The sequence below is a fragment of the Alcanivorax sp. genome, from assembly GCF_040118815.1.
In the GTDB taxonomy this organism is placed as follows: Bacteria; Pseudomonadota; Gammaproteobacteria; order Pseudomonadales; family Alcanivoracaceae; genus Alcanivorax.
Genome location: NZ_JBEDTC010000015.1, coordinates 230,687 through 288,357 on the forward strand (window position 1 = coordinate 230,687; position 57,671 = coordinate 288,357).

Consider the following 57,671-nt stretch of genomic DNA (forward strand, 5'->3'; position numbering starts at 1 on the left):
ATCAACAAAACGACTTGAAACCAATGATGGTGACCTGATCAAGGTCATAAGCTGTCCGCTCGAAAAAAAGTGGGACGAGCTCATGCCAATGCCTGGCAAGTGGGATGAGTCCCTGAAGATAGACGATCAGCTGGCACTTAAAGGTGAGGAAGATATTCGGTTTTTCATGCTCGCGCAGTCTGATCAGGAGCCGGAAGAAAACGACCAGCCTGCATGGATTGAGTGGAAAGAGCGAATGCGTGGCAAGCCTGCGGACTACCTGAAGAAATACTGTGGCTCGTGCCAGAAGTGTGTTGTCAACGCCAACAAATTTAGCGAGTCCCAGATATCCGCAATGGTACAGCTGAATCCGGAAATCTGTCTGCATCTCAGTGATTCGCACCCTGAGCTGACCATCAATAAAGCTACTAGTGAAGAGAGTGACTCGGAGTGCGGTTATCATGGTATAACTCAGAAGGGTTTGCGAATTATTCAGACTGCACGCTCACTGGCAGCGATTGAAGATGGAGTTCAGCGTGGTTATCGGCCGCTATTTGTTGCCGCAGATTACAAGGGAGAAGTCGGAAAGAAGCTGCTTGTAAGCTATTGCTCAACAGATAACGAAGTTCATTATCAGAGTGACTTTAGAAGAATGAGAGGATCTTTGAGCGGATCCGGGAGTGGTGTTTCTGCAATCATGATCAGACATGATGATGAGCGCCATCCATCACCTCTGGCAGCCTACATGATCCCACCAGAACTAAATCCGGGTGATAAAGTGTTCGTGGCCGACGTTATAGAAGAGATTGTCCGGAAGCGCTGGAACCAGGGGGATAGCTGGCGGTTGGCTTCATCGGAAGCTGTTTGGACAGGCGAAACTTTGGAGATGGAGGCGCGCGATCCAATCCAGATGATGGGGTAATTTCGGTTCCTGTAATTCAGCGTTAAACAACTGACACCTGTAGTGGTCAACTAATTACTGACTTGAGTAAAGAGATAAAGACTGATTAAGGTGCTCAATCACCCTGTTTTCAAGATCGGGCGGGGATAGCACTTGTACCCTGGGGCCTCTGCCTAACACCCACTCAATAAGCTGATGGGTGATGACCCGGTCTGGCAAGGTGACGAGCCAAGTGCCGTCGTCCTGGAGGGTGGGTCCGATCTGATTCTCAGCCAATCGGGATTCTTCCATGTCTCGAATCATGTTGTCGGCAGTTCCTGACCCGGGCGCAAAGATGCGTAATCGAACATCAAATCGGGGCGGTTTCGTCTCGTTGTTGCCAAATACCGCCACATCCATGCCGCCATCATTCAGCCAGGATGCTAGGTTGAAGTCTTTAGGGGCTTCGGACTTGTGCCGGGACACTTCCAGAGTAACAAAGCGCTGGATAAGAAACTGTCGCTTGAGCTGCTTGTCATCTCCTCGCTTGATGCCAATCAGGTATTCCTTGGGCAGGCGGAATACAACACCAAGCGGCGAAAGTTGCACGGTATGCTCCCCTTTCAGCCCCTGGTACCTCCCTTCAATACAGCGGTTTTCGGCGATCGCTTTGTAAATGACGTCAAGCCATTCCTCATTTTGGCCAGAAGAGGGGAAAAGCGGGTGGCCACGTTGAAGAATGGCAAGCCTTTTGGGGACTGCGGCCCAATTTTCCAGTGGATTCACCTTTTTCTCAAGGGTCTGCCGGGCCAGTAATAATTGCGGGTGGATTTCCTCGAAATGATCAGAATGGATGAAATCACCTAAGAACTTGTGCGTGATGGTCAAGGCAAGGGCTTGGGCGGTAGTGGGTGGGCCTGGCAGTGAGCCCATAGAGTCCGGGCCGATCTTGTAGGTGTATCCACTATGCTGGGTTCCCTCCCTTATGATGAAGGTGTCCTGTGCCGGTTCAAGGATCTTGTCGATGTCCTGATTGTAGCGACTGCATTCCCACAGGGCTGTGAGGTCTCGTTGTACGGCTTTCTTTTTGGCCGGTTCCTCGCGACTATCGTCCGGGTTCTTGATCCTAAAACACCCCTGACGGTCAAGATGGTGTCGTATTGCTTGTTCAGGCTGCGGGGCTCGCTTGCTCTGCAAAAAGCGTAGAATCTCGAGTCTGCGAAAGAAGGTTTCAATTTCTTTGGTCGGCGGTGGCTTCTTGGTGTCCATCAAACGCTTCCTTCGTGGGACGAAAAGTGTCGCTCAGTAACTCTATGATGTTCTGCATGGCCGCTCAATATGTATCAGGAAGAAAAGGGTCTCCAAAAAGCGAGCGTTTGAGCGGGTGGTGGTGAAGGCGTTTAGGAGGTGTCTGTGAGTTACTATGATTCTATGATCGAAAATGTGGAGAGAGCGAGAGATGTGCAACCTGTTCGGGAATTTGTGCTTGAAGATCTGGATCAGCTGAAAAGTATAGAAAGAGCGATTTACATTATCGAGGAGGATGGCGGGGATTGTGAGGCCACATTTCAGGCCATGTCGGCGTACAAGAAAATGTCGGATCGGGCTTGTCCAAAACTGAATCAGCCTTCCCCGGTTCTTTATGTAGGTTCTTCAGTAACAGGGATCAAGAAGCGGATTAAGCAGCATCTTGGCGATGGCCCCAAAGGAACCTACGCCCTACATCTTTCTCATTGGTTCACCGGAAAGGTAAGAATCACGATCAAGACCTATGAAGAGAGACCAGAGGTAATTCAAATTATCGAGGATGCTATTTCGCATGAGTTAAAGCCCGCGTTTGGTAAAAGCGGGGCTAATAATAAATGAGAGGTAAAGCAATGGAAGGTGGGCTCGTTTGCGCTGTGGCGGCAGAAAACCTAAATCATTTTCGGTATTAGTTGGCCACACACAGAGGCAGTTGCATCGGACGAGATTGAAGCGCTTTCATGCTCTGGGACGAGAAACACCTGTAAATCAGCAAGTCCTGGCATACCCGCTGGCCAAACGAGATCACTCTGTTTGACTACCCTAAGGCCATCCGCAAAGTGATCTATACCACCAATGCGATAGAGTCGCCGAATAGCGTGCCACGCAAGGCAACCAAGCAAAGGAAAAACTTTCCGACAGGTGACTCGGCCATGAAGGTCGTCTATCTGGCCATGCAAGCGGCATCAAAAAAGTGGACGATGCCAATCAGAAATTGGAAGCCCGCCCTGAACCGATTTATGATTGAGTTCGGTGTCCGGCTTGCCGATTACCAGTAGCAAATGGGCTTGGGCGGTTACACAGAATTTTTTACCCCTCCCTTAAGGCGAAACCTAACTTTGTGCTAGAACAAAAAGAGCTCGCTCGGCATCGACGGCTCTCCAGTTTCTTTCTGAATTATCCCAGTCTCTCCACTTCAGCCCCTCTTGATTCATTTTTTTGGCTATAAGCGAGAGCATTTCACAGTAATTACCAAATCTTGGCGCGTCCTGTTTTGAAAATCGGGTAGGATACTTAAGTGTGAAGTCCTCCAGTGAGTCATGAATTTTAAAAGTTGACCTTATGAATTCGCTTTTTTCACTAACATATCTTGATATGTGAGAGTCATATATCCCAATATTTTCAGGGTTGCAAAAGGCAAGGAGTTTGCTGCCGAAAGATACTCCAAAATGTGGCACTTCTCTTATAGACCAATATGCATCATCATAATTTCCGGAATTCGCATGATTGATGGCTGATTTCACCGCATTAACCGAGACTTCATTAAAGAAGGTTTTACTGGATCTTCTATTTCCGTGGAATAGCCAGCCTACTCTTGTTGCGGCTTGATTATGGTTTGAGCGGCCTTTTACAAACGCTCTCCCCCAATACTGAACAGAAGCTATTCCAAGTCGAATATCTTCATGACTTTTGCTGTCAAGAAGTTTTCGATGATACTCATCCAGCTTCATTGAGCTTGTCATTGTTTCGGTATGGCCGGGGCGGACAAATTTCAGGGTGTCGAATTGGAGTGATTCGCCGTTGTTTAAGACATGGGCCGGTGGGTATGAGTACTTGCTTCTGGCATCTTGGATGCTTTCTATTTTCATTGAATTATATTTCCTTGTTTCTAAAGAAAAGTGCGTGATGAATAATGTTATTTAAGAATTGTTTCTGTTGTTCTTTGGTTGACTTATAATAGCCACTCTCACCCCGCTAGTCTCCGCGAGTTAAACTTACGTCGGTTAAAATCTAGGGAGCCACTGAAAACTTTCTGAATTTTCCATAATCAGGACTTTATATCAGCCAAATGGCGGAAAGGCCATGATCTAGATGGCCTTTGCCGAAGCCGAATATGAAAACAAGAAGCGCAAGACTCGGTGGGAAGTGTTTCTTATGAATTTGGATCAGTTTCTCCCGTAGAAGGCTCAGGGGGCATGCTCCTCATCATTTTGCCAATGAGCATGACCTGGCTGTATCAGATGCAGCTTCTGCACGGCTAAGAGAAACGAGTCTGGGAACACGCGGGCTATTGGGGTATCGAGAAACGCGAAGAGTAAAAGAACCGTAAGGTGAAGTCTTTTATCGCTGAGCGCCCAGGAAAATGTTCCTCGATGTCGAAGGAGGTAAAGACTGTGCAACCATCAAAGCCAGCGTGCGCGCGAGAGTGGAATACCCCTTCCGAGTGATAAAAGGCATGTTCAGCTACAGTAAGGTTCGCTACCGGGGTCTGGCGAAGAATACCAACCGGCTCTATCTCCTGGCGGGATTGCACAATCTGTTGAGGGTGAAACGAGTGCTGCTGCCCTAGGGGCAGTGCGCCTGATTGCCGCCAAAACGCGGAAATCAGGCGAAAAAATGAACACTCAAGAGTGAGTTGTGGCCTGAATTTGATGGCAGGGGTCTGTTGATAATCGTAAAGGCGAAAAAAGCGAGTATTCAATATGCAAAAGTCTATGCGGCTGACAGAGGCTCATCAAGCTCATCCTCGGAGAGCAGGAACATGACCATCTCAATGGCTCTTACCGGTGAAACCGGATACCCACATAAAGTGGAAATATGGCGTACCAGCCCCGGCACGCGGCAATCCATGCTGGTTTCCAGAACATGTACCTGGTACTCAAGGTAGAGTCGGCAATTATTGACTCGATATGCATGAGGGGACTCTTTTGGAGTTCCCTTGTGGATAAAACGGTACACTTTTGAATCCCAGATGGGAAACAATTCCGGGTTAAAGAAATGAAGCAATTTTGACGCCCCAACCATGGAATTATTGGTGCAGCTGGCCAGTTTCTCGAGCTCTTTTATATCCAGTATTCGGTACCTAGCCTGATAGAGAATATGGCAGGCTTCACTCAATTGTTCATCATCAGCATGAATGTTTAATATTGTTGGCATCCAAGCATAAACGGTGTGCATCAATACTGTTAGCGTGGCCGGTTTAAGTTTTTGGTGTGATTCTTGGAAATGTTCAAGCAAAGCCGGATAACTACGGATATAGGTTTTTTTGGGATCAACCTTTACTGTTTCATAAATATCAAGAATCTTCTGCATAGGCTCTCCGTTTGTTGTGGAAGGCCTATTAAACATCCTTGCTGGGACAGATAATGTCCCTCGTAGAGATTAGGTTTCTCCTGCTCCTGACTGTGCTGGCTGCTCAGCGAGAAAAGTGTCCCTCTGCTTTGGGGGGATGGGGCTTGATATGAGTTCTGGGCAGATGGCGAAATCCATTTTGGCTGTGCGCTGCATTATAAAAAAAGGGACAAAATTGAGCATTCAGGCCCTTAAACGATGAAAAGTATCGCGTTCCCGAAGCAGAGTGAGATTCCCGTAACGCGACCTGTACCTGCATGACGCCGTCTATGCTAGCCCTCCCATCTCGGGAGCCCCCTGACATTCGTGATCGCATCACCATAGCCTTTGAGCCAGCGCCTGAATTCGATTGTATCCTTTCGGCGAAGCTGGACGGTCAGGCTTTTATCCTTATGCTGCCTGGGCTGCTGCTGTTGCCCCTCGAGGGTTAGATCCAGAAACTCGTCTGTTATTAAACCCTCACCGTGCCCTGGAATAGGGCTGGGAAGTACTCGAAAGGAAATGCTTACAGGGTCGGGCCTGGTGGGATCCCACAAGGATTCGAGATTCGATTCCTGTTCCACATAGTCCGCCAGAACAAAGTCATCTGGCCGGGAGAAGCGGCCGCTTGTGATGGTCAGGTTTGATATTCTATCCAGTGACCATGCCCGAACAGATTGGGGGCTATCCTCAGGGTGTATCACAGCGCCAACAAGATAAACCTTTGGCGAACGGAAAACGATGCCCAAAGGGCCAGCTTCATAATGTTTACGCTGTTTCCTGCGTTTTCCGAGATAACTGAAGTGAATGCTTTTGTGTTGGGCGATAGCAGCTTGAAGCTGATCCATGATGCTTTCAGCACCATTCAGGGCATCAAGTGTTTTTGGGCCTGGCCGTAATTGAATGCCTTTCTGGGTAACATGCAGGGCGCCGACCAAGGCTGCTGCATCCCAGCTTTGGAACCCTGATGATTGGCTCTTGGTCTGGAGTTTCTTAAGAACCTCCTCAGCATAATTCAGTATAGGCTGTAATTTCTCATAATACTGGCTGGGTAGTTGCTGTTTCAATGTGTTGGAGGCGAGCAGAAGCGTGGCAGCCATGGCTGCCTGACTCTCTCCCTGAATATCTAGAAGAGAGGCCATCTGCATAAAGGATGTCCGATCATGAATTCGACGAATGTAGTAGGTCCGCTCGCCGGCACCTTCGATTATTTCTTGCTGGAGTCGACCTAAACGGACAATCAGGCCCGCATCTTCAAGCCGTGCAATCAGTCGTTGAACACGCTTCTTCTGCGCTTCCGGCTTGATTTCTGCTATGGACTGCAGTGACAGCAATCGAACACGAATGTCCGACATGCCAAGAGTCATATCCGGCGCGTTATCCAGTTCGCGGAGCAGAAACTGCTCTTCATCATGATGGCGGTGAAGAGTCTCTTTGGCGCTAAGCTTGGGCATAAGCTATTTAACAAGGTTTGGGTGTGGATGGAGAAAAGGGACAGCATATGCCCCTCAAAGTAAAAAATTTTGTGTCCTATTTATGGATTACTGTCATGTAGTTCGTCAATGAATAAAACCAATGGGTTGCCTAGTTTCAGATTTTGCATCATTGATTTCTTTGAGGCGCAAAATCACATCCTCAGATTTTGGCGGCTTCTGACGGACCCTGATGCTTCGATCGATAACTGAAAAATCACCAGGGGTGAGCTGATTGAGACATTGTAGGGACGCTTTCAGTTGCTCATGGTCTGGAAGGGCGATGCTATGAATTTTGGCCAGTTCTTCGAGCAGCAGGATGATGCCGTTATGATTGAGGTAGTCAAAATGAATGTGAAAATCAAAACGCCGTGCTGAGGCGGGATCCATTCTTGATTTTAAGTTGGTCGTCGCAAGAAAAATACCTCGGTGGCGCTCCAGTGATGTCAGGAATTGGTTGACATGGCTGATTTCCCAGTTCTGTCTGGCATGCTCCCGGTTGCTCAGGAAGCTGTCTATTTCATCCACCAGCAGCACCGCATTGTCCCTTTCTGCTTGCTTGAATACCTTGGCAATGTTTCCTTCAGTTTCTCCGACATAAGGTGACAGCAGACTACTGGCCTGGATCGAGATCAAGGGCCTTTCCAGTTTTATGGCAATTTGTCGTGCCCAGCTCGTTTTACCTGTGCCAGGCGGACCAGAGAGACAAAAGCGGGCGTCCGCGTATGGACTTAATTCATCCATGATGGCGTTGACATCCATGCTTACCTGCAGGCATTCAGGCTGCCAAGAAAGTGTTGGCTTGTCGGTCATATCAAGCCGGTTCCGGCTGCCAAGATTCTCGAGCCGGGTATTCAGCGCATGTGCTAGCGTCTCTTCTGCATCAAAGCCGGACTTCAAGGATACCTTAGCCAGATAAGGCAGGGTGGCGATGATGGAAGGAGGGAGATCGTCGATCTCAGCCAGCAATTCACGGAATCGGTTTGAAACCGGGGTTCCCTGCAGACTGTCATCAATAATCTTGCTGCGCTGTGACTTGCCCGGTGTGTCTAGATGGATAATGTGCGCAAAACGACGTTGAATCGCCGGATCAATCCCCTGGTTCTTGTTGGTGATCCATATCGAAGGTGTACCGTTATCTTCCAGCGTATGAACAAGGGCGCCTTTCGGGATGTTGTCAGAATGAAAAGGTGAAGGAATGATGACGTCTTCTACTTCATCAAATAGAACGATGCTTTCTTCCTTGTTCGACAAGGCCATCTGGCAAGCATGAAAGCGGCCTAATCTACGATGTGGAGAGATGGCACTCCCATCATTGTCCAGCTGGGGAATGACAGCCAATTTCGCTCCCAGTGATTTGCTCACGAGGTGAGCGAGTTGAGTTTTTCCCGTGCCAGGGGGGCCATAAACAAGAATGTTTACCCCCTTTTTCTGTTGTGACAGAGCATCATTGATGATGGCTTTGGCGATACCATAGTCCTTCTTTGCGTGTGAATAATCGGATTCCTCCAGTGTTGATTGGCAGGAAATTTGATAAAAAAGGTCGCTTAAGGAAATGTCCTCATCACAAGGTGACGCCATGACTTCCATGAGTTGCTCGTCCAGACTGGCCGATTTGACGATGTTTCTTTTGGTCATGTGTGAGAAAACTTTTATGAGCTTCGCCTTGCGAAGCAAGCCGTTGCGCCGGAGGCAGTGCCTAAATTCTTCCTTGCTAATATCGAGAAAAAAAGGAATATATTGCTTTTCCGGAATAAACCTTTGTGAAATTTCGACAATATCTTCCACAACCATATTGGTATCGTTGTGATAGATAAGAGTGAGCGTGCGTACCTCGTTTTCATTTAGGCCGATACTTTCAGAAAGCGTACTAAAGGCGATATAGGCACGGTCTTTTTTCAATAGCGACGAGACATCACCACTTTGAGAAATCTTCTTGATGGTAGGATGGAGCGTTTTTCGCTTTTGTATGTCGGGGCTATTGATGTCCAGTTGATCTAGGGTCAAAGGTTTTTCAAATCGCTCAGAAAATGGGCAAATACATTGCTCCCAAACACCCGGCGAAGAAAGTGTTCTGGCAACCCAAAGGTCGATGATGTTTCTAGCCGTTTGCTGGTGTGTGATTCGTTTTTTCTTCGCCGTTGTCTCCATAGTACCTCCTTGGTTGGGTTGCATTATTACTGGGCTGAGGGACAAACAATGTCCCGCCATGTTATTGACGAAAGAAAGCGGTAAGGGTGTCGGCAATCGCGTCGTAGGCATCAAGCTGCAAGATAAAATTAACCAGACTGCTGTCGTAGGGGTGACTGGTTGCCGCCAACTGGGCCGTCAATGATGCTGTGGTGTCTGAATCACCACCGTGGGACGCTGACATAGCCATTACGTCAGATAGGGGGATACTGCTGGGCATCGAGGCATAATAGAGAGCAAACTCAAGAGCTTCTTCAGCAACCCAACCTTCCCCCTTGGGCGGTTCTGTGCTCATTGGATCAATAAAAATGGGGATTTGCGGAAGCAGTGCCGTTAACTCGGGGTAATCGTGTAATGCCGCCATTGCTCCCTGCTCTCTCTTGCGGTGGATTTTGCGCGATAGCAAGGCGGTAAACAGAGCGGTGACCCCGATGCCATAGTCATGGCCATGTGTCAGGGCTGCAGATTCCATGGCTAGCACCACTTTTTCTTGCTCATCAAGGTCGTTCAGGAAAGCGATTGGGGCAATGCGCATTACTGCGCCTGTGCCTTTTGATTGATTCTTTCTGTTCTTCACACTGCCTTGTGCCCCGCTACGAAGCGAACTAATACAGGTGTTGCCTGGTGCGCGAGATTGATTCACCACACGGTCAATTTGTAGTCGCCGAAGTGCAGGAGATGTCGCTGTAGGAATTAACGAAGTCTGGCCTTCGTACCAGTGCAGCCAGGCTTTGCGCAATGCGGAGATGTTGCCTCTGGTGCCGTGGTCCGCCAGTCCTGCCAGCGCATAAAGGCTCATCTGTGTGTCATCGGAAATTCGGGGTCTGCCTGTGAAATTTGCGGGGTGGATCCCCTGGCTGCCGTAATGGCGATAAATCCACTCGGAATCCTCAAATTCAACGGGGTAGCCCAAAGCATCCCCGGCTGCGCCGGCCCAGAGGGTCAGTGCAGAGCGGACGTTTTCAGGTGTGAGCAAAAACTCCGGAGTATAAGATTCCAGAAAGGCTTCTTGCTCGCGGGTCTCAATCGCACTCTGACTGCGCGCGGCGCGGACAGCTCGGATGGCATCCCAGGCCGGCATCCCGGCGTCAATACACAGCATGGCGGCAACGGTTCCTGCTCGACCCAACCCGCCCATGCAATGCAGAAGCACCTGCTTTCCCTGCATGAGCTGGTGGGCCAGTACCAAGCGCACGTAACGCCACCGTTTCATGAAGGCAGCTTCCGGGGCCATCTGGTCAACGATGGGCATATGCAGCCAGTTAAGACAGACTTCCGGCATTTTTTCCGGAAGCTCTGGCACATGGAGATAATCCATTTCATGGCCTTCAAGCAGTGAAAGAACACTGTCTGCTGACCAATCCTCGATAGTCGACAAATCCGAGTTCAGATCTCTGTCCCAGGAACCAGTCGTGGAGACTGCCTGTCGCTTGCCGGGGCAGAGGGTCAGACCAACCTTACCGTTCCAGAGAGAAAAGCTGTCGATTCGCAGTGGATGGGTTTCACTATTTCGGATCATATGTGCTCCTGTGCATGCATTCGTTAGTCGCCATGGCTTGAAATGACCAAAAGCGGTTTGCTGGCATCACTCTGGGTGGCCAGTTGAATTCGATATATGTGTTAGTGATGCATTGGCTGATAGCCAAATTGATGCGGGAATACCTGATTGAAGGCAGTGATGGGCCCCGGCTGAACTGCTCAGGGTTCTGTTAGCCTCCAAATGGCAATGGGCGGCGTGAGCCTCCCCGGGTGGCGGCTATGAGGGCGTAACGCCCTTCATGGAGAGAAAGCGCCCCTGCAAATGATCCGTGGCTGATTCCTTGTGGCGTTTTGCCAATTCGCGGACTAAATCGCCGCGTTTACCCGAAAAGCAATGCTTACCCAGTTTAATGAATGCTTCAAAACCCATCGGGGAGGGACCGTATAAGTCCAGCAATTTGGCAAACTCGGGAATAAAATGTTCAAACTTGAGTGTCCCTTTTTTCCTGGTTGTTTCTCCGATCATCAAGGCGACATGTGCAACAAACAGAACCGGGTCATTAACCTCATCCGTAACCCCTAGCGATTCGCTAGCCTTACGGACTTCCTCTTCCCTCAACGAAACGAAATAGGCAATTTCAGGAAATTTAACTTCATCATTTTCAGTGCTTACATCAATAATGGACTTTTCCATAAACTCTCCAGCAGTAGTTGATGGGAGAGAGTATAGGGAGGATGTGGGACAAATACTGTCCCAGGGCGGTTGCTGGTCCCTGTATTTATCCAGGGAGTGATTAAGGTGGTCAATAACATAGTTGGGGTCTGCTCAGGGGGAGCACCAGTTCTCTAGACACGTTAACGCCGTTCTTGGTAGCGCTTTTCATACTTGCCGGAGACAACTGCTGATTGAACTATGGCGTCGCCGATCTTCTGGTCGCGTAATGGTACATTGAGATCAAGGCTCACAGTGCAGTAGCAATGACTGGCTGCGGCTCTGTTATCAACATAACCTTGAGCCCAGTATGAGTTGCCGCGGGAACTGTTGGAACAATGCCGTAGCGAAATCCTTCTGCAGCAGCCTTAAGAAGCAGCGAATCAAGAAGCGTATTTATAAGACACGAGATATGGCGTAGGAAGAGATCTTCGATTACATCGAGGCTTTTATAATCGACGCCGGCGGCATAGTCCTCTTGGAGATGTAAGCCTCGAGGAGTTTGAAGTGGCCTGAAAATGATGGTCTGGGGTGCGATGAAAACACGGGGCGGTCCAAACAGGAAGATCTTCTGTTTAACCTCAGCCAAAATGGCAGCCACGAGGTGGCGGACTTTGCCAACTGGCTGATCTCGCTCCAGCCGCCGTTAGCGGACAAAAACCTACCAGAACCTGCTGGCTCTCCAATCAGGGAAGAATAGGACGATCAATCTATGATGCAGGCTATACAGTTTCTTTTGGTTCCCGATGGTGGTGCTGCTCGCCGCCTTCGCCGAATACTTGCCACCCAATCCCCAAGTATGGGGGTTGTGGTTGGTACTTGGCCGGAGCTGGTCGAGCAGGCCAGGAGTGCGTATCTCATCCCTACTCAGGTAAGTGACTGGAAGTCTCAATTTCATAGCGCGTTGGAACAGTTGCCTAATGCGTTCTGGTCCAACAGTTTTGAGGTGGCGCCTCAAGAAGTGGAGGCAGAAGTTGAGGCCGCTTTATCCCTGGTTGTGTCTGCTACTCAGCCGGGCATTGAGATAAGTAGTGACGCACTGAATTTTGAGGGGGGGGCTGATCGTCCGAGAAAGCATGTTGCTGATATCGTGCGTTTGCTGGTTGAATTGGATGGTCTGCTGCCAGACGAGCTACTAAACATGCAGCAACTACTCTCTGCCGAACCCTCCGCAGGCATACGACAGGTAGCGGTTTATTACGTGGAAGGATTCCCGTCGCTGACCCGTTGGCAAAGGGCGTTGATTGATAAGCTCAACGCGGATTCTGGCATAGAACATGACCCGAAGTTGATTGGGCTTATCGCATCGCTCTTGCTCGATCCTTCTCCCGCTACACCACAGACCAGTCTTCAGGCTCTACAGCAGTGCCTGTTTGCTGTGCCAGAGGAGACTGTGCCGCGGGATGATACTGTGCAATGGGTGGGTGTCAGGGATTTTCTGGAAGAAGCCGAAGTGGCAGCGGGCATGGCTCAGCAACTGCTGGCTGAAACCCCGGGGCTTGCTCCAGCTGACATTGGCTTGCTGTTGCCTGATACCTTTGAGTACTCGCTGGCCGTCAATGATGCATTTTCCACGGCGGGTCTATCGCTTTCCGGTTTGCCTGTGGATCACTGGCAGCGAGATCTGGGGCATGAGGCCCTGTTCCACTTTCTTTACTGCCGGCAAAAGCCTTCACCGGCCATGGCTCTGGCCGTTTGCTTGTCGTCTCCTTTAATGCCCTGGCCGAAAGAGCAGGGTGCCGAATTGGCCCAGGCCGTGATGGATGGCGACTATCGATTGCGCCCATTTCCGGCGGCGTCACGGGCTGCCCGGCAGATGTTGGGGCTGTTGGGTGAAGGCGATGATCGTCCTGACACCTTGGCAGCGGCGATTCAGACCTTTGTCAGCTTGCTGGACGGCAGTGAGAAATTGGAATCCCACGTCTATCAGGCGAAGGCTACAGCCGTCGAGTTGTGTGCGGCATTATCCGGCAAAACGGACATCGACTGGAGTTTACTGCGGCGTCTATCCAGCCCAAAGAACATCAGCACAGGGGAATCGCCCGATTTCAACCTAGAAGGGATTACCGTATGGCGTGAAGCCCACGAGGCCTGGCGTCCGGTTCGGTTTCTGATGGTGTTGGGGTTCGCCTCGGGGCATTACCCAGTTGCCAGCAGCGATTCTGCGGTATTTGTTTCTGAGGATTTACTGGCACTTCGGGACGTACTCGGCTTATCGCTGGCAACACCTGCAGACCAAATGCGCGATCGACGGGCGCGATTTAAACGCCAGTTGGCCTCTGTTGCCGAGTTCGTCTGTTTCACGATCCCTCGCAGGGACGCCAGTGGCGCATCTCAGTCGCCGTCGGAGTCACTGGTATTCATGGGCCAGTTGTACAGCGGTATCGATGATGGCGAGTCCCTGATTCTGGAGATGGATGTGGCGGCAGACCGCGATCGCATTCATTTCCTGCCGCAGGCGGCACCACAGTCGCCGCAGCAACCGCGTGCGATTGTTGCGGAAGATATGCAGTTCGAGTGCGATCTGCTGGCACTGCGCACCGATGCTGAGGGCAATCTTCGGCCCGAGTCTCCCAGCAGCCTGGAGACATTGATGGTGTCCAGACTGGCCTGGCTGCTACGTCGCATCAATGCGGAGCCCCAGGGGTGGGAGCCGGAGCGCCCCGATGTCATGTTGCTGGGTACGCTCACTCACCAGGTCTTGGAGGAGCTGTTTCAGCCATCGCGCCCGATACCCGACCCACAGGCCATCAGCACACACGTTGAGCCACTGCTGGACGCGGCCATCAGAACCCACGCACCCTTCCTTCGCTCTGCGCAGTGGCAGGTCGAGCGCCGGCATTTGGCCTCTGGCATCACCAAGGCCGCCCTGGCCTGGCGAGACGTGTTGGTGACCCTAAACGCCGAGATCCTCGGTACTGAAGAGTGGCTGGAAGGGGACCTGGATGGTCTGCCTATTCATGGCCAGGCCGATATATTGCTCGGCCTGCCCGATGGCCGATTGCTGGTGGTCGACTACAAACGATCCAGTGCCAACAGCCGTAGGCCCCGCATGCAGAAGGGCTATGACAGTCAGGCCAACCTGTACCGCACTATGCTGCAAACCGGGGGGCCTAAAAGCGAAGACAATACAGCCTTGCTGGAGAGACTGAAGGCTGGGGATAGCACCGGTATCGTCTATTTCATGACTAACGACCAGACGTCGCTATCGGATGCGTTAGTGGTCGAATCTGGAGCTATTCCGGGCTGGGAGGTGCTGGATGGCGATGTGGCCCAACAGGCGATGGCCCTGATCCGGGAGCGATTGGGCGAGGTGAGGGCGGGTCAACTGTATTTGAATCGGGACGGCGATGCGACGTTCTTCGATAAACAGGCGGGTGTGAAGCCTTATGCCCTGGACAACAGCCCGTTGATCCCGCTGTTCACAATACCCGGTGATGCCAGGGAGGCCAAATGATGTTGCCCGCACTCACAATTATTCCCGCCGGCGCGGGGTCCGGTAAGACCTACACCATTCAGCAGCAGTTGGGTGAGTGGGTGGTTGCCGGGTTGATTGCTCCCGAACGCATCGTGGCGGTGACCTTTACTGAAGCCGCAGCTGCAGAGCTGCGGGAGCGGATTCGCGGCAAGTTGCTGAGTCTTGGTCGCCTGGAAGAGGCCTTAAAGCTCGATCAGGCCTACATCTCCACCATCCACGGTTTCGGCTTGCGCTTGCTGACGGAATTTGCTTTCGATGCAGGGCTGTCTCCTCGGCCCCGACTGCTGAATGAAGACGAAGAAAACACGCTGATTCGGCTGGCGTTGGCGCGCACCGAAAAGGCGGATGTCATCACCTCAGATCTGGCCAGATTTGGCTACAGCTTTGATTTCAACTCCCAGAAGAGCGCCGAAGAGGGCTTTCGCGATGATCTGCTGAGAATTGTAACCTTGCTGCGATCTGCAGGTTGGTCCGAAGAGAGCGATAGCTACGCAGCGTTTGCTGCCGATTGGATCAGAGAGCGCTACGGCGTCACCGGAGACGGTGACCAACTGACGGCACGGTTGCAGCAGGCGGCAAGTCGACTGCTGGAGGCCTTCCCGGAGAATTTATCCAGAGAATTTGGCAATAGCGCCACGGCTTCCAAGGAGTTTCAGCGCGACTATCGAAATTTGCGGGCTGCTGCGACAGGTGATGGTTTAAACACCGATTGGAAACTGTGGAAAGAGCTGCGTGCGCTGCGCAAATCCAAGCGGGGTTGTCAGCTGCCCGACGGCTATGACAAGTTGGCCGATGCCGTTATCGAGGCCGCGGACGCATTGCCTACCCACCCTGGCCCGCGTGAACAGGCCGTATTGCACATTGAATCCCTGATCGCCGCCGGCCAGGAAGTGCTGGTTTACTATGCGCAAGCCAAGCGTGAAGCGGGGCTGGTCGACTACGGCGACATGATCGCCATGGCCGCGGATATGCTGCGCAACCGCCCGGAAGTATTGAATACCCTGGCGCAGCGCATCGATTGCCTGGTTGTGGACGAGTTTCAGGACACCAACCCGTTGCAGTTTGCCTTACTGTGGCAATTGAAGGACGCCGGTGTACCCACTGTCACCGTCGGCGATTTGAAGCAGGCAATTATGGGGTTCCAGGGCGCCGACCCGCGCCTGTTCGATGCACTGATCCAGCAGAATCAGGATGTGGCCAAGCCCTTGACCAGCAACTGGCGATCTCAGCCAACCCTGATGCACTTTATCAATGCGGTTGGCCCCGGCTTGTTCGGTGATGAATACGTGCCACTGGCGCCGCAGGGCGCTACGAGCTCCCAGGAACCGATCGAACTGATTGATTTTCCGGTGAAGGCCAAAAAAGGCCAGCATGCCGTTCGGGCGCTTTCCGTGGGTGACCGGCTACAGGTGATGCTGAAAGATCCTACTCAGCAGATTAGGGATCGGCGCACAAAACAGCTGCGTCGACTGCGCGGTGGGGATATTGCGGTGCTCTGTCCCACCCACAGGATGCTGGCAGATTACGCCGATGTGTTGCGGGCGATGGGACTGCGGGTGCGATTGCAAGAGGACGGCTGGCACGCTTCACGGGTGGTGCAACTGGCCTGCCAGGCTATGGCTTATGTCGCCAACCCGACCGATCGCCACGCTGCGTTGTATTTAGCCGTCACCGAATTGGGTAGCCTCGATTTGAAAACGGCCCTGGAGCAACTGATTGCCGATGGGAAAATCGTCGATCCGGTGTTGGCACGGTTGGATGCGCTGGCCGCGAATGTCAAAGACCGAACCCTCTTTGCCTTGGTGGCCGATACCTGTGCGGCACTCGATCTCTTTGATGAGATTTCCGTCTGGCCGGATGCTGATCAGGCTCGCGCAAATCTGCTTCGCTTGCAGGCAGAGGCGGGCGAATACATGGATGCCAACCGTGAAGCACTCGCCAGCGGTGGCTACTACGGTTCCGGCATTCAGAGTTTCCTGGCCTGGCTGAATGCCAAGGTCGAGCAGAAGGATAAGAACCATCAGCCCGATCCGCGTGTGATCGATGAAGATGCCATTCAGCTGGTGACCTGGCACAGCTCAAAAGGCCGGGAGTGGCCCGTGGTGTTTGTGTGTGGCATGGATAGGAGCTTGAGCCCAGGATTGCCCAACATGGCACTCGGCTACAGCACGTTTGAGGATCTCTCCCAACTGATCGAGAAGGCGCAGATTGAATACTCTCCCAAATTCGCTGCCCCCGAGTCCGATGACAAGTTCCTCGAAGCGCTGGGGCTTGCCACCGAGCTTGAATCCAGGCGATTGATCTATGTCGCCATGACCCGAGCACGAGAAAAACTGGTATTGGAATGGCCGAGCTATTTGGCGGGTAAAGACGGATTGACCTATTGGTCGATTCTGTCATCAGGGCTCACTCCATCACGCCAAGACTCGACAATTACCGTTGGTGATAACTCGTTCCCTTGTGTAATCAGAGAAGGAGAATCGGCGTTGCCAGAGGATATGGGGGCAGCTGTAGAGACAACTGCCGATCTCTTGGCCACCGTCGGCCGCCGGGCGATACAGCGCGGAACCGCCCCGAAGGGATTGGTTCCGGACATCGTTGTGCCGTCGGGAATGGAAAGTGTCCAGGCCTCAGGGACGGCCAGTCAGCCACTGGAGTTGATCCGGTACCATGAAGGGTTGGACTTGGATATCGAACTCACTGGTACGACACTCGGCACCTTTTTGCACCGCTGTTTTGAGATCCTAGGCGCTAATTCAAATCACGCTGAAAACATCTCAGGTGTTACTGGTGTGGAGCTCACCGACGGTACCGCAGTCAGCATCGCTGCAAGTGTGAATAGCTTCGAGCAATGGGTGGCAGGTCACTTCTCCGTAACAGCCGTGCATCGGGAACTTCCATTGCTTGGGCTTGATGATAACGGCTCTGTGGTTTCTGGTACTGCCGACCTGGTGCTGGAAACAGGCAGCGGCATATGGATTTTGGACCACAAGTCAGATCAGATTGAGGATCCTGAAGCAGCATTTAATAGCTATTGGCCACAGTTGGAATGCTATGCAAGGCTACTTCAGAGCATGGGGCATATTGTGCTTGGGGTAGGTATCAACTGGATTCGGCGAGGGGAGGCGGTGTTGCGTTATCGGTAGCTGGGGCGGTGTTGCGGGGGTTATTCGCCCCCGCTCACTTTTGCCGAAAGGGCCTCTTTCAGGCCGGATGCTTGCTTCGAGGCACAGGTGTTTTGGTTGGCTTCACTGCGATAAAACTCCTCCGTAACCTGCAAACCCTCATCCTCTGAATACTCGAACTGGGCATTCATGAGGCCTGCCTGGGCAATCTTGTCCAGTTCTGCCTGATTGATTCCCAGATTTACCTGAACCTGGGCCTCTTCCCTGGCATGTGTGACGGCCTCCTTCATGGATTGTTCAGCACGCAACGTTAGATCCACATAGTAGATTGGTGCTCGGTGGCTCTGGGTGGTGCTCTTGCCGCGCAGCTTCAGTTCCAGGGGCAGGGTGGCCAGATTGCCGCCACTGATGGCGTGGAAGTAACGCAGCCGAGCAGCTAGGGTTCGGATACTGTTATAGCCGGTGGTCCGGAATACAAAGCAGCCCAGTTCATCGTCATCTCCGATACGGACATAGAGACGACCATAGGGCTTGCACAGCCCATGGCTACCGTAGTCGCACATATCCGGTGATGGACAGGGCAGGGATTCCAGGCCGTTCTCGGTATGACGCCGGCAAGTCTCCCCGTTTCCGGCGCACAGCGCCCTACCGCTCTTGCGCTCGAAGAAGGTGTACTCCGCTCGCAGGTTAAGGTCCGGGTCATTGAAGGGCAGGGTAACGGGAATGGTGCGTAGCTTCTTACCCTGTACTTCCTGGCGCAGGGCTTCGTCCAGCGGGTGCGGCAACCAGCCGTCCCGGGTTTGGATCTGGGTGGTGATGGTGAATTGGTCGTCTTTCTCCGGCAGACGTTTGCCGTTCTTCTCCACTACACGGCCAATGCTGATACGGCCAATCACGGGTGGCGTAATCGCGAGTCCTTTAATCATGGGGTTCTCCTGATGAATAGCAGATGCATGTACTCAGCCGGGCTTGGCCCGGCTGTTATGCTGCTTGGGGGTTGGCTAGGTGTTGGGGCGTACAAGGAACCGGCGACTGCCCGCCCTGTGCTTTGGGTAGTGTTTGAGCAGATCAGGCTGATCCTGCAGCAGGGCTTTGGTGTCCAGGGCGATGGAGTCCTTGCTACGCTTCCAGGTCACGGAGCCAACAGTGAAGGTAGCCTTGCTGGCCAGCCCCATGGACTGCTGGATGCGTTGTTTAAGGGTGGATTCCCGCTCGGTCAGTCGGGCAAGGGTGTCACGCAGATCCAGCAGTTCATTGAAGTCGCCTTCCATGGCTGGGTTAGCCGTGAGATCTAGGGTTTCGCCTTCATCGCGAGGATAGAGCCCTTGCAGGGCCTTGCCTGCAGAGTCGGAGCCATCCGGGTCCGGTGGGGTGTCCGCTTCCACCAACTGCCAGAACTCCCGCTCCAGCTCGTACAGGTGAGCAATCAGTGCCTCATCCCGTTCGATACGGTGAATCTGCAGCTCCTGACCGCAAATCAGCACGGCCACATCGGCAGCCTGCTTGCCGGTAACTGCCAGCTGATGCTGTACTTGGCACTGGATGTACTCCGGAACACCGTCCGCCCATAGCTTGGCGCCGTGCTGGCCGGTGGTCTTGCATTCCAGTATCTGAACGTCTTCATTACCAACCACGGCGTAATCCAGGTTGGCCAGCATCCAGGGCTTGTCACCATCCGGGTGCTGCAGCACGGCATTCACCCGCCGTACCTTGTTGCCGCTGATCTTGGCGTAGGCCTCCGCCACCTTAGGTTCCAGCAGGGTGCCCCAGTAGAGCGGCGATTGAATGTCATCGGGATCGGGGGCGGGGAGCAGGCCATCCCGCCCGGTCTTGATCATCCACAGCTCGAGGGGGGATTGGTACGGGCTGATGCCCACAGCGGCAGCCGCATCACTGGCGCCAATGCCCTGCTTGCGGATCTTCAGCCAGTCCTCCCGGTTCATGCTTTTGGTAGAGACCAGGCGTAGCGCAGGGCGCTGGCCAGGTGTGGTGCTTTTCGGTTGTGCCATGAGAATACTCCAGACAAAGAAAAGCCCCGGCGTAGTGGCCGGGGCTAAAGGTAAGGGGAAATAGGTAATTGCGAGTGATGCCTGAATGACATCATGCGGCGCGACTTGAAGAGGAGGAGGCTTCCTCGCCAATCTCGAAGAAGTCATTCACCAACGCTTCGATATAACGTTCAGCCTCCTTGTCGCTGGGGAGGTGGCCGGTAGTGAGCAGTTGCTCACCGAGCCACTCGCCTAACTCACTGACCACTTCGTACTCGAAAATGCCAGGTCGGCCACGGGGCTGATACCAGATGTGGGAGACCGTCTGCCAAAGCGGGTCCAGGTATTGGCATGACGCGATGATCAGCTCGATACAGCCACTGTCCCAGGCGTCTAGTATCCGGCGCGGCCGGCCAGGATCGCCGGGGTGGCACATCAAGCCTTCGTGCAGGAACGCGCCCCATACCGATGCCAGTTCGGCAGGCATAGGGCGACAGTCCCATACCGCCCACAGGCGGTAGAGCCATTTCAGATTCATGGTGTTCTCCAGATTTCTTTTAAAAGGGTGTAGAGAGAAAGGGTGGTAAGTGATCAGGCCTGGGTCAGGCGACCAGCAGGGACGTTTGCTCCAGAGCGCGTTGCTTGATCTGGGCGCCCTTGCCGAACCAGGCGGAGTCCAGCCGATTGTCGGTACTGCGAGCGCGGCGCTCGTGGTCCACGAACTCGGTGACCGCATTGAGCAGGCCATAGGCCGTGTTCTTGGAAGACGTTAACTCTGATCCGCGACCGGCACCGTCATACAGCGCCATGGCTTTCTTCATGGCCTGTTCGTTGGGTTTCACCGGCATGCCTGGAGGCTGGTAAGCCGTATCCGTGAAGATGGTCTGCATGACCTTCTCGGCGGTCTTGTGAGTGATCCGTCGCTCACTCAGAGCCTTCAGTCGATACATGAAGTCATCCCAGGCGGAGACAGAAATTCCCAGCTGCTTCTTCACCGCTTGCGCGTCGAAGATGGTGTTATGCCGCACCTTTACGGCGTTGTTGTTGCCATTCAGTGCGACGGCGAGAGTGTTGTTGCACACCACCCGGATACTGGTGAACTGCGCTGTGGTTGCCAGGCTGCCGTCACAGGCGGTGGCCAACAGCACGTAGCCGTTGGTTTGATCATTGCCTGCCAAGGTGCCGGACTGCCCGGTACGCGCCAGTGCCCACAGCTTGCGGCCCCCTTTAAGGACGCCCGCCGTCTCCAGCTCAAAGCCAGACTTCTCGGTGAGGTCCCGGTAGAACTCCAGCACCTCACGGGGCTGAACCACCTTGAAGCGGTTACTCACTACCGACAGTGGTGCCTGAGTGTCGGAACGGAACAGCACCTTTTGGTCAGGGAAGGACGAGATCTGTCCGAGAGCACCGGCTTCGCTACTGATAAAGCGAACCGGGGTTTCACGGATGTCCCAGTCCATGCCGGCTTCGCGCCTCCAGACGTCCAGTGGTTGTTGGCTGGCCAGCTGATTGCCCAGCCCGTGCCAAGGTGTGCGGCCCACATAGGCCATGTTTTCGACAAGATGAGACATGGTGAATCTCCTGATAATGAAAGGAATAAACGGTGCGTGTGTGTAGAGAGGTTAGGTGCGATGGGTTAGAGGCTGCCGCGCTCAGCCAGACTGACGTAGCCGGAACGGGACACCACAAAGTGGTCCAGCACCCGCACATCGATCAGCGCGAGGGCGTCAGACAGACGCTTGGTGATTTGCTGATCTGCCCGTGAGGGCTCACAGCAGCCAGAAGGGTGATTGTGGGCAAAGATCACAGCCGCCGCATTGCAGTCCAGGGCTCGTTGCACCACCACACGGGGGTAAACCGCAGAGCTATCGATGGTGCCGTTGAACAAGGTCTCGAACCTGAGCACCTTGTGTTTGTTGTTGAGGAAGATGGCCGCGAAGACTTCATTCTTCTCTTGGGCCATAGCCAGCTGCAGAAACTGCGCAACATCGGTGGGTGCAGTCAGCGCCTCGCGGTCTGTGAGCTCATCCAGCAGGATGGAGGCAGCCGTGCTGACAATTTCCTCGGGTTTAACACAGCCCTGCACGTGGTACAGGCCCTGCTCATTCTTTACGAAAGTCGGAATATCCATAAAAACTCCAAAACGGCATAAAAAAGCCCGCGCAAAGCGGGCTTCAAGGGTGAGTGAGTGGTAAGGGGGGCTTACTCGGCATCGGGGCGGAAACGGTGTCCGCAATCCAGGCATTCCAGGTTGTCGAGATAGGTGTCGTCGAGCTTGGCGCCCAGCGCCGCACCCGCTTCACCGCCGGCCACACCTCCCGCCAGTCCACCAAGCACTGCACCGGCGATACTGCCGATGGCAGATCCGGCAGGACCGAAAGCCAGGCCGACAGTCGCACCGACACGAGCCCCGTTAGTGGCCATGGTGATTCCACTGGCGGCACCGGCAACCGTACCAACAGAGCCGCCAACCTTGCGGCCAGTCTGCAGGGCGACAACGCGGATGGACCGGCAGGACGGACATTGAATGATCATGAAACCTCCATGAAATGGGGCCAGGAAGGCCATTCCTTCCTGGCTTCATGGATGTGATATATGCCTGAAAAAATCTGGAATCGTGGCCACATACTTCTCCATTCGGATAGTTGACCACTACAGGTGATAAATTAAGCGGTGTGCATGTGGAGCAAAGGGCCTCTGGCGAAAAATATTAATGTGTTGAGCTCGAGGGTGAATTTCCGGAATAAAAAACTATGTGCATATTTGCAATTGGTTTATGGCTTATACCCGTTAGACCTAAACTTGCTGCTGTTCTACAATGCCGCTTAGAAGCCAAGGGGCGGCACTACAGACTAAAGTCTTAAAGAAAAGGGTAAGAGCAATTCGCTCATTGCTTTTGTGTGAGGGGCTTGAATCTTGATAATTGGCAGTGGAGGCTGGCTTAGCCTTGTATAGATTTTAGCATGAGGGACGCTGCTAAAAAGGCAAGATAGTATGGTCGAAAAGGATTTTATTTGTGTCAGTTTGCATCAAAATCCCATTTTCGATTCGTGGCTCCTGCTTATTTAAAGTCGGTTCTCGGGAGAGGTGTGGCTCAGCTGATGTAGGTGTTGCATTCGGTTTTTCTCAATATATCTAGCTGCTCCTTCGCGCCAGCCTGCTTTTTTCTGACTTTTAGATGGCCACTGGATTTCTTGAATATCCTGAAGTGACAATTGATTCGACAATCTTTGTCGGATCACCTGGTTGTTTTTAAAGTCTTCCCAAATGCTTATTCAGATATGCACACAAGCAGTTGGTTTTTACTGCTATATTAAGTCCGAAAATAATGAATTTTTGCAAAAAAGCGACGTGATAATCATTGGTGAATTATGAAGTTAATAATAAAGTTTTCGTCAAATTTCCACGTGCTCGCGTCCTATCCCTTTTTATTTAAAACGATGGAAGGGTGTATAAGAGATGTCCTGAAAATTATTTTGTTTGCTATCCCCGCGAATGTTCTTGCTGTCGACTTGGAGGCACTTGAACAGCTGTCTGGCTCGTCTGGAGTCAAGATAGAGAGTATGCAAAAGAAAGATTATTGCGAGCCAACGCAGAAAGCAAGTGCTGGATTTGAGTGGCCTGAGGACACAGATTTTTGTAGTTGGGATGAACAATTAAACCTTCATAGAATGGGTTTGTATCGCTCTTTAGAGGGGGAGGTAAAAGCACTTCCTTACAGTAAAAATAGCCCACAATCTGTAAATGGCGTGGTTGTGCCTGTGCTAGATTACGACCCTGCGGGTAATAGTCATGCATCCCCCGTGGTGATTGACATCGAATCTATCCCCTTGGAGGATCTAGCGTTGCCTGGCGAGTCACAACCTACAGTGAAACACGAGAATCGGGGGGCTGATAGAATTCAAGTAGAAAAACAAGAAAAAGTCTTTGGATGTGCCGATTTTGCAACATTTTCCAGCCGAGGAAGTGCTGGTTATCCTGAAAACTCACTGCTGGGGTTGGAGGGTGCATTGAAAGAAGGGCATTCAGGTGTAGTGATTGACGTGCGCAAACTAAGAGATGGAGCTTGGGTCGTCCACAGGGATTTAGATGTCGGGCGAGCAACATACGGCAGTTCCGCAAGAGTTTCCGGGATGTTTTCTTACCAGTGGAAACAGGTTTTTCTTAAAGATAGGGAAGGTAATGAAACGCAGATCCGGGCGCCTTTTCTTGAGGATTTACTCGATTCATTCAAAAATAACGCGAGCCCCTCACAAGTGTTGAATATAGAGATAAAAGAGGATTTTAAGCCTTACAGTTGTGCAGATTTGGTTCGGCTCGATCAGGCAGTAAGTAAGCGCTTGGATTCTTCTCAATACCTGTATTCCTCTGGAGTGCTCGAAGATTTAGCTTGTCTTAGATCAGAAGACACTTCTCGTTATCTTGGATATATCATTGACCCATATCCAACTGCGTTGAGAAAAAAAACGGATAAGGATAACGTCGGGAAAACTTATAGCATTGATAATGCTAGGAATGCAATTTCGGCGCGGATAACAAAGGTGTTTGGAATTGGAGCTGAGGGCAGCCAGAGGAAAAAAGAAGTTAGAAGTTCTGAGGAAGAAAGGTGGCGCCCAAAAAACAATAGAACGATTTTGAATAAAAGCAATTATACAGACCTGTATTCTCTTGTGGGGCCGAACTATGGCCTTCACGTGGACTATCGTGATTTCGTGTTGATGGCATCTAAAAAAGGGCCAGAATTGCCGCGGCTTGTTGTTTACCGGATAGGCGAGGATAAAGGGCTGCGCGACATGTTGACTAATCAGATAAATAATCATGAAGTCATGCCGGATGGAGTAGTTGTTGATGACTCTTCTAAAAGATTTTGTGGAAGGGGAGAGGGGTTTTGAGGGCTGCTAAAAAAAAATCTCCTATATTGTATAAAGCTCAGTTGTGGGCAGTTTTTTTGATAGGGCTGCAGTGCCTATATGTTATTCTGGAGTTTGCCTTTAATGCTCGACTAGTTGATAGCGTTTTAGTTGCGGATAGAAGCTATTTTGATCATTTGTCACATGTCGGGCGATTGCTTTCCGGTGCTGGCTGTACCCTTTTTATTTTCAGCTTGCTAAAAAAGTGGAAAGGGGCCAGTAAGAAAGAGTTTATTATAAGTCATATTGTCGCTGCGTTGGTTGCTTTTCCTCTTGTTTATTACGGCCAAGAAGAGATTATTAACTCATTGGTTGATAAATCCAGTCCAGAGCAGAGGCAGCATGCGCAACATATAGCTCTGCTAAAGCGTGGTCTTGCAAGTAATGTTGTGGTCTTCAAGGATATTGAGTTTGTTCCAGAAGATATAAAGCGTCCCGAGGCAAAAACGTTCATTAATACTATTGGCTTTTCTGTTTTCTTTACACCTGACTACATTGATGCGGTGGTCAAAAATTCCGATCCTATAATTGAGCAGCTAGCAGTACATCAGGCGAGTAAAGAGTTGCCGGATGCCTATGAAAAGTATGTGATGGCTCGTAAACAAGTCTCCGATCTTTCTGATAAATACAATCAGGCAAATCTGAATTACCAGAATCAATCCTCTAAAATGGAAAAAAAGGCCCAAGAAATATGGAGAGATGTTTACTTGGAGCTCCAGGCTCAGTGGGAGGATAGGCAGAAAAGAGGAATAAGTAGTTCGTTACGCGATGGGCTTGACCTTCTCTATGATCGTTTAGAGGTCTACTTTTTTGCGAGGAAAAAGTGTGGAGACGCTGTGAGTGACGCTTGTGTAAAGCGTGTTAATAAAGAGTACAGAAAAAAAGTTGAGTCAGCATTTGGACAAGATGTGCCGCCAGAATATTGGTGCAAACCGGTGAAGATAAAGAAGACTATGGTGATGCAGTCGGGAAGGTTTGTCGAAAAAATTAGTGGTGGCGACCTTGATTGTAGTGTTGAAAATAGGGGTTTTATTCGTGATCAGTATCTAAGAATTCACGGCATCACATCTTTTGGCTACCAGTCTTTCCGGGATTTTATGGCGAGCACTGAGGTGGCTACAGGACTTCGCAAAAAATTAGGCGAAAAAAATATTAATATGCCTGACAGCTATCGTTTAAAAAATCACGAAAGCTTTATAAATGGTGTAAAATCAGAGCTTGTTGATCAGCTAAAAGAAAAGTTTATTGATCAAAGCGAGTCCCAATTTAATGTTTCTCTTCCTCCGGGGCTTGATACAGAAGCATTTCTTGAGCATCCAGTCGTTCAGTTTCCTCTCAAGGATGCACTGGGTATAGATAGGCAGGCAGAACCCGTTCCGTTAAACCTTTCTGAGAGATCTTTTCGTGATCTGATTTTGACGCCTAGCGTTAAAAATGCGCTTGCAGCGGAGCGAGGTCGATTAATGGCGAAAACGGCTTATTACGCAGACGGCGAGCCTTACGCTGAAGAGGGGAAGAACATTGTGCGGAGTGTATTGGTGCCTCCTGTGGCTATGGGGCTCTCTCTTTTATTTGGTTTGCTTAATTTGATTTCTCTTTTATTTATCCCGTTGAGTAAGTCGGGAATAAATAAAAGGCTAGTGGTTCTATGTCGCTTTTCCATTGTTGCAATTATTATCTTTGGCCCTATGGTTTTCTCAAGCAAGATAGCAAAAACTGCACCTTTTCAGCGAATCGTAGAGGAGAGTCAGGAGTCTTTAGGGTGGGGGAGCGATTTCGTTGTTTGGGTTACCAGTCTTCAGCCTGTGGTTTATCCAGTAGGCAATTTATTTGCAGATGCGTTGGGTTTTCTCGAGAACGGTGAGGGGGAATAGCGATGAAATATTTTTTCTTGCTTGTTGCTTTCCTGCCAGTCATTGCGCTGGGGTGTAATTATATCGATGATCCCAGGTTGAGTAATGAAAACATGCCCTCTCTGATTGAGTCGATCCAGGAAGGAAAATCAGTCCCGCCTGTATTGGTTCGCGTCAGTACGTACCTTCAAATGGGAGAGCGGAGTCTCGAGCTCCTTGAGCCTCATATTCAAATGCATGACATCAACTGTTCGCCTGTTGCCTTTTACGAGGGCGAGCTATTGAGTCGGGCTGTTATTCCTTTTGAAGAATATTACCGGTTAATGGCAGAAGCTATCCATGCGAATCGCCCGAGTTTAGCGAAAAATATATATTCCAGGGTCTCGGTTGCTCCTAAAAGCGTTTCTGACATTCAGGATTTGTTTTCAAAGCTCCCTTATGAGGGAAGTTATGGTGTGAGTGTAAGAGAGAAAATGTATTCAATTTTTCCTTTGTACGCTGAGCTTCCTCCAAAAGATAAAGACCTCCCTGATCCGCTTGAGAGTGGAAGGGAAAAAGATTACGCCATGATTAAGTTGTTCAAAGTTTTTGGCGGTGATGTTCTTCTGGGCAGAGGGTGTGGTCCTTATGAATTGAATGAAAACTTTTACAGAGAGGCAATTGTAAATTCTATGTTTGGTCGGCGTAAAGTATACGTGGTGCGCCACAAGCCGTTCGTTAATATGATGAAAACCATGGGTTACGATGTTTTAAAGGAAGGGAAGATAACTTTTTATGTTGGTAGTTGTTAAAAAAGGAGAAAAGGGATTATGACTAAAAGATATATTATTTTGGCTTTTGTTGGTTTTTTATTTGTTCCTGTTGGAAGTATGGCGCAAAGTGCTGATTGGGGTGATGTCGCTGGCGGCAGCGATTCTGGCATGGTGTCAGAAATGCCGAAAGGAGGGGCAAACGAGAGCCCGTGGGGGCAAACTGATGTGCAGCCCGAAGTCTCGGCTAAGCCCAAGCAGGCAAGCAAGGATCTAGCTTGTGGTGAGGACGACCCTCGATACTCACAGCTGATGACAGTGCTGCGCACTGTTAAAGAAGGAGGGGATGTTGATCCGCTTCAAACAAGCTTTTCAACCTATGTCGAAATGAACAAAAAAGTCCGCGACATGCTAGGAAGTACTATTTTTATCAGTTCGCCAGACTGTTCAAAACAATTTGTTTTTGATGGTGAGTTGACGGGAAAAGTGGTGCTGCCCTTTCCTGAGCTTTGGAACCTCATTACTAACGCTCTTCGTGTTGGAGATAAAGAACAAATCGACTTTATTTTAGCTGGAACGACAGCAGCTCCTGAGCCTGCCAACAATCTTATCTCAATGGTTCAATATGCACCATTAGATGGTCAGCAGTTGCGCCGATTAAAATCGATAATGGGTTATGGAGAAAATGGATCCAAAGAACAAGGTGAATCCAAAGAAAAAGAGGGAGTAATAATGCTCGATGTCTATCTCCAACTGGGAGGTATGGTTGAGTATGCTGATAGAGGAAAGTCAGTTGTCTTCGTGGTCAACAACATGAGGGAATTAGAATTAGAAAAAATCTATCTTGATAAAGTAGAGGAAAACAAGGGTGTTGGCGTTGTAATTGGTGGCGGGGAAGTCGTTAAGAAAATATCGTCATTGTTAGCATCTTTGGGATTGAAGCCGTCAACTATTAGTGATTATGATGCTAGAAAAAGGATTAAAGCTAATAAATAGATATTTTCATTATGCTAAAAAAATCAACTATAGCTTTTGTTGTGGCAGTATTTATTACTGCCACAGCTTATTTTTCCCGTGATTTTTGGGTCGCGAATGCCATTGAAGAAATGCTCCAGCATCAAGCTAATGTAAAAATAAATCACGATTTGTCTGTGTCTGGGGTGGAGCTTGATTCTAAACAGGGTTTGATTTCACTGCAGTCCCCCTCATTGATGGCGCGGGATGATCCTGATCACATGGTATCTATGAGGGCGGGAAGAATTGATTTTGACGCAGCTATCTCCGGTGTTTTCTCTCCTCATGTTAAAGTCAGTCGTGCTCAAATTTATGACGCAGAGTTTGTTATTGATTACATCGCGCCTGGCGTGTCAAACCTTAAATTAATGGAGGAAACATTTCGAAATTATATCAATCGCCGTCGAGAAGAAGGCGGTGGTCGCTTGTTTGAGTGGGATGTCGATAATATTGATTTATATCAGGTTGATTTTACTTTGGTGGACTACGATGGAAAGGTCTTGGCGAATGTGAAAATACCTGAAATCCATGTGTCGACATTGAGTACAAAAAATTCTGGTAAAGAAAATTTATCAATAGTAATAAGCGAGCTCCAGAAGAGCGTTCTAATTGAGACACTGAAGGGAAGGGTTACTGGAAGCTATGACACTAAAGGCTTGTTGCTGCTCGCCCGTAGAGAATTTCCGCAGTTTAAGTTAATCAAAAATGACCCTTTAACCAAGTTTAATAAAATGCGTGATGATTTCCTGGATAAGTGGATTCAGAAATGAGGCTTACTAGTTTGGAGGTAGGGTGTTTCTTCTAAAAAAAACAAAGTTATTGCCTTTTTTGATCTTGCTGATGCTGCCAAATATTTCCTGGGCTTTTGTCGGCACTTCTCTTCAGACTGGACATTCTGCTTATTGCAATTTGGGCCTCGCCAAGTCTCTCATAGAACGAAAGAAACAGTTTAATGGATGGTTGGGAGCACTGAATAGAAACCGTTTTTCTGATATCAAGGATCATAACCATAAACTGCGCCAAATGAATGATGAGCAGTATAAGAGATATATGGTTGGTGAGGTAGGATCTGTCGCATTTTGCCACCCTGTGTCATCGAGCTTAATCGGGGGCCTTCCCGGTGATAATTACCTCTCTGTTGTCAATACCTTTACCAAAATACCTTCCTCGATTGATCGAAAAATCACATACAGTATATGGGGTTATGGTGCTCTGTATCGTTCTTGGCACCAATTTACGGCGTCACTCCTCTCAAAAGTTCCTACAATGCCAAGTTGGGATCAAGAGCGTTACATGGGGGATCTTGAATTCGCCCAAAATCAATTAAAAGAGCTGAGATCCCTGTCTCTTGATCAGTTAATTGATACGAATGGCCTTTCTCAAAAACAGCGCACGCAACTTGAGCGTGCACTGAGTGACATTAAGTTATCAATGGGGGGCGTTCAGTCCGATGCTAATTACAATCAATCCCGAGCAGGTGCAAACCATCAGTTTGACAGATTGCCATCGGAAGATACCAGTGAAGAGGATAGGTCAACTGCTATAGGCGATGATGTCGTGCTTTGGCCGGACTTTGAGAATGCATCGGTCAAATCCGAGGAGAATGAGCTTGATGTAGATTCATCTTATTCTCGAGATGGCCTGAATGGAAAAGATCTCGACTATATTGATATAGCTAACAGCGAAACAGCCCCTCCTGTGTTGGATGAGAGTGAGGCTGATAGGCCGCCAATTAAACCATTAAGGCCAACAATCACAGCCTACACAATCGTAGGAGAAATTCTTTATATCCATGATTTCCCGACTATGCAGCTATTGCTTCCTAGCAGCCTGGGTCCCAAAAATGCCTGCTTTGAGAGGTTTTTACCAGAATACCCTCGTTTTGCTCGATTGCTTACACAGGGAATGGGGAGGCTCGCAGCTAAAGTTAAACTTAACGCTCCAGAGCAGTCTGAAATATTGCGTTTTTTTCGGTCTGCCTCAGGAGTTGATGATGCTTCCAGTTTTATGATTTTTGATGAAACCGCAGTAGTTAAAAGAAATGATTCGCCCTCTACCTCGCTCCTTCAGTGTTTAAGCCTAGTAGAAAATACTTCTTCTCAACAAAATCACAGGTCATTGTTTCATGTTAATGAAGGGGCAGTGATTGATGGGAGCCGATGGTTGTCGGGGTTAAAAATTACATTTTCAGAGGATGACCCGGTGTGGCAGTCTTTGATGGCGATGCTGGCCCTCAAGCGTATTGAAAGCTCATATAAAAATTGAATAATCAATGAATTATAGGTGCTGAACTCGGTGCCAGCAACAGTCATGGGCGCTGCCCAAGACGAGTGGCATGCAAAGAAAATATCATGCTCCTTTTAGGCGAATTACAGTTGTTCTGTCTCAATTATTTGCCATCATCATTTCATACAGGTGAGTGCTATGAAGCATTGTGTGTCAGTAAACCACCAAGAAGATTCGTTTTGTGTGGACTGTGGGGAGCGTCTTCCTCAAAATCATAACCAACCCAGCGTTATCGAAATAGTTAAAGCAAATGTAAATGAAACAGTCGGCGATAAGCTTGATCTACTGTGTGGCAGTGTTGAAGAAATGACCCTTGTTACCACGGTTAGTAGCGAAGGTGGTGTATATTCACGCTCTTCAAGTCATATCGAAAAAAAGTACTGGAAAATTGTGGTTGTTGATAGTCTTGGAGAGCGCAGTGTCGGCGTTGTGAGGGGCGGGGACCCTGTTGTTGATTATTTGTCTCATGCTTCTAAAGTTGTTTTGGCGCAAGCTGGAAATAAGAAACAGTTTTTTTCTGTTGAAGGGAAGAATCTGCCCTTTTTCTCTCTTGTTCTAGATCGATCAAAAAATAATGCATATTTCATTTCCAGTGAACGCTTTCCAGTAAATATTTTTGATGAAGGTGAGTTTCTTTTTACGTCAGGGGTGGTTTGTGTGGTTGCGTCACTTGCTGCCTACTTTGTTGATACTGTTCCTTGGTGGCCGATATTTTTATTTTTATCTTTATTGTTTTTTGCTTTTTTCACCACTTGGAGGAAAGAGAATAAAATGATGCGGTATTATAATAAAGTTGTGAGTTCCTGTGAGAGTCTGAACGGTAATTCAGCTGATGTGGTGGATTTTTCTATTAGGAAAAAAACCACTTCTGATATAATTTGTTTTTCTTGTCAATCTAGAAATCCTAGTGCTGCGAATTACTGTCATGACTGCGGAACTGGTTTTGCAAATAATAAAAGCGATGAAGGCTTGCTTTTGATTGATGAAGAGGAGCTTAAAGAGAAAAAAATAGACGTAAATGGGATTAAAAAGACCCAGCTCGAAATATTGAAAGATTATTATTACCAAAATAAATTTTCTGTGAGATTTTTAGGTATTTTCGGTTCAAAAGAACGCGATTTTAGCATTAGTGTCATTCCAGGAATTGTTGTTTCCAATGAAAGGGATTCTACAATCGATAGCTGGGAGTCAAGTGGCTGTACGAAGGTGACGTATCGGAACGGTGATACGGAGTACAAGGATTATTGGTCGCGCTCCAAGTATGCAGAGAATGTCAGCTCTTTGATGAAAGTGGAAGACCCAGAAGGTAATGTTCATTCATTTCCTGCAGTGGGAGATATTGGTACATCATTTTTTGAGGGTGAGCCTGTTCTTGTGGCTCTTCTTAAGTCGAGTATGCCTGAGGGGGAGTTCTACGAATGCATTTATGACCCTAAAAAAGATAAAATAGATAATGTTCGTGAAATAGATGAATATTTTGATGATATTTACGAAATAGCTAAAGCTTCGTGGATAGTGTCTTGCTTTGGAGCTTTTGGTTTGTTCGTCGTAGGGGGGGCAGTTGCGGGATTGATGTATGGAGCTGCCGCAGCGGTTATTTGGTGCGGTGTTATGTGTCTTTGTTTTGTTGTGGCTTGTGTGTTGCCCCCTTGGAAAATGCTTCTAAATAGGAAAAACAAGCAAGCTCTTCATGACTCTACGCGTGGTGCGATTGAAGTCATGGAGTCGCTTAGAAAAAACTGGGATAACGTTGGAAAGTTTTTTTGATCATGCTCTTTAGGCGGAATGATGTAGCCTTTAATTCGTGTTTCCAGATCATATAGGTTTGGAGGGGTTGCCCCCGTTGCTGCGACTCTTCTAAGAAGATGGCACTGTGTCCAGGAAGTGTTTATGCGCAAGAGAAAGAAATATGGCCCTAGGTTCAAGTGCGAAGCGGTAGCACAGACTCACCACCCCAGCGTGAGTTTGTAATGGTCAGCTAATGCCGTACACTAATTTAAGATGATGCCTTCTGCCGATCTGATTTCTCTATGTCGCTTTAGGATTTTCAAGAAATCAATTTATCGTTTGACGAATAAATGACATTGATAAATTCCGGCCATTTTGTGGGGTTTAAAGCTTTTGTATTTCTCGCAAAGTGCGTATATGGACCAGGACGTCAGCATCCGCATGATGAATCCGCAACCCCTCTTTTTCGGCTTGCAACCGTATGCGATCACGCACAATCTGACGCTCGCGAGGTGAGCAGCTCGCCGGGAGGATTTCGCCCATCTCTCTAATGCAGGGCATTACGAGGTGCGTTCCTGACTCGGTACTTACTTTGTTAAACAGAATATTAATCCAAGTATGATCGTAATCTGTTGCATCAGAGTAGACCGTCTGACCCCAAAGGTCTTCCTCAATGCGAAAGGCAACTTCATGAGGGTCTGAGCCGGCCTCCAGCAGAAAGTCGATGCTTAGTCCGTGCAATTTAAATGCCTGCGGGCTCCATCGACCTTTCTCCTTCAGCCAGCTGTCAAATGGTCGAATAAGGTGAGAGGTAATTTCGCCCTCTCCGCTTCCATATGCTATCTGGATGGGGAAGCCATCCAAGGCCGAGGCTTCTACATCAATAAATTTTGGATGCATGCTGTATAAGATAACATTTCTGACGTTAACAAATAAACCATCACTCTGAGCCACCCCCGGATACATGGTTATGCGCAGAATGCAATTCTTTGCTAATCCGGGTTTGCTCCTGAGGGAGCTCCGTTATGCGTTGCAGCAGTGCCAAGGTTTGGCTTGGTGGGGGGGGCGATATAAAATAAGGCTAGTGTCAAGCTTGCGAGCTTTGTTGATATGCGCCAAAGCTACATTATTTTTATTTGTCTTATTGGTAACCGGCTTAGAATTTCTCTATGCCGAGGGTTATGCATTAAAGAATCTGGAATTTAAGCCATTACATTGCATGCGGTATGGTTGATATAAAGATGATAAAGATAAGTGCCTTTTAGAGCAGATAGATTGTGTTCTGTGTGTTCTTGGCTATTTGGCAATCGATGCCTATAAAGAAGTGACACAGGATTCTGGAAACTGCCTGCTGAATATGTTGTCTGGCCGTTAAGTTGAATTTTTTCGAGGTAATCATGGACGCTACAAAATCAAAAGCTTATAAAGCCACTGCTGAATTTATAGAAGCACAGATATTGCTTGGCACTTTAAATGAAAGGAGTGCTATAGAGGCAAGAAGGGCAAAAATAAAATATTTAGTTGAGCATGAAGGGTATTCTTACCCTGCTGGTTTTTTCGGCAATAGTTCTCCCAAGCAAAAAAGTTATCCTAAACAAAAAAAAGGTGACTCTTGGTTAGTTAAAAAGCTTAAAATCTTTTGGGAGTGGTTTGGTGATCTGCTGGGAAATGCGACAGAAGATGATATTAAGATTCTTATGGTAATTGGTGTTTTAGTATATCTTGGTTATAAGGGTGCTGACTTGGTTTTCAACCATAAGTTTCAGACTACTTGTGTGTCTATATCACAAAGTAGAAACTCTTGCTTTATACCTATAAAACTTATAGATAGAGTTGATACTTTTTCTAGTAGAGCCAACCGAGCTTATCATGAAGTTATATATCAGGTTAAGAAGTTCTATAGATATATATATGGAGATCTTTTTGACGGGATTAAGTTTCTTTATACATATATTGTTGATTTTATCTACGAGTCTAAAGAAAAAATAGGGGAATTTATGGAATCTAAATATCGTGAACATGAAGAAGAACAATTGCAATCCCCCCCCCTTTCCCCCATCCACGAAAATTAATCGAGGTTTTGAGTGGAGGCTTTTACGCTGATCGCACAAGGAACGAACGATAAAGCAGTCTCGATTTTCAGACAACCAGGTGCTGGCGATTCTGAAGCAGTACGAGGCCGGGGTGCCGGTCGGCCGCCGAGTTATTCCGAGAACACAGCGTCAGCACGGCGCTGATCTATCAGTGGAGAGCTGGGTTCGGCGTCATGGATGCGTTGCTGATGAAGTGCATTGAGGAGTAATCTGCGCATCCAGCCCAAGCGGCGCATAAAGCGAGACTATCTTGGTGAGCCGGATGTCCCCACTGCGTCGAATCAGGTCTGGTCGATGGACTTCATGATCGACCAACTTGCGAGAGGTAAATCGCTGCGAACATTCAACGTGATTGACGATTGTAATCGCGAGGGGTTCGTCATCGATGTGGATTTATCTTTGCTGACGGTGAGAGCGTCCCGCGCGCTTGACAGATCAATGAGTGGCGAGGAAAGCCTGCCGAGCTACGATGTGGCAATGGCCCGGAGTGAGCTCACACGCCTTGATGGAATAGGCGCTGAGAAGCGTAGCATTGGTCTATATCCAGCCTTGAAGGTCGGCTCAGAACGCTTATATTGAGCGATCCAAGTGGCGGCAGCCTTTGAGCTTTCAATCTGCATTCGCAGGTGTCCACTGCAATCCAGCTCAATGCAGAAGCCTAGTGTGACTTCTCGTTTAGCCAGTAGATTTTTTTCAGGTAGTCTTTGTGAGGCGGTCTAAGCAGTCCTGTGCATCAGAGGCGTATCAAGGGTTCAATGTGGTCAGCAACTTCCTGGTGCGCTAACTTCCGTTCTTCAAAATAGTCATATCTGTCATAAATACCTTCCACCCCTTTCAATTTATGGTTCAAACACCTTTCCGCCACATGTCCTGGTACGCCTTCCGCAGCTGCAAGGCTGCGGAAGGTGCGCCGAAGGTCGTGAACGGTGAAGTGTTCCAGATTTCCCATCTTGTTAGGCGGCTGAACCTTGCGTCCTGCTTCCCGGCCAAACAGTTTGCTGATGGCCCGATTTAGGGTGTCAGGCCCCATGTGGGGACGTTTGCTGGTGCGACGCGCCGGAAAAACGTAGGGGGCACCACAGGCATGGCCATGAAGGATTTCGAGCCACCGGATAGCCTGTGTGGGCAGGGGGATGGTGATGGCTGCTCCAGTCTTGCTTCGCTCTTTTGACAGCTTCCAGATGCCGACATTCAGGTCAAATTCATTCCAGCGAGCTTCACACAGTTCGCTCTTTCTTACGCCGAGTACAAGAAACAAGCGGCATGCCAGGTGGTTGTCTCTGCCAAAACTGTTGATGTTCTCCTTAAAGACCTGAAAAGCATGCGTTAGCTCTTCCAGGGAAAGGCTTCTTTCGCGGCTGCGCTCTTCTCCTCCTGCGTCACTTGGTGAAAAAGGTGAGGCGGGGTTGGTTTGTAGCAGGTCCAGTTTAATGCCATGGCGAAAAAGCTGTTTCATGTACATCAAGGTGTCATTGGCAATAGTGGGCCTGTCACTGCTTTGAACCTTCTGCAGTACGGCTCGTATGTCCCTGGGGGAAACATCGTCTATGGCATATTTGCCGATGATCGGAGCGATCTCCTTCCTGAAGATGCGTTCGGGAATGTTCGGGTGCTTCAGGCGCTTTGAGAGGTCGCTGTCATACCAGTCCTGGAACAACTCTGAAACGGTATTGAGCTCCGGCAGCGCCAGTTTGGCCTTTTCCTGGATGGGGTCTGAGCCATGGCGGAGGCCTTGCTTGGCCATGACGGCATTTTCTCTGGCTTGGGACAGTGTCATCTGCGGATATTGCCCCAGGGTGACCTCGCGTCGTTTTCCCTGGTTGCTGTAGCGCAGCATCCAGTAGGGCGAGCCAGATGCCCGGACACAGAAATACAGACCACCACCATCAGCGTGTTTCTTGGGTGGCTGGTTAAGCAGCGACTTGATCTGCATGGCGGTCAGTTTGCTCATCTCTATCCTCTGCTCTTGCCGTCACGAAATGTCTGCCCACCGCTTTTGGATTATGGATTGCAGCTGTGGGACGCGGCTTCTGGGGCTTTCGGTCGGGAGCGGTTGTTGCTGCCCACCATTTGGTGTCAAGAATAGGGGGTGGCGGGCAGAAAGTCACGTTTTGCCCACCATTTTGCCCACCAGTATGATCTGGATTTTGGTGGGCTTTGGTGGATGCTGATGGACTGGATTTTAGGTTAGACCCTTTTAAAACATGGGGATGAGGATGTAGGCGGATTCCTGTGGGTCCTACTCGATATTCTGAATCTGCTCCCGCATCTGCTCAATCAGGACCTTCAATTCCACCGCCGCCGCGGTGGTTTCGCTATCCACTGACTTGCTGCCCAGGGTGTTGGCTTCGCGGTTGAGTTCCTGCATGAGGAAGTCCAGACGCCGGCCGATGTGGCCGCCTTTTTTGAGGATGCGGCGTACTTCGCTGACGTGGGTGACGAGACGATCCAGTTCTTCGTCCACGTCCATCTTTTGCGCTAGCAGGACCAGTTCCTGTTCCAGGCGATCCGGGTCCGGGGAGTCGATCACGTCTTGGATGCGGCTGCGCAGGCGTTCGCGCTGGGCTTCCTTGATGCGCGGCACGGCCGCTTTGACGATTTCCACCTGGGTGCCGATGCCGTCCAGGCGCGTTTCGATTAGTTTGCCCAGCTGCTCGCCTTCGCGGCTGCGGGTGTCGATCAGGGCCTGCAGGGCTTCGTCCAGCAGGGTGAGGGATTCGCGTTGCAGCAGGTCCACGTCCAGCGAGCGGGTGCTGAGCACACCGGGGTGTCGGAGGATTTCCATGGGGTTAACTTGTCCGGGGTGCTGAATCAGGTCGCCTACCCGGCGGGATATGTCGGACAGCTGCTTGACCAGGGGTTCGTTCAGTTCCAGGGCGGCGTCGCTGTCGTCCTGCTGATAACGCAGGGTAACTTCCACCTTGCCCCGGGCCAGGGCCTTGCGGCAGCGCTCGCGCACGGCGTTTTCCAGTGAGCGCAGAGCGTCGGGCAGGCGCGGGCTGACTTCCAGGTAGCGGTGGTTCACGGCTTTGATTTCCCAGACCAGGCCGTAGCCTTCAAGCGGGCGGTCGGCGCGGGCAAAAGCGGTCATGCTGCAAATCATGGTGAACCTCGAAATCGATGGATAGGGTGTTTCTCGGCATTGCGGCTCTGTAGCAGTCTGCGTGCTGACAGGCGAGGAAAACCTTCGCTTGCAGGCAAGCTTCCACAGGGGTCTGTTGCCGGGCTCTCTAGTCTAGCCAACACGGGTTTGGGTGCAAGGAAGGCATTGGCGCCGGTGTTTGCTACAATGGCGGCCCTTTCGTTTTCACTATTTCAGGAGATTCCATGCGCCCATCCGGCCGAGCCCCCGATCAATTGCGTGAACTGAGCTTTACCCGCAACTACACCGTTCATGCCGAGGGCAGCGTATTGGTGGCGTTCGGGAACACCAAGGTGCTGTGTACCGCGTCCGTGGAAGAAGGTGTGCCGCGCTTTCTCAAGGGTAAGGGCCAGGGTTGGCTCACCGCGGAATACAGCATGCTGCCGCGTTCCACCCATACCCGCTCCGGCCGTGAGGCGACACGCGGCAAGCAGGGCGGGCGTACCCTGGAAATCCAGCGTTTGATCGGCCGTTCCTTGCGCGCTGCTGTAGACATGAAGGCGCTGGGTGAGCGTACCATTTACCTGGACTGCGACGTGCTGCAGGCCGACGGTGGTACGCGTACCGCGTCCATTTCCGGGGCCTGTGTGGCGCTGGTGGATGCGTTTACTCACCTGCTGGAAACCAAGAAGATCAAGAGTGACCCGCTGACCGGCCTGGTGGGCGCGGTGTCTGTGGGCATGTATAAGGATGCGGCGGTGCTGGATCTGGATTACGCCGAAGACTCCAATGCGGGCACCGACATGAACGTGGTGATGACCCAGCAGGGCGGTTTTATCGAGATTCAGGGCTCTGCAGAGGGCGCGCCGTTCACCCGTGAGCAGTCTGACAGCCTGCTGGGGCTGGCGGAAAAGGGCATCGGTGAGATCATCCAGGCACAACAAGTGGCTCTGGGCTGGTAGGTTGCTAGAGCGATAAAGGCGGGCCGTGCTGCTGTTGCGGCCGGCTTTTTCGCTATTGTGAACAGACTACGTTGCACACAGGCTTGAGTATGAAGAACTACAAAAAGCACTTTTTGCGTTTTGCTGAAGAGCGTGAGGCGTTGAAATTCGGGGAATTTACCCTGAAGTCCGGACGCAAAAGCCCGTATTTCTTCAATGCGGGCACCTTTAATACCGGTGAGGCCCTGGCTCGGCTGGGTCGCTATTATGCGGATGCGATCATGGCATCCGGGCTGGAATTCGATATGTTGTTCGGACCAGCTTATAAAGGTATTCCGCTGGTCGCTGCTGTTTCAGTGGCGTTGGCCGAGCACCATGGTCGGGATTACCCTTGGGCGTTCAACCGCAAGGAAGCCAAGGATCATGGCGAGGGCGGCTGGCTGGTGGGTGCGCCATTGCAGGGCCGAGTGCTGGTGATTGATGATGTGATCACGGCGGGCACGGCGATTCGCGAAGTGGCCGCTCTGTTCGAGAATACCGACGCCACCATGGCGGGGGTGATGGTGGCGCTGGATCGGCAGGAATGCGGTAAAGAGCCTTCCGAGGGGGGCACGGGCCTGTCGGCGATTCAGGAAGTAGAACAAGCATTGGGGGTGCCAGTGGGGTGTATCGTCGCAATGGGCGATATTATCGACTGGCTGGAACAGCAACCGGACAACCAGATGATGGTGGCGCGTATGCGCGAGTACCGGGAGCGTTATGGAGTGCAATAATAATGAAAATCGTCGTCTTCTTGATGGCGCTAGTGCTGACGTCGCCGTTATTGTCACCGGCAGTGTGGGCCCGTTCGGGGCTGCGCGCGAATGAGCGTATGCCGGAAGGTGCTTACTTTCGGCATGAAACGTCTGACGGTGTGGTTCATCTGAATCGCACGCTGAGCATGGATGCGATCCGTAGCGGCTATCAGCTGCTGGATCAGCATGGCCGCGTGCTGGAACAAGTGGAAGGCGTACCGTTGGGGGATGCAGAGCTCAAAGCTCAGCGTATGCAGCGGGCGCGTCAGGCCCGGGAAGATCGGGACATGTTGCGCTTGTATGCCGGCCCGGAAGATGCGGTACGGGCGCGGGATCGTAAGGTCGAGGCGCTGGAGCTGAGCATCAGCTATGAAGAGAACAATCTTGCCCAGTTGCAGATGAAACTGGATGATGAGATTGCGACTGCGGCGCGAAATGAAAGAGCGGGCCGTGATGTGCCGGCGGTGGTGAAGGAGGCAATCGACCGCCTGCAGAGGCAGATCAAGGCAGCGGAAAACAAGCTGGAGGCGTTCGATAAGGAAATCGACCAGGCCAATCAGGAATACGCGCCAATTATTGATCGTCTTGAGGTCATTGAAAAAGAGAAACGCGCAGGCGGCTGATGCCGCCGTCGCTCTTGATTCATCCCCTTCTCTTTTTTTCCTGTTTTGTTAACGAAACAGAATGGGCTGCAGTAGTGCCCACTGGGCTGGCCAGTCCTGGCCGGGCTTAATTTTGAAACCGGAACGCACAAATTGCGCAATGCGCCCTTCGGCCACGGCCAGTAGCAGGTTGGCGGTGATTGTCGGGGTGGCCTGGGTGCGTAGCCCTTCCTTGTGCTCGGCATCGCGCAGAGCCTGCTTTAACTGACTTTCCACCCGATCGTAGAACTGCTGGATACGCTGGTGCAGGCGAGCGTTTTCGCCAGTCAGGGCATCGCCGGTGAGCAGCCGGGTAATACCCGGGTTACGCTCGGTGAAGGCCAGCAGCAGAGTGAGGATTTGCTCTACCTGATCGCTGGCCTTGCCGTCTTCCATGATGCGGTTGATGCGCGAAAAAATAGCCTCTTCAATAAAGCTGATCAGCCCTTCGAACATCTTCGCCTTACTGGGAAAATGCCGGTACAGCGCCGCCTCGGACACCCCCACCTCTTTCGCCAGCCCGGCGGTGGTAATGCGCCCACCGGGTGCGGCTTCCAGCATGTGAGCGAGCGACTGCAGAATCTGCTCTTTGCGAGACGGTTGTTTGTCGGTCATGAATCATCGTTCCCCGTTTTTAGCTGCTTCAGGCCACAACGCGAGTGTGACAAGAGATATACCCTATGCCGTGCTCGTGCAACATTTCTGGGCCTGTCGTTGCAGTGTTCTTGTGAGTCTGTTGTAGCCAAGTTGGCGGCAATCCCCTTCGCCGCAGATTAAGTTGAAAGTGAAAAGTTTAAAGTTGAAACGTGGTTTGAGCCTGTTGGTTTTGCAGGGGCGTGCTCGCGATTGCCGGTAAGGGCGCGGGCTGCGGCCGTGAAAACCAAAACACGTCTGGCGCGCTTTTCAACTTTGAACTTTCATCTTTCAACTAATCCTTGCTGATCAGCGTGCCGATCCCCTTATCCGTCAGGATTTCCAACAGTACGGCATGGGACACCCGGCCATCGATAATGTGGGCGGTGTGGACGCCGTTCTGGACGGCTTCCAGGGCGCAGCCGATCTTGGGCAGCATGCCGCCGTAGATGGTGCCGTCCTTGATCAGGCTGTTGACCCGCTCGGTGGTGAGCCCGGTGAGGATCTGGCCCTGTTTGTCTTTCAGGCCGGGCACGTTGGTGAGCAGAATCAGTTTTTCCGCGCGCAGGACTTCGGCCACCTTGCCGGCCACCAGGTCGGCGTTGATGTTGTAGCTGGTGCCGTCGTCGTCCACGCCGATGGGGGCGATCACCGGGATGAAATCGCTGCCGCCGAGCAGGTCGATGATGCGGGTGTCGATGCCCTGCACTTCGCCCACGTGGCCGATATCGATGATTTCCGAGGCCTGCAGTTCCGGGCTGTCCGCGTCGCTGGCCTTGAGCACCATCTTGCGGGCCTTGATCAGGCGTCCGTCCTTGCCGGTGAGGCCGATGGCCTGGCCGCCGTTGTGCTGGATCAGGTTGACGATGTCTTTATTGACCAAGCCGCCGAGGACCATCTGTACCACGTCCATGGTTTCCTGGTCGGTGACACGCATGCCCTGAACAAATTTTGATTCCTTGCCCAGGCGTTCCAGTAGGTCACCGATCTGGGGGCCGCCGCCGTGCACGATCACCGGGTGGATGCCGATCTGCTTCATCATCACCACATCGCGGGCGAAGCTGTTTTTCAGCTCTTCGTTCTCCATGGCATTGCCGCCATATTTAATAACGACGGTGGTGCCGGAAAAGCGCTGAATGTAGGGCAGGGCCTCAATCAGAATCCGGGCGGTGTCGTGGGCACTGTTGGTGTCCATTACTTCTCCTTGGGTGTGGGGGCCTTGGAGTTGAAAGTTTAAAGTTCAAAGTTGAAAAACGCGCCAGACGTGTTTGGGGCAGTAACGGCAGCCGCCGCGCCCTCACCGGCGAACGCGGGCACAGCCTTGCGGAACCGACAGACTTAAAACCGCGTTTAAACTTTAAACTTTCAACTCACTGCCCGGCAATTCTACCTCAAAACGGAAGCTCAAGGCTCTCGTCCACCGCCTTGAGGTGCTTGCGGAACTGGTCTTTGACCCGTTCCAGCGCGTCTTCATCTCGGCCTTCAAAGCGGGCGACCAGCGAGGGCGTGGTATTCGATGCGCGCACCAGCCCCCAGCCATCGGGGAAGTCTACGCGCAGGCCATCGATGGTAGTGGGGCGGCCGCCGGCGAATTGCTCGGCGCGGGCGATGAGGGCATCGATCAGCGCAAACTTGGTGTCGTCGCTGGCATCAATATACAGCGCCGGCGTAGTGGCGCCGGTCTTTAGCTGGTCGAACACTTGCCCGGCGGTGTCGTCCTGCAGGGATAAAATTTCCAACAGTCGGGCGCCGGCGTAGGCGCCGTCGTCGCAGCCAAACCAGCGGTCGGCGAAGAAAATGTGGCCGCTGATTTCCCCGGCTAACGCTGCGCCGCTTTCTTTCATTTTGGCTTTGATCAGCGAGTGCCCGGTTTTGTACATCAGAGGGCGGCCGCCGTTCTTGCGGATAATGGCAGGCAGTGCGCGGCTGCATTTGACGTCAAACAGGATGTCGGCGCCGGGGCTGCGACCGAGCAGGTCTTTGGCGAACAGCATGAGCAGGCGGTCTGGCCAGATGATTTCGCCGCTGTTGGTGACCACGGCGACACGGTCGCCGTCACCATCGAAGGCCAGGCCCAGGTCCAGCTCTTGTTCCTGAACCACCCGAATCAGGTCGGCAAGATTGTCCGGGTTGCCGGTGTCCGGGGCATGGTTGGGGAAATTGCCATCAATCTCGGTGAATAGTGGTGCAACTTCGCAGCCGAGCTGGCTGAACAGGCGCGGGGCCAGTTCGCCGGTGACGCCGTTGCCGCAGTCGATGGCAATTTTCAGAGGGCGGGCGAGTACGATGTCGTTGGCGATGTCGTTCAGGTAGCGGTCGCTAATGTCGCGCTCTTCCTCGTGGCCGCTGCCTTCGCTGAAGGCCTTGTTCTGGATGCGCTGTTTGAAGGCCTGAATGCGCTCGCCGTACAGGGTGTCGCCGTTCATGACGATTTTCAGGCCGTTATGCTGGGCCGGGTTGTGGCTGCCGGTGAGCATGATGCCGGTCTGGGTTTCCAGCACTTCGGTGGCGTAGTACAGCACCGGGGTGGGTACTAGCCCTAAGTTGACTACATCGCGACCGGATTCCAGCAGGCCCTTGATCAGCGAGCGGCTTAGTTCCGGGCTGGACAGGCGGCCATCGCGGGCCACTAGCACGGTTTGCTGGCCCAGCTCGCCGGCTTCGGTGCCGATGGCCCGGCCCAGCAGGTAGACACCCTGGGCTGTGAGGGTGTCGCCGGCCACGCCACGGATATCGTAGGCGCGGAAAATGCTGTCCGGCAGTGATTCGCCGCCGGCATCGTCGTCCATCAACAGAATGCTGTCATCGTCGCTTTCTTCCACCACCAGGGCGTCGGGTTTGGTGGCAGCTTTGGGGCGCGCGGGGCCGGCGCGGTCACGCATTTTTTTGGCCAGGCGGGCGGAGGCATCGTTGACGCTGGTGAAGACCGGGAAGTGGAAATGGTCACGGGCGGTGACGCCGGGTTGGCGCATCAATTCATCGCTGTAGCGAATCAGCTCGGCCGCGTCCTGGCGCAGCGCTCGGGTCAGCAGACGGTTCACCAGCAGGGTGCACAACAGGATGACCACCACACCCAAGGCGATGCCCAGGGTGGCGATGATCAGGCTGCTGCCGCCGGGCGCGCGCAGGGCCAGGGTAACTTGAACCGGGCCCTGGCTGACCTGGGCGGCGCCGCCATTGGCGCGTTGCTTATTATCGAAAAGCGGGCTGCCGCCATACGTAACGCTCAGTGCACTGCCTTCCGGCATGGCTGCACGCAGGGTGGTGGCCAGCGGGGCCAGGGACTGGGTGAGTAGCAGGCTGCCAGTCTGGTTCTTGGTGGCGCGGGCCATCACCAGCTGAGGGGGGGCGCCGGCAATAATGACCGGGTCGGGCTGCTGGCCCAGACGGACATTCTTGAGGAGCTCCTGGGCGGTGTAGCTGAACTGGGCGGTATCGGCTCCGCGGCGCGGGATAAGTTGCACGGTGGCGTCGGGAAGCCACTGGTTTTGGTGTACGTTAAAGCTCGACAGGTTGCCGTCAGCTAGCGCCTGGTTCACGTCGCTGCGGTCGCTGAGTATGTCCAGCTGCTGGCGCGAAGCCTGGATGGTGTTGCTGGCCTGGCTGGCCAGTGATTGGGCCAGCAGGCGGGCCTGGGCGTTTTGTTGCTCCGACTGCAACTGGCTAGTCTGGTAGGCGTACAGGCAGCCGGTGGCGGCGATCACGGCCACGATGCCGGCGGCGGCCAGAGGAAGCAGCTGTTTCATCGTGCTGGTGGACTTGCCTTGTTTCTTGTCGCTCTTGTTCCCCATATCCCCTCCGCTCGCCCGGCGCTACCACGGTATTGTTGTGATTGGGTCGTGGTGCGCGCTGTGGTGCGTCATTTTGCTGCTGTGGTTGTTGTTTTGTGTCAGGTTATTCGTGTGTCGGGTTTTAGTGGCGCCCGCTGTGGCCGAAACCGCCTTCGCCCCGTTCGCTGGCGCTGAAGCTTTCCACCTGTTCCAGTTCCACTTGCATCACCGGCACGATCACCAGCTGGGCGATGCGTTCGCCGGGCTCCAGGGTGAAGGGCTGTTGGCCCCGGTTCCAGCAGGACACCATCAGTTCGCCCTGGTAGTCGGAATCAATCAGCCCCACCAGATTGCCCAGTACGATGCCGTGTTTATGGCCCAGGCCGGAGCGCGGCAGGATCATGCCGGCATAGCCCGGATCGCTGATAAAAATGGACATCCCGGTGGGCAGCAGCTGGGTATCGCCGGGTTGCAGCGTCATGGGTTCCTTGACCATGGCGCGCAGGTCCAACCCGGCGGAGCCGTCGGTGGCGTAGTGGGGCAAAGGAATGCTGTCGCCAAGGCGGGCGTCGAGTACCCGGTATTGCAGTTTCATGTATGTTCCCTTCGGTCATGCATCACGCGGCACGCTTCACGCAACAGGCGGCGTGGTGCATGAAGCGTGGTGCGTGTTGCTTTGTCAGTCTTTATACCGTATCGCGATCAACTCGATCAGCTGCTTGGCGATCTGGGCCTTGGAGGCCAGTGGCAGCACCTTGTGGCCGCTGGGCCAAATCACCGTGAGGGCGTTGTTGTCGCTGTTGAAGCCCACATTGGTGCCGGAGACGTCGTTGGTGGCGATCATGTCGAGCTTCTTATTCACCAGCTTGCCCTGGGCATAGGCCATCACGTCCTGGGTTTCCGCGGCAAAGCCCACGGTAAAGGGGCGCTTGGCGTGCCCGGCCACGGAGGCCACGATGTCCGGGTTTTTCACCAGAGTCAGGTGAATCTCCTCGGTGGATTTCTTGATCTTGTGGTCGGCGGTCACGGTGGGCCGATAATCCGCCACGGCGGCGGTGGCGATAAAGACATCGCAGCCATTTTCCACCACGTCCATGCAAGTCTCGTACATGTCCACGGCGCGTACCACATTCACACGCTCTACCCGTGAAGGGGTGGGCAGATACACGGGCCCGGCAATCAGGGTGACCTTGGCTCCGGCTTCGGCGGCGGCTTCGGCCAGCGCGAAACCCATTTTCCCGGAGCTCTTGTTGGTGATGTAGCGCACCGGGTCGATAGATTCGCGGGTGGGGCCGGCGGTGATCACCACGTGTTTGCCGGTGAGTAGCTGGTTATCGAACACTTCCGCTGCTTGCTGAATGATCTCCAGCGGCTCGAGCATGCGCCCGGCTCCGACTTCGCCACAGGCCTGGCTGCCGCTGCCGGGGCCGAAAATGGTGATGCCCTTTTCCTGCAGGATCAGCTGGTTCTTTTGGGTGCCGACGTCCGCCCACATTTGCTGGTTCATGGCCGGGGCAATGACGATGGGGGCGCCTGTGGCCAGGCACAGGGTGGTGAGCAGGTCGTTGCCGTGGCCGTGGGCCAGGCGGGCCATGAAATTGGCGGACGCGGGGGCAATCAGCACCAGGTCTGCCCAGCGGGCCAGCTCGATATGGCCCATGGCCGCTTCGGCGGTGGGGTCCAGCAGGGTGGTGTGCACCGGGTGGCCGGACAGCGCCTGCATGGTCAGCGGGGTGATGAACTCACAGGCGCCCTGGGTCATAACCACTCGCACTTGTGCACCCACATCCTGAAGCCGGCGCACCAGATCTGCGGCTTTATAGGCGGCAATACCGCCAGTGACGCCCAGCAGGACCCGTTTGTTCATCAGACGTTGCATGCAAAAACCCTTGTTTGGATGACGGCAGGCATGGCGAATCTCCACTGCCGCTGCAGCTGCAAGGCTGCTATCAAGTCAGGCTGCATAGAGTAGCACTGTAAAGGAGGCGCGGCACGCAGCACGCGGCATGCAACACGCAAAACAGAAAGGATCAGGAGCGGAAAAAATGAAGGTAGAGAATCGGCGGTACAAGAGCCTGAGAGTTTGGCAGGGATCAGTGGAATTGGTTGAAGCAGTATATGGCATGACAAGAGTGCTGCCGCAGGAAGAGCGCTTTGGGCTGGCAGGGCAGATGCAAAGAGCGGCATTGAGTGTTCCGTCCAATATTGCGGAGGGGTATGGGTGTGGTGGTGATGTGGAATTTGGTCGCTTTTTGCGTATCGCCAGAGGCTCACTGTTTGAGCTGGAAACACAGTTAATCGTGGCGAAGCGTCTGGGATATGGCGAGAAAGAGGACCTGGAGTCCATGATCGAAAAGGTGTTTGCCCTGCTGTCGGGCATGCTGAGAAAGCTGGAGGCGAAGTGATGAGTGACCTTTCCGTGTTGCGTGCAAGCATGATGCGTGGAGCGTTCTTATGGCCATAACAGACTGGCCGGCGGATGAGCGGCCGCGGGAGAAATTGCTGTCGCGTGGTGCCGAGGCGCTGAGTGATGCGGAGTTGTTGGCGATCTTTCTGCGTACCGGCCAGCAGGGGCTGACGGCGGTGGATCTGGCCCGTCGACAGTTGGCGGATAGTGGCGGCTTGCGGGCGATGCTGGATCTGAGCCCGGAGCGTATGGCGCATCTGCCCGGCATGGGTACGGCCCGGCGGGCGCTGTTGCTGGCGGCGCTGGAGTTGGGTCGGCGCTATCTGGCGGAGCCTCTGGAGCGGGGGCAGCCGCTGGATAATCCGGACAAGGCGGGGCAGCTGCTCACGGCTCAGTTGCGTGGATTGCCGTTCGAGGTGTTTGCCTGCCTGTTTCTGGACAACAAGCATCGGCTGATTGCCTTTGAAAAGCTGTTTCAGGGCACCATTGATGCGGCGGCGGTTTACCCTCGCGAGGTGGTACGCCGGGCCATGGAGCACAATGCGGCGGCGGTGATTCTGGCTCACAACCACCCGTCGGGAGTGGCTGAACCCAGCCAGTCGGACCATGCGATTACCCGGCGGCTGGTGGAAGCGCTGGGCCTGGTGGAAGTCAGGGTGCTGGATCATTTGGTCATTGGGGATGGCGGTTGGGTGTCGTTGGCGTCTCGTGGGGCATTGTGAGCACGCCAGACGCTTGATGCCTGACGTAAGAAATAGAACATGACCGGTAAGGCGCTTTAGTTGGCTGAAGGGCCTGCCTGGCGGGGGTTTTTCTGCGTTCGGCATTCGGCGTTTGGCGTCCAGCCATCGTTTAAATCAAGATTTCGCTTGAAACTTGAGCGGTGGATTGGTATAAAACGCGCCTTTTCCGGGGCTCTACCGTCCCCCGCAAGAAGATTTACGGAGCAAGACAATGTCCAAAGTTTGCCAGGTGACCGGTAAGCGCCCTGTAACGGGCAATCGCGTTTCCCACTCGAACATCAAGACCAAGCGTCGTTTCGAGCCGAATCTGCACCACCATCGTTTCTGGGTTGAGTCCGAGAAGCGTTTTGTGCGTCTGCGGGTCAGCTCTAAAGGTATGCGCATCATCGACAAGAAAGGTATCGATTCAGTTCTGACCGATATCCGTTCTCGCGGCGATCGCGTTTAAGGCTAACAGAAGGAGTTAACCCATGGCCGGTCCTATTCGTGAAAAAATCCGCCTGGTGTCCTCTGCTGGCACTGGTCATTTTTACACCACCACCAAGAACAAGCGTATCCATCCTGAAAAGATGGAAACCAAGAAGTATGATCCGGTCGTGCGTAAGCATGTGGCCTATAAGGAAGCGAAGATCAAGTAATGATCTTTTAGCTTGCCTGCCTGGCAGCGGACATAAAAAAGCCCGGGATTTCCCCGGGTTTTTTTATGCCCGGAGAAAAGTGCGCCGAAATAAGCAAAACTGCATATCAAATCTGCGCGGGAAAAGCCCGTCTATCGTCATTCCTGCCCCGAATAGAGGTTTGACCTGTGTCACAAAACGGCGTGGGTGCTAGCTTTACCGGATCGGGATGTTTCGCAACAAAAGGCTACATGCTGAGAGTTGTGAGCTGCATCACGCTTGCATAATATCGAATTAAGGCTAGTTCACTTTTGTGCATAGACCTTCACTTTTTGTTCACACAACAATCTACGCAGTGACATGCATGGAGAGCATTATGGATATGTTGAAAACTCTTTCTCAGGCTTTGTTCGCCCGTCTTTACACCCAGTTGCCAGGTCGTGCGCGTAAGCAGCGTGGCGCCAGTGCGCTGGAATATATTGTTTTGGCCGCGGTGATTGTTATTGCGGTTGCTGCTGGGGCTGCTTTGCTCGGGGATGATACTATTAGTAGCGCATTTCAGGGAGTTAAAGATGCGATAACTGGTGGAGAAGCTTAATAGTGAGGCGCTATAAAGAGGGGGTGGTGGCACTAGAGTTTCTTTTGCTTTTCCCCTTTGTTATTAGCCTAATCTATGCGGCCGGCGTCTACGGTGTCATGTTTACATGGCAGTTTAAGATGCAGGCTGCTGTGGATCGCTCGGCCGCGGCAGTAATGGCTCTCGATCGTGGTTCCACGTCGGAGCCGGCTGTTGCGGCGGCGGCTCTGGCAAGCGGTGCATTAGAAAAAATAGACCTGACGTTTCTGGGCAGTGTGTCGAAGGGGGGCGTCTGTACGTATGAGGCGGGTTCTCCGGATATGATTGTCTGTGAGCTGGGGGTTCCGTTAGATGGTGGGTGTCCTGCGGGTGTCACTACCGCTGGTGCTGATGCGCCAAAGCAGCTGGGCTTTTTTGGTGGTTTTCCGCCATTGCCGGACTGCTTGGTTGCTAGTGCCCGGGTAGCGTTCTGAGGTTTGGATTGGTTTGCCCCATTGCTGATTCCCTGTGTTTGGTCGAGAGGCGCGCAGGGTGGCGAAAGCAGAGTGCCGGGCGCTTTTTTGTGAAGAAGTAAAAGGTAGGCAAAGCGCGCGTGGAGCAATAACCTGTCTGTCTAAAGGGTTAAGTCAACACGTTGCGCCAGCTGCGCACCGCACAACAACCAAGGAGGGGTCCATGGGGGCTCGTTGGCTCTATATGTTGCCGGCGCTGATTCTCAGTGTCGTCGCTGTCGCATTGGCGTTACTGGGTCTCGCCAGAGATCCTGCTCCATCCGGAGATGGTGCTTCAAGTGCGGTGACGCAAGTCACTGAGGAGCAAATAGCCGATGCATTGAAGTTCTCCTATTGGGTCGCGACTCGGGAGTTGAGTGTCGGCGATACCATTGAGGAAGAAGATTTCCGTAAAGTGGGCGTTTCTGCGCCACTGTCTGCAGCAGTAACGGCGGATACGCCGATAACCAATCAATTGCTGCGCCGCGATCTCCGTGAAGGCGAAATTCTTGCCGAATCCCACCTTGAGGTTAGCAACCGGCTGGCACAGGCTGTGCCGCCTGATTTCCGGGCGTTTGCGGTGGCGATTGATGATACGTCAGCGGTGGGTGGGTTGCTTGAACCGGGAGACCTGGTGGATGTTTTGGCTCATTTCAAAAAGGGCGAAGACAAAGAGCCCACCGCTTTAGTGTTGCTTGATGGTGTCGAGGTGTTGGCGGTGAAGGGGCGGCTTCAGGATGCTCCTGCCGAGGATGAAAGAGCGCAAACTCGTAATCGCAACAGTACTGTTGTACTGGCGGTCCCACGTGAAGAGCTGCCTCGCCTGCTACTGGCGGACAGCAATGGTGAATTGCGTTTGGTGATGGCGGGTGAAGCTGTTCAGCAGGATCCTGCTGAGGTGCCAGACGGGGAAGAGCAAATCGCGGAGAAAGCGTCCGAGCAGGGCGACATCAAGATGACAACAAAGCTTGATACATTATTCCCGCAAAAAACCCAACCGGTGCGACGCTCTGCTCCCAGAGGGAACAGGGTGCAAGTATATGAAGGATCTACCTCAAGGAGCACCTATGTACGCTGAACGGACGGAATTAATGCCGGCCAATCTGGAACGACAGGTCGCCTTGGAGCCACAAGGTTGCTTTCAGGAGCAGTTGTATTCTGGTTTCTTGTTGGCGTCTGTAATGGTATTTCTTATGTCCATAGTGCTCTTGCCGTCACTGGCGATCGCTGCTGAGTCTATGGATGAAGTGTTGCAAATGGCGCCGGGTGATCAGCAAGTGCTGACGTTTTCTGAGAGGGTGACGAAAGTCGCAACCTCTGATCCTGCGGTGACGGCAGTGGCTGTGAGTGCTTCGCGAGAGCTTTTGTTGACGGCTAAGGCGGAAGGCTCCTCGATATTGTCCGTGTGGCTTAAGGGTATGGAGCAGCCTTTGCGAAGCACAGTGATCATTGCCGATACGGCGGGCAATGCGCTGCCTTTCGGTACACAGGTGCAGACTGACATTCGCATCCTGGAGGTGAGTCGTAGTGAGCTTAATAGTTTCGGTTTTCAGTATTCCAATATTTTCGACGGAGGCAATACCTCGGCAGGGATCGCATCGCCAGGTGGTGCTGCTCAGGTAGCTGATTCCAGTTTTAGTTTGTTTCGGTTGGGAAAAAACTCCACAACGATTATTAACGCTCTGGAAAGTGGAGGATTTGCTTACACATTGGCGGAGCCCTCGCTTACAGCATTAAGTGGTCAGACGGCATCGTTTCTTTCCGGCGGGGAGTTTCCTGTGCCGACTCAGAGCGACACCAGTGGCGTTCAAATTGAATTTAAAAGTTTCGGGGTTGGTTTAGCACTCACGCCGACTGTTGTTGACGAAAATCAGGTCATCCTAAAAGTGGCGCCGGAAGTGAGTGAATTGGATTTTTCTTCGGGTGTCACTGTTGGCGGTGTTTCAGTGCCAGGTTTGCGGGTGAGACGCTCAGAAACCACTGTGTCTATGGCGCCGGGAGAGACTTTTATCATTAGTGGTCTGGTGAGTCGGAACACAGTGAATAACAGCGATCGGATTCCGGGTTTGGGTAATTTGCCTGTATTAGGGGCTTTTTTCCGTTCAGGTCGTATTGAGCGGGAAGACAAAGAGCTGGTCATGGTTGTAACGCCCTACCTGGTTTCTCCCAAGTCCGCCGATATGCCGCGGGATCCGTTGCCGGGCTCCGGGTATCACAATAGCAGCACGGGATGGCTGGATATGATGACCGAGACACGCCGGGGTTCTCAGGCTGTACGCCACGGGCTGAGCTGGTAAGGAGGTAGCATGACAGAGGAAAGCGTGCTGGCAGTGGTGGAAGATTCTGGCACTGAAGCTTGGCTGGATAATGCCTTGCAGGGAGCTGGAAGGGTTGAGAAGGTCAGTTGTACCGATCTGGGAAGGGTGCTGCGGCTGTTGGAGGCCACAGGGGCAGGTGTTGCGTTGGTGGAGGTCTCCGAACGTGATACCGGGCAGACTATGGCGGCCATCACGGCATTAAGTAACGCTCGGCCTTGGGTAACAGTGGTGGCGCTGTGTCGCTTGGTAGACCAGGAAACGTTGCTGCAATGTATGCGCGCAGGCGCTCGTGATTGTGTAGCGGTGGGTAGTGATTCCGCCGAGCTTAGAGATCGCTTGCGCAGGCACCAGATGGTGCGTCCTGGGCACTGGAATGAGGAGCTGCAGTCACAGCATCGTAATTTGGTATTGGTTGCTGGTGTTGATTGTCGAGTTGATACAGCGTTCCTTACCCAAAATCTTGCAGTGGCTTTGTCTGAAGTAAAGCCGGGCTATCGGATTTTGGCAATCGATGTTGCCAGCCAAAATGAACAAATTTTTCATCTAGATGGACAGAGTGGTTTTGATCTGTCGCAGTTGTTATCGAGCCCAGACACGCTCGATCAAACTCTTATCGATAATGCGTTAGAAGAGTTTCGTCCCGGGTTGCGGCTATTAGCCAGTGGCGATGGGGCGGGTTTTCTTGGGGACAGGGGAGCGGACTTGTTTATTGCGCTGTCTCGATTAATGGGCATGTTTGATCTCATTCTTCTTAATGTGGGCAGTGAGCAACAGTCTGCCTGGGTTAAGTCTATTGGTGTGCATGTCCAAGATTTATTGGTCGTAACTAATCCAGAAGTGGTTCAACTGCGGTCTGTGCGTGAGCACGTTGCCAGCTGGCGTCCGCACCTTCCTTCCACAAGTCATGTACATTTGATTTTGGATGGACATGAACCTTCGCTGCCCCCGAGTGCTGACGAAATAGCTGAAAGTACAGGTTTGGATTTGGCCGCAGCGCTCCCGATGGACTGGAAGCATCGCTTGGAGGCAATCAACTTAGGCTTGCCTATGCAAGAGAGCGCTGTGAAAAGCCCCTATAGTAAAAAAATTCGTGCGCTGGCGAATGTATTGGTTGGACAGGAAGTACAGAGTAAAAAACGGAAGTGGTTATAGGGAAGGTGCCTTGTCGGAGCCAGATAATGAGGCCGCGGAAGGGACGCTGGCCCTGTATTCATGCTGCAGGCTGCAAGCACTAACATAGCGAGGAGCATGGTGGCGGGACGAATTGATGAAGAATACCAACAGCTAAAAGCGCACACACATCAGCGTGTCGTGGATAAGCTGGATGAAGATGGCGTGGAGGTTGCTAAAAGTAATCGAACTCGTGTAAACGACGCAATTACCCGCGCTGTACATCAGCATATAGCGGAGCGCCGCACGCCACTGTCCACTCAGGATTTGAACCAGTTGGTTCGGGACATGATTGATGAGGTCACCGGGTTTGGACCATTGGAGCCAATGCTCCGGGATAGCCGAATTAATGATGTGCTGGTCAATGGTCCGGAAAATGTGTTTGTGGAAATTTCGGGTGTGCTGCAGCGAGCCCAGGTGCGTTTCGTTGATGATGCCCATGTGATTCGAGTGATTCGCCGTATCCTCTCTCCTTTGGGGCGACGCCTGGATGAAGCAAGCCCGATGGTTGATGCCCGCTTGCCGGATGGTTCAAGGGTTAATGCCATTATTCCGCCTCTGGCTTTGGATGGCCCTTCAATTTCTATTCGAAAATTCAACCGCCATCATCTTAACGCAGAAGACCTGATTCGCAGTGGAGCGATGACCGAGGAGTGTTTGCAGGTCCTGATTGATGCTGTGCAGAGTCGTCGAAATATTCTGGTAAGCGGAGGTACGGGTACCGGGAAAACGACAATGCTGAATCTGATCAGTCAGTATATTGCGCGCAATCAACGAATTCTCACCATTGAAGACTCTGCAGAACTAACACTTGATCATCCGCATGTCGTAAGGCTGGAAACCCGCCCCGCAAACGCAGAAGGGAAAGGCTGCGTGACGGCTAGGGAGTTGGTGATAAATTCACTAAGGATGAGGCCGGATCGGATTATTCTTGGGGAGGTGCGCTCGAACGAAATTATCGAATTGCTCCAGGCCATGAATACGGGGCATGAAGGTTCCATGAGCACTATTCACGCAAATGGTACTCGTGATGCTCTGGTGAGAATTGAAACATTATTGGCTGTGAGTGGATATGAAGCCAGTGAGCAAGCGATTGGGCGTCTCATCAGTTCAGCTCTGGATATGATCATTCAGTTAGTCCGGTTGCCTGATGGGCGACGGCAAGTGAGCGAGGTGGTTGCAATTAAGTCCTCAGAGAGAGGGGAGTATCATTTGGAGTATCTATACCGTAGCAGTGAAGAGGGTGCTCCATAATGGACGCAGAATTTTTTCTGTCTGCGGCAAAGAATGTTGCCATTTTGTCGATTTTTTTCTTGGTCGGGCAATGGTGGCTATTGAGATTCAGGTCGCGACAAATAAGCAAACGTCATGTTGATGCTCGCTTGAAAAGCTCGATCGCTGATGCGCAGGTGGAAGAGAAAGACGTTAAATTGGTTGGCAGCCGTTTTGAGCGATTGCAGCTAAAGGCGGGGTTGGAGCTCGAAAAGTCGAGCTTGTTTTTAATGATGCTGAGTGTGATCGCAGCAGCTTTATTAATCGGTTTCCTGTTTGGAGTTCTAGCTGCCATTTTTGTACCTGTTGTAGCGATTATTTTCGCCGCAGCCTATTGGAGTTTTCGCTACCAACGACGTCGTCGTGCCGTTTTTGAAGGCTTGCCTGATGTTATTGATGATGTGGTTAGGGGGGTTGATGCCGGTCGCTCCCTGGAGCAGGCATTGGTGGATTCTTTTAATGATGCGGCCCCGGTGTTTTCCCCTTTAAGCTTTCGCTTGCGTAGTGCTGTAGAGGCAGGTCGGGATTACACTGACTTGATGGACGATTTCGCCAGATTATACAGCGTGCCCCCGTTAGTGTTTGTGGCTGTGGCTCTGCGCACGTCTAGCCGGTTTGGTAGTTCGGTTCGCCCGGTATTGAAGAAAGTATCCCAGGCGTTGCGATCTCAACAGGAGATGCGCAGGGAGTTTATCGCAGCCACCGCAGAGATACGTTTTACTGCGGTGGCATTTGCTGTGTTGCCGGTCGGAATCGGTGTCGGGTTAGTGTCCATGAATGAGAGTTTTCGTCATGTGCTTCTAGATACGGATACCGGCAATAAGCTTTTAGGTGTCTCGATTGGATTTGTTGTTGTAGGGGTCTTGATTATTTCCCGCATGGTGCAGGGGGTGGGCCGTGGTTAGCTTTTTTTTGGCTATTTTATGCGCCGCTGCAGCCTGCTGGTTGGCAGTATTTCAGGCCGGGCGCTGGCAGAGACGAAGGCTGGTGCTGGCTCGACTGAGGCAGCGTGGTCTGAGCTGGGAAGATGGTCCGCGTAATGATGTGCCGGAGGGGCTGGTTTCACGGCTTACTACGTCCCCTTTGATGCAAAGTGACTACAAAGAAGCGTTTGATGCCTTGCGGCTGACTGGCCGTGAAGCGGAGAGAATTCAGACTATTTATTTGCTGGTTTGTTGGTCGTTGCCCCTGATGCTAGTCGTGTTGGGTGCAATGGTTGCTGGTTTTTTTGGCGCGATGTTCTTAGGGGCAATCAGTTTTATCGGGTCCAGGCGGTATATTCGTGGTATGGGGCGAAAGGCCTGTTATCAGCAAAATTTGGAAGCTATTGATTTTGCGCAAATGTTATCTATGTTGCTTGAAGCCGGGCTTACAGTGGAAAGGGGCTTCAGGGTGGCCGCGTTACAGGCGAGACCGTTGATTCCTGGTCTGGCTTATCGTCTGGATCGATTTAACCGTTTGATGGAAAGCGGCGCAGATAGAAGTGCAGCCCTGGATGATATTGGCGAAGGTAAAGATATTCCGGTTTTACATGGGTTGACGAGGCTTTTGAAGCAAAGCGGTGCGCTGGGTGGCGCGATTACGGAAAGTATTCAGCAATTAATCGATGAAGCGCTGGATGTAGAAAAAAGCCAGATCAAGGAAAAGGTTAATAAAGTTGGGGCCAAGATGACGGTGGTAATGATGATTTTTATGATGCCGGCGCTTTTTATTATTGTTGGTGGTCCAGCGGGGATCAATATCGTCGAAGCGTTGGCTCGTTAATTGAGATAGGCGTTAGTATGAAAAAGAAATGGATGAAAATCAGTACAGTGACCAGTTCGCTATTGTTCCTCGGAGCCTGTGCTAGCCACTCGTCGACGGTCTCGTCATCAGAGGCCTCACAATTCAACCCTGAAATACGCTGCTCGGCAAATGTTGACCCTGAGAGTCGAGTGAAGTTGGAAATGGTTGATACCCTTATGTCGAGGGGGCGTAACTATGCAGCGCTAGCGCAGCTGCAAGGTGATAAGCAGGTCGGCCAAGAGTATTGGCATCGCTATGGACAGTTGCTTGCCAAAATTGGCGATTTAGATCGTGCCAGTTTGGTTTTTGAAGAATTGAAAGAAAAATGTGATAACGGTGAGGCATATCATGGGCTTGGAATGGTGGCCTTGAAAAGTGGTGACCTTAGTTTGTCGCTGTCGTACTTTGAAGAAGCTTTAAATCTTATGCCGGCATCCGCCTCCGTCAGGAATGATTATGGCTATGCACTGATGCTGGCGGGTTATGATGATAAGGCGCAATTGCATTTAAGGACGGCGCTAGAGCTGGAAAATGGCAAAGGAATGTCACGTCAGAATTTGGCTATTGCCTATTTCTTGGCTGGAAATCAAAAAGGATTGTCGCTGCTTAAAAATGAATATGCGTTTACAGCTGATGAGCTGGCCCACGCTGAAAGGATGGCTTCACAGATAAGGAGATGAACGTGAAAAAAGTGATGGTTTTTATTGTGGCCTTTTCTTCATTCGGTTTGGTTTGTGCCGATGCGGGAAGCTATGAGTTTGGCCTTTCCGATCCTGCCTATAGCATGAGCTCTGAAACAGTTACTGAGAAAATGCTAGAGCAGCAGCGCAATGCTAGCCCTCCAGTAGAGAGTGAACTTCCCGCTCAATTGTATGTGGATAGTCAGCGTCGTATTAGTGATACCTTTAAGCTTAGTATTCCTGAGAGTTTGCAAGAAAGGGCTGATTCTTTAAAGCAAAGTGATTAATCAGCATTTCAGTACTTTGGGATGATCCAAATGATGACTTCGGCCGGAAAGAAAGAGCAACAGGGTGCAGCCCTAATTTGGCTTGTGTCATTGTTCTTCATATTTATGATGGCTGCCTTGGTGGTGGATTCTGGGCGTTTGTATTTCGAGCAAAAACAGATCCAGAGTGCGGCAAATTCACTGGCTACGCGTATCGCAGAAGAAGGACAAACCTGTAGTGGTGTTGCGGGTGGCATTGATGTATCAGGAAGGGCTCGGGAAGAACTGAATAAAATGATAGGAGATGGGGAGGCGCCGCTAGAAACGTCAGTCAGGTACGCTGTGCTGTCGCTCATTGATGTGCCTGATGGGGAGAATAATAGTGCTTATGTTGTTACTGAGGTGGATTCTCCATTAGAAAGTAATGGTGTATCCGTTGGCTTGCAAAAGGATGTTACGGGGCTGTTATCTTTTGTCGTTGATAAACCGTTAACTGCGGAAGCATCCGTACGTAAAGAGCTTGTTGTTGGCGCAACCATCTCCAGCGAGGTGCTGTCGTTAGATACTAATGAGTCAGCCCTTCTTGGTTTGGTCTTTGGGGATGTGTTAGGGCAGAACTTAACACTGGACGGTGTTGGATTAACTCAGCTGAGTAATGCGCTGACGGATGTTGGCGACTTGGTTGATGCTGCGGGCCTGGCGTCCGCTGTGAATGCGGTTCCGGTTGATACATTGCTGGTTGATGTGCTGAATGCTAGCGAGGGCATTACTGGTCCTGCCGCTTCAGTGGTTCAAGAGCTGGTTAATGCTGCGGTAGGCAACAATGTTTCTGTGGATGATGTCATACAGGGGGTGAATGATGCAGAGGTGCCCCCCGGATCTAAAGTCTCCACGCTGGCGCTTGTGCAGTCGATTATTCTTAATATTGATGGCGCGCTTCCAAAAAATATCAACTTGAATTTGAGCGACCTGG

The 57,671-nt window shown here is 51.8% G+C and carries 51 protein-coding genes and 4 pseudogenes (2 of these 55 running past the window's edge); 34 read left to right on the forward strand and 21 right to left on the reverse strand.

Annotated features, from left to right (window positions below; translation table 11 throughout):
* On the forward strand, positions 1-901 hold the 3' portion of the coding sequence (locus ABNH18_RS10300; RefSeq protein WP_349382727.1) for a hypothetical protein. The gene continues 14 nt to the left of window position 1, outside the view; the window shows 901 of its 915 coding nt (coding positions 15-915); the start codon falls outside the window, past its left edge; it ends in the stop codon at positions 899-901.
* Positions 902-955: 54 nt separating this feature from the next.
* On the opposite strand, the gene ABNH18_RS10305 is transcribed toward ABNH18_RS10300, so the two are convergent.
* The gene (locus ABNH18_RS10305; RefSeq protein ID WP_349382728.1) at positions 956-2,128 is read right to left on the reverse strand and encodes a helix-turn-helix transcriptional regulator; all 1,173 of its coding nucleotides are present in this window, start codon (positions 2,126-2,128) and stop codon (positions 956-958) included.
* 144 nt (positions 2,129-2,272) lie between these two features.
* Between ABNH18_RS10305 and ABNH18_RS10310 the strand changes: the two genes are divergently transcribed.
* Together ABNH18_RS10310 and ABNH18_RS10315 are read left to right on the forward strand one after the other, a co-directional pair.
* Positions 2,273-2,725 carry a GIY-YIG nuclease family protein gene (locus ABNH18_RS10310; RefSeq protein ID WP_349382729.1) on the forward strand — a complete coding sequence of 151 codons (453 nt, stop codon included), beginning with the start codon at positions 2,273-2,275 and terminating at the stop codon, positions 2,723-2,725.
* Positions 2,726-2,871: 146 nt separating this feature from the next.
* A pseudogene (locus ABNH18_RS10315) lies at positions 2,872-3,162 on the forward strand (transposase); the annotation flags it as partial.
* A 54-nt stretch (positions 3,163-3,216) separates the two neighbouring features.
* On the opposite strand, the gene ABNH18_RS10320 reads toward ABNH18_RS10315, so the two are convergent.
* Positions 3,217-3,972 (reverse strand): hypothetical protein, encoded by a 756-nt coding sequence (locus ABNH18_RS10320; protein WP_035460488.1) that lies wholly within the window; start codon positions 3,970-3,972, stop codon positions 3,217-3,219.
* A gap of 536 nt (positions 3,973-4,508) precedes the next feature.
* On the opposite strand from ABNH18_RS10320, the pseudogene ABNH18_RS16925 reads away from it, so the two are divergent.
* Positions 4,509-4,673: pseudogene (locus ABNH18_RS16925) on the forward strand (transposase); the annotation flags it as partial.
* 143 nt (positions 4,674-4,816) lie between these two features.
* On the opposite strand, the gene ABNH18_RS10325 reads toward ABNH18_RS16925, so the two are convergent.
* The 5 genes from ABNH18_RS10325 to ABNH18_RS10345 all read right to left on the reverse strand — a co-directional run bounded on the left by ABNH18_RS10325 (position 4,817) and on the right by ABNH18_RS10345 (position 11,269).
* Positions 4,817-5,416 carry a hypothetical protein gene (locus tag ABNH18_RS10325; protein WP_051428741.1) on the reverse strand — a complete coding sequence of 200 codons (600 nt, stop codon included), beginning with the start codon at positions 5,414-5,416 and terminating at the stop codon, positions 4,817-4,819.
* A gap of 311 nt (positions 5,417-5,727) precedes the next feature.
* Positions 5,728-6,888, reverse strand: coding sequence for a WYL domain-containing protein (locus tag ABNH18_RS10330; protein ID WP_349382730.1), 1,161 nt, complete (start codon positions 6,886-6,888; stop codon positions 5,728-5,730).
* Positions 6,889-6,993: 105 nt separating this feature from the next.
* Positions 6,994-9,057 (reverse strand): AAA family ATPase, encoded by a 2,064-nt coding sequence (locus ABNH18_RS10335; RefSeq protein WP_349382731.1) that lies wholly within the window; start codon positions 9,055-9,057, stop codon positions 6,994-6,996.
* 61 nt (positions 9,058-9,118) lie between these two features.
* A complete protein-coding gene (locus tag ABNH18_RS10340; RefSeq protein WP_051428742.1) occupies positions 9,119-10,615 on the reverse strand; it encodes an ADP-ribosylglycohydrolase family protein in 1,497 nt (498 codons plus the stop codon).
* A gap of 237 nt (positions 10,616-10,852) precedes the next feature.
* Positions 10,853-11,269 carry a hypothetical protein gene (locus ABNH18_RS10345; protein WP_035460495.1) on the reverse strand — a complete coding sequence of 139 codons (417 nt, stop codon included), beginning with the start codon at positions 11,267-11,269 and terminating at the stop codon, positions 10,853-10,855.
* Between the two features lie 205 nt (positions 11,270-11,474).
* Between ABNH18_RS10345 and ABNH18_RS10350 the strand changes: the two are divergent.
* From ABNH18_RS10350 to ABNH18_RS10360, 3 genes and pseudogenes are all read left to right on the forward strand, one after another.
* Positions 11,475-11,803: pseudogene (locus ABNH18_RS10350) on the forward strand (integrase core domain-containing protein); the annotation flags it as partial.
* A 196-nt stretch (positions 11,804-11,999) separates the two neighbouring features.
* Positions 12,000-14,744: a PD-(D/E)XK nuclease family protein gene (locus ABNH18_RS10355; protein ID WP_349382732.1), complete on the forward strand. Its 2,745-nt coding sequence runs from the start codon at positions 12,000-12,002 to the stop codon at positions 14,742-14,744.
* Positions 14,741-17,911, forward strand: a complete 3,171-nt coding sequence (locus tag ABNH18_RS10360; protein WP_349382733.1) for a UvrD-helicase domain-containing protein — start codon at positions 14,741-14,743, stop codon at positions 17,909-17,911. Before ABNH18_RS10355 ends, ABNH18_RS10360 begins: the two co-directional genes overlap by 4 nt.
* 20 nt (positions 17,912-17,931) lie before the next feature.
* On the opposite strand, the gene ABNH18_RS10365 is transcribed toward ABNH18_RS10360, so the two are convergent.
* The 6 genes from ABNH18_RS10365 to ABNH18_RS10390 all read right to left on the reverse strand — a co-directional run bounded on the left by ABNH18_RS10365 (position 17,932) and on the right by ABNH18_RS10390 (position 22,413).
* Positions 17,932-18,816, reverse strand: coding sequence for a recombination directionality factor (locus tag ABNH18_RS10365; protein ID WP_349382734.1), 885 nt, complete (start codon positions 18,814-18,816; stop codon positions 17,932-17,934).
* Between the two features lie 75 nt (positions 18,817-18,891).
* Positions 18,892-19,899, reverse strand: a complete 1,008-nt coding sequence (locus tag ABNH18_RS10370) for a YqaJ viral recombinase family nuclease (RefSeq protein WP_349382735.1) — start codon at positions 19,897-19,899, stop codon at positions 18,892-18,894.
* Positions 19,900-19,990: 91 nt separating this feature from the next.
* Positions 19,991-20,416, reverse strand: coding sequence for a hypothetical protein (locus ABNH18_RS10375; RefSeq protein WP_349382736.1), 426 nt, complete (start codon positions 20,414-20,416; stop codon positions 19,991-19,993).
* Positions 20,417-20,480: 64 nt separating this feature from the next.
* Positions 20,481-21,449: a DUF932 domain-containing protein gene (locus tag ABNH18_RS10380; protein WP_349382737.1), complete on the reverse strand. Its 969-nt coding sequence runs from the start codon at positions 21,447-21,449 to the stop codon at positions 20,481-20,483.
* Between the two features lie 65 nt (positions 21,450-21,514).
* Positions 21,515-22,009 (reverse strand): RadC family protein, encoded by a 495-nt coding sequence (gene radC / locus ABNH18_RS10385; RefSeq protein ID WP_349382738.1) that lies wholly within the window; start codon positions 22,007-22,009, stop codon positions 21,515-21,517.
* Between the two features lie 71 nt (positions 22,010-22,080).
* Positions 22,081-22,413 (reverse strand): hypothetical protein, encoded by a 333-nt coding sequence (locus ABNH18_RS10390; RefSeq protein ID WP_349382739.1) that lies wholly within the window; start codon positions 22,411-22,413, stop codon positions 22,081-22,083.
* Positions 22,414-23,441: 1,028 nt separating this feature from the next.
* Between ABNH18_RS10390 and ABNH18_RS10395 the strand changes: the two genes are divergently transcribed.
* The 7 genes from ABNH18_RS10395 (at position 23,442) to ABNH18_RS10425 (ending at position 32,457) form a co-directional block, all read left to right on the forward strand.
* On the forward strand, positions 23,442-24,770 hold the full coding sequence (locus ABNH18_RS10395) for a glycerophosphodiester phosphodiesterase family protein (protein WP_349382740.1): 1,329 nt from the start codon (positions 23,442-23,444) through the stop codon (positions 24,768-24,770).
* A complete protein-coding gene (locus ABNH18_RS10400) occupies positions 24,767-26,662 on the forward strand; it encodes a hypothetical protein (protein ID WP_349382741.1) in 1,896 nt (631 codons plus the stop codon). The genes ABNH18_RS10395 and ABNH18_RS10400 overlap by 4 nt, the downstream gene beginning before the upstream one ends.
* 2 nt (positions 26,663-26,664) lie before the next feature.
* Positions 26,665-27,432 carry a hypothetical protein gene (locus ABNH18_RS10405; protein ID WP_349382742.1) on the forward strand — a complete coding sequence of 256 codons (768 nt, stop codon included), beginning with the start codon at positions 26,665-26,667 and terminating at the stop codon, positions 27,430-27,432.
* 18 nt (positions 27,433-27,450) lie between these two features.
* Complete coding sequence (locus tag ABNH18_RS10410; RefSeq protein WP_349382743.1) at positions 27,451-28,386, forward strand: hypothetical protein; 936 nt, start codon at positions 27,451-27,453, stop codon at positions 28,384-28,386.
* A gap of 11 nt (positions 28,387-28,397) precedes the next feature.
* A complete protein-coding gene (locus ABNH18_RS10415) occupies positions 28,398-29,174 on the forward strand; it encodes a hypothetical protein (RefSeq protein WP_349382744.1) in 777 nt (258 codons plus the stop codon).
* Positions 29,175-29,196: 22 nt separating this feature from the next.
* Positions 29,197-30,669 carry a hypothetical protein gene (locus ABNH18_RS10420; protein WP_349382745.1) on the forward strand — a complete coding sequence of 491 codons (1,473 nt, stop codon included), beginning with the start codon at positions 29,197-29,199 and terminating at the stop codon, positions 30,667-30,669.
* Positions 30,670-30,840: 171 nt separating this feature from the next.
* Positions 30,841-32,457 (forward strand): hypothetical protein, encoded by a 1,617-nt coding sequence (locus tag ABNH18_RS10425; protein WP_349382746.1) that lies wholly within the window; start codon positions 30,841-30,843, stop codon positions 32,455-32,457.
* 345 nt (positions 32,458-32,802) lie between these two features.
* Here the strand turns inward: ABNH18_RS10425 and ABNH18_RS10430 are convergent, their stop codons facing one another.
* Positions 32,803-33,384: a hypothetical protein gene (locus tag ABNH18_RS10430; protein ID WP_349382747.1), complete on the reverse strand. Its 582-nt coding sequence runs from the start codon at positions 33,382-33,384 to the stop codon at positions 32,803-32,805.
* Between the two features lie 431 nt (positions 33,385-33,815).
* Here ABNH18_RS10430 and ABNH18_RS10435 point away from each other — a divergent pair, with 431 nt between their 5' ends.
* Together ABNH18_RS10435 and ABNH18_RS10440 are read left to right on the forward strand one after the other, a co-directional pair.
* Complete coding sequence (locus tag ABNH18_RS10435) at positions 33,816-34,490, forward strand: hypothetical protein (protein ID WP_349382748.1); 675 nt, start codon at positions 33,816-33,818, stop codon at positions 34,488-34,490.
* Positions 34,491-34,539: 49 nt separating this feature from the next.
* Positions 34,540-35,061: pseudogene (locus ABNH18_RS10440) on the forward strand (DDE-type integrase/transposase/recombinase); the annotation flags it as partial.
* Between the two features lie 183 nt (positions 35,062-35,244).
* Here ABNH18_RS10440 and ABNH18_RS10445 read toward each other — a convergent pair.
* Positions 35,245-36,462, reverse strand: a complete 1,218-nt coding sequence (locus ABNH18_RS10445) for a tyrosine-type recombinase/integrase (protein WP_349382749.1) — start codon at positions 36,460-36,462, stop codon at positions 35,245-35,247.
* Between the two features lie 288 nt (positions 36,463-36,750).
* Positions 36,751-37,602: a YicC/YloC family endoribonuclease gene (locus ABNH18_RS10450; RefSeq protein WP_349382750.1), complete on the reverse strand. Its 852-nt coding sequence runs from the start codon at positions 37,600-37,602 to the stop codon at positions 36,751-36,753.
* A gap of 236 nt (positions 37,603-37,838) precedes the next feature.
* On the opposite strand from ABNH18_RS10450, the gene rph reads away from it, so the two are divergent.
* The 3 genes from rph (at position 37,839) to ABNH18_RS10465 (ending at position 39,951) form a co-directional block, all read left to right on the forward strand.
* On the forward strand, positions 37,839-38,555 hold the full coding sequence (rph, locus tag ABNH18_RS10455) for a ribonuclease PH (protein ID WP_349382751.1): 717 nt from the start codon (positions 37,839-37,841) through the stop codon (positions 38,553-38,555).
* Between the two features lie 89 nt (positions 38,556-38,644).
* A complete protein-coding gene (gene pyrE, locus ABNH18_RS10460) occupies positions 38,645-39,307 on the forward strand; it encodes an orotate phosphoribosyltransferase (RefSeq protein ID WP_349382752.1) in 663 nt (220 codons plus the stop codon).
* A gap of 2 nt (positions 39,308-39,309) precedes the next feature.
* Positions 39,310-39,951, forward strand: coding sequence for a hypothetical protein (locus ABNH18_RS10465; RefSeq protein ID WP_349382753.1), 642 nt, complete (start codon positions 39,310-39,312; stop codon positions 39,949-39,951).
* A gap of 48 nt (positions 39,952-39,999) precedes the next feature.
* Here ABNH18_RS10465 and slmA read toward each other — a convergent pair whose 3' ends face one another.
* The 5 genes from slmA to coaBC all read right to left on the reverse strand — a co-directional run bounded on the left by slmA (position 40,000) and on the right by coaBC (position 46,251).
* Positions 40,000-40,584: a nucleoid occlusion factor SlmA gene (slmA, locus tag ABNH18_RS10470; protein WP_349382754.1), complete on the reverse strand. Its 585-nt coding sequence runs from the start codon at positions 40,582-40,584 to the stop codon at positions 40,000-40,002.
* 313 nt (positions 40,585-40,897) lie between these two features.
* Entirely contained in the window at positions 40,898-41,797 is a 900-nt protein-coding gene (gene argB / locus ABNH18_RS10475) for an acetylglutamate kinase (RefSeq protein WP_349382755.1), read from the reverse strand.
* A 196-nt stretch (positions 41,798-41,993) separates the two neighbouring features.
* Positions 41,994-44,393: a phosphomannomutase/phosphoglucomutase gene (locus tag ABNH18_RS10480; protein WP_349382756.1), complete on the reverse strand. Its 2,400-nt coding sequence runs from the start codon at positions 44,391-44,393 to the stop codon at positions 41,994-41,996.
* Between the two features lie 121 nt (positions 44,394-44,514).
* Positions 44,515-44,967 carry a dUTP diphosphatase gene (dut, locus tag ABNH18_RS10485; RefSeq protein ID WP_349382757.1) on the reverse strand — a complete coding sequence of 151 codons (453 nt, stop codon included), beginning with the start codon at positions 44,965-44,967 and terminating at the stop codon, positions 44,515-44,517.
* 84 nt (positions 44,968-45,051) lie between these two features.
* Complete coding sequence (gene coaBC, locus ABNH18_RS10490; protein WP_349382758.1) at positions 45,052-46,251, reverse strand: bifunctional phosphopantothenoylcysteine decarboxylase/phosphopantothenate--cysteine ligase CoaBC; 1,200 nt, start codon at positions 46,249-46,251, stop codon at positions 45,052-45,054.
* Positions 46,252-46,417: 166 nt separating this feature from the next.
* On the opposite strand from coaBC, the gene ABNH18_RS10495 reads away from it, so the two are divergent.
* The 15 genes from ABNH18_RS10495 to ABNH18_RS10565 form a co-directional block, all read left to right on the forward strand.
* Positions 46,418-46,777 (forward strand): four helix bundle protein, encoded by a 360-nt coding sequence (locus ABNH18_RS10495; RefSeq protein ID WP_349382759.1) that lies wholly within the window; start codon positions 46,418-46,420, stop codon positions 46,775-46,777.
* A 49-nt stretch (positions 46,778-46,826) separates the two neighbouring features.
* Positions 46,827-47,501, forward strand: coding sequence for a RadC family protein (gene radC, locus ABNH18_RS10500; protein ID WP_349382760.1), 675 nt, complete (start codon positions 46,827-46,829; stop codon positions 47,499-47,501).
* Positions 47,502-47,733: 232 nt separating this feature from the next.
* Positions 47,734-47,970 (forward strand): 50S ribosomal protein L28, encoded by a 237-nt coding sequence (gene rpmB, locus ABNH18_RS10505; protein ID WP_349382761.1) that lies wholly within the window; start codon positions 47,734-47,736, stop codon positions 47,968-47,970.
* A 22-nt stretch (positions 47,971-47,992) separates the two neighbouring features.
* Complete coding sequence (rpmG, locus tag ABNH18_RS10510; RefSeq protein ID WP_349382762.1) at positions 47,993-48,160, forward strand: 50S ribosomal protein L33; 168 nt, start codon at positions 47,993-47,995, stop codon at positions 48,158-48,160.
* A 355-nt stretch (positions 48,161-48,515) separates the two neighbouring features.
* Complete coding sequence (locus ABNH18_RS10515; protein WP_349382763.1) at positions 48,516-48,737, forward strand: hypothetical protein; 222 nt, start codon at positions 48,516-48,518, stop codon at positions 48,735-48,737.
* A gap of 26 nt (positions 48,738-48,763) precedes the next feature.
* The gene (locus tag ABNH18_RS10520) at positions 48,764-49,189 is read left to right on the forward strand and encodes a TadE/TadG family type IV pilus assembly protein (protein ID WP_349382764.1); all 426 of its coding nucleotides are present in this window, start codon (positions 48,764-48,766) and stop codon (positions 49,187-49,189) included.
* Between the two features lie 58 nt (positions 49,190-49,247).
* Positions 49,248-50,285: a Flp pilus assembly protein CpaB gene (gene cpaB, locus ABNH18_RS10525; RefSeq protein ID WP_349382765.1), complete on the forward strand. Its 1,038-nt coding sequence runs from the start codon at positions 49,248-49,250 to the stop codon at positions 50,283-50,285.
* Entirely contained in the window at positions 50,275-51,504 is a 1,230-nt protein-coding gene (locus ABNH18_RS10530) for a type II and III secretion system protein family protein (protein WP_349382766.1), read from the forward strand. The genes cpaB and ABNH18_RS10530 overlap by 11 nt, the downstream gene beginning before the upstream one ends.
* Before the next feature lie 9 nt (positions 51,505-51,513).
* Positions 51,514-52,677: a CpaE/TadZ family protein gene (locus ABNH18_RS10535; RefSeq protein ID WP_349382767.1), complete on the forward strand. Its 1,164-nt coding sequence runs from the start codon at positions 51,514-51,516 to the stop codon at positions 52,675-52,677.
* Positions 52,678-52,776: 99 nt separating this feature from the next.
* A complete protein-coding gene (locus ABNH18_RS10540; protein ID WP_349382768.1) occupies positions 52,777-53,949 on the forward strand; it encodes a TadA family conjugal transfer-associated ATPase in 1,173 nt (390 codons plus the stop codon).
* The gene (locus ABNH18_RS10545; RefSeq protein WP_349382769.1) at positions 53,949-54,872 is read left to right on the forward strand and encodes a type II secretion system F family protein; all 924 of its coding nucleotides are present in this window, start codon (positions 53,949-53,951) and stop codon (positions 54,870-54,872) included. The genes ABNH18_RS10540 and ABNH18_RS10545 overlap by 1 nt, the downstream gene beginning before the upstream one ends.
* A complete protein-coding gene (locus tag ABNH18_RS10550) occupies positions 54,865-55,731 on the forward strand; it encodes a type II secretion system F family protein (RefSeq protein ID WP_349382770.1) in 867 nt (288 codons plus the stop codon). Before ABNH18_RS10545 ends, ABNH18_RS10550 begins: the two co-directional genes overlap by 8 nt.
* A 17-nt stretch (positions 55,732-55,748) precedes the next feature.
* Positions 55,749-56,432 (forward strand): tetratricopeptide repeat protein, encoded by a 684-nt coding sequence (locus ABNH18_RS10555; RefSeq protein ID WP_349382771.1) that lies wholly within the window; start codon positions 55,749-55,751, stop codon positions 56,430-56,432.
* Between the two features lie 2 nt (positions 56,433-56,434).
* Positions 56,435-56,719, forward strand: a complete 285-nt coding sequence (locus tag ABNH18_RS10560; protein WP_349382772.1) for a hypothetical protein — start codon at positions 56,435-56,437, stop codon at positions 56,717-56,719.
* Positions 56,720-56,749: 30 nt separating this feature from the next.
* Positions 56,750-57,671, forward strand: partial view of a pilus assembly protein TadG-related protein gene (locus ABNH18_RS10565; RefSeq protein ID WP_349382773.1) — the 5' portion only. Its footprint extends 731 nt past the window's final position; the window shows 922 of its 1,653 coding nt (coding positions 1-922); its start codon is at positions 56,750-56,752; its stop codon lies beyond the right edge, outside the window.

Bases quoted from the DNA above. Each gene is read 5' to 3' on its own strand.
- ABNH18_RS10390 (WP_349382739.1), bottom strand. From the start codon at position 22,413: ATGATCATTCAATGTCCGTCCTGCCGGTCCATCCGCGTTGTCGCCCTG.
- radC (WP_349382760.1), top strand. From the start codon at position 46,827: ATGGCCATAACAGACTGGCCGGCGGATGAGCGGCCGCGGGAGAAATTG.
- ABNH18_RS10515 (WP_349382763.1), top strand. From the start codon at position 48,516: ATGGATATGTTGAAAACTCTTTCTCAGGCTTTGTTCGCCCGTCTTTAC.
- ABNH18_RS10355 (WP_349382732.1), top strand. From the start codon at position 12,000: ATGATGCAGGCTATACAGTTTCTTTTGGTTCCCGATGGTGGTGCTGCT.
- ABNH18_RS10360 (WP_349382733.1), top strand. From the start codon at position 14,741: ATGATGTTGCCCGCACTCACAATTATTCCCGCCGGCGCGGGGTCCGGT.
- slmA (WP_349382754.1), bottom strand. From the start codon at position 40,584: ATGACCGACAAACAACCGTCTCGCAAAGAGCAGATTCTGCAGTCGCTC.
- ABNH18_RS10395 (WP_349382740.1), top strand. From the start codon at position 23,442: ATGCAAAAGAAAGATTATTGCGAGCCAACGCAGAAAGCAAGTGCTGGA.
- radC (WP_349382738.1), bottom strand. From the start codon at position 22,009: ATGGATATTCCGACTTTCGTAAAGAATGAGCAGGGCCTGTACCACGTG.
- ABNH18_RS10530 (WP_349382766.1), top strand. From the start codon at position 50,275: ATGTACGCTGAACGGACGGAATTAATGCCGGCCAATCTGGAACGACAG.
- ABNH18_RS10480 (WP_349382756.1), bottom strand. From the start codon at position 44,393: ATGGGGAACAAGAGCGACAAGAAACAAGGCAAGTCCACCAGCACGATG.
- rpmG (WP_349382762.1), top strand. From the start codon at position 47,993: ATGGCCGGTCCTATTCGTGAAAAAATCCGCCTGGTGTCCTCTGCTGGC.
- ABNH18_RS10370 (WP_349382735.1), bottom strand. From the start codon at position 19,899: ATGGCACAACCGAAAAGCACCACACCTGGCCAGCGCCCTGCGCTACGC.
- ABNH18_RS10405 (WP_349382742.1), top strand. From the start codon at position 26,665: ATGAAATATTTTTTCTTGCTTGTTGCTTTCCTGCCAGTCATTGCGCTG.
- ABNH18_RS10415 (WP_349382744.1), top strand. From the start codon at position 28,398: ATGCTAAAAAAATCAACTATAGCTTTTGTTGTGGCAGTATTTATTACT.
- ABNH18_RS10335 (WP_349382731.1), bottom strand. From the start codon at position 9,057: ATGGAGACAACGGCGAAGAAAAAACGAATCACACACCAGCAAACGGCT.
- ABNH18_RS10545 (WP_349382769.1), top strand. From the start codon at position 53,949: ATGGACGCAGAATTTTTTCTGTCTGCGGCAAAGAATGTTGCCATTTTG.
- ABNH18_RS10410 (WP_349382743.1), top strand. From the start codon at position 27,451: ATGACTAAAAGATATATTATTTTGGCTTTTGTTGGTTTTTTATTTGTT.
- ABNH18_RS10305 (WP_349382728.1), bottom strand. From the start codon at position 2,128: ATGGACACCAAGAAGCCACCGCCGACCAAAGAAATTGAAACCTTCTTT.
- rph (WP_349382751.1), top strand. From the start codon at position 37,839: ATGCGCCCATCCGGCCGAGCCCCCGATCAATTGCGTGAACTGAGCTTT.
- ABNH18_RS10330 (WP_349382730.1), bottom strand. From the start codon at position 6,888: ATGCCCAAGCTTAGCGCCAAAGAGACTCTTCACCGCCATCATGATGAA.
- ABNH18_RS10375 (WP_349382736.1), bottom strand. From the start codon at position 20,416: ATGAATCTGAAATGGCTCTACCGCCTGTGGGCGGTATGGGACTGTCGC.
- ABNH18_RS10435 (WP_349382748.1), top strand. From the start codon at position 33,816: ATGGACGCTACAAAATCAAAAGCTTATAAAGCCACTGCTGAATTTATA.
- ABNH18_RS10555 (WP_349382771.1), top strand. From the start codon at position 55,749: ATGAAAAAGAAATGGATGAAAATCAGTACAGTGACCAGTTCGCTATTG.
- dut (WP_349382757.1), bottom strand. From the start codon at position 44,967: ATGAAACTGCAATACCGGGTACTCGACGCCCGCCTTGGCGACAGCATT.
- ABNH18_RS10450 (WP_349382750.1), bottom strand. From the start codon at position 37,602: ATGACCGCTTTTGCCCGCGCCGACCGCCCGCTTGAAGGCTACGGCCTG.
- coaBC (WP_349382758.1), bottom strand. From the start codon at position 46,251: ATGCAACGTCTGATGAACAAACGGGTCCTGCTGGGCGTCACTGGCGGT.
- argB (WP_349382755.1), bottom strand. From the start codon at position 41,797: ATGGACACCAACAGTGCCCACGACACCGCCCGGATTCTGATTGAGGCC.
- ABNH18_RS10345 (WP_035460495.1), bottom strand. From the start codon at position 11,269: ATGGAAAAGTCCATTATTGATGTAAGCACTGAAAATGATGAAGTTAAA.
- ABNH18_RS10445 (WP_349382749.1), bottom strand. From the start codon at position 36,462: ATGAGCAAACTGACCGCCATGCAGATCAAGTCGCTGCTTAACCAGCCA.
- ABNH18_RS10465 (WP_349382753.1), top strand. From the start codon at position 39,310: ATGAAAATCGTCGTCTTCTTGATGGCGCTAGTGCTGACGTCGCCGTTA.
- ABNH18_RS10430 (WP_349382747.1), bottom strand. From the start codon at position 33,384: ATGTATCCGGGGGTGGCTCAGAGTGATGGTTTATTTGTTAACGTCAGA.
- ABNH18_RS10365 (WP_349382734.1), bottom strand. From the start codon at position 18,816: ATGATTAAAGGACTCGCGATTACGCCACCCGTGATTGGCCGTATCAGC.
- ABNH18_RS10320 (WP_035460488.1), bottom strand. From the start codon at position 3,972: ATGAAAATAGAAAGCATCCAAGATGCCAGAAGCAAGTACTCATACCCA.
- ABNH18_RS10340 (WP_051428742.1), bottom strand. From the start codon at position 10,615: ATGATCCGAAATAGTGAAACCCATCCACTGCGAATCGACAGCTTTTCT.
- rpmB (WP_349382761.1), top strand. From the start codon at position 47,734: ATGTCCAAAGTTTGCCAGGTGACCGGTAAGCGCCCTGTAACGGGCAAT.
- pyrE (WP_349382752.1), top strand. From the start codon at position 38,645: ATGAAGAACTACAAAAAGCACTTTTTGCGTTTTGCTGAAGAGCGTGAG.
- ABNH18_RS10380 (WP_349382737.1), bottom strand. From the start codon at position 21,449: ATGTCTCATCTTGTCGAAAACATGGCCTATGTGGGCCGCACACCTTGG.
- ABNH18_RS10325 (WP_051428741.1), bottom strand. From the start codon at position 5,416: ATGCAGAAGATTCTTGATATTTATGAAACAGTAAAGGTTGATCCCAAA.
- ABNH18_RS10535 (WP_349382767.1), top strand. From the start codon at position 51,514: ATGACAGAGGAAAGCGTGCTGGCAGTGGTGGAAGATTCTGGCACTGAA.
- ABNH18_RS10495 (WP_349382759.1), top strand. From the start codon at position 46,418: ATGAAGGTAGAGAATCGGCGGTACAAGAGCCTGAGAGTTTGGCAGGGA.